Source organism: Fibrobacter sp., assembly GCF_017545445.1.
Classification (GTDB): Bacteria; Fibrobacterota; Fibrobacteria; order Fibrobacterales; family Fibrobacteraceae; genus Fibrobacter.
In genome coordinates, this window is the sequence record NZ_JAFWOM010000062.1 from 1 (window position 1) to 50,784 (window position 50,784).

At 45.9% G+C, this 50,784-nt stretch carries 39 protein-coding genes; 21 read left to right on the forward strand and 18 right to left on the reverse strand.

The window, feature by feature from the left end:
- Positions 1 to 143: 143 nt before the first annotated feature.
- Entirely contained in the window at positions 144 to 1,157 is a 1,014-nt protein-coding gene (gene mltG, locus IKG78_RS06655; protein WP_290941283.1) for an endolytic transglycosylase MltG, read from the reverse strand.
- 96 nt (positions 1,158 to 1,253) lie between these two features.
- Here mltG and IKG78_RS06660 point away from each other — a divergent pair, with 96 nt between their 5' ends.
- From IKG78_RS06660 to IKG78_RS06680, 5 genes are all read left to right on the forward strand, one after another.
- Complete coding sequence (locus IKG78_RS06660; RefSeq protein WP_290941286.1) at positions 1,254 to 1,697, forward strand: hypothetical protein; 444 nt, start codon at positions 1,254 to 1,256, stop codon at positions 1,695 to 1,697.
- A gap of 247 nt (positions 1,698 to 1,944) precedes the next feature.
- Positions 1,945 to 2,781 (forward strand): EamA family transporter, encoded by an 837-nt coding sequence (locus IKG78_RS06665; RefSeq protein WP_290941289.1) that lies wholly within the window; start codon positions 1,945 to 1,947, stop codon positions 2,779 to 2,781.
- Between the two features lie 241 nt (positions 2,782 to 3,022).
- The gene (locus IKG78_RS06670) at positions 3,023 to 4,393 is read left to right on the forward strand and encodes a nucleotide sugar dehydrogenase (RefSeq protein WP_290941291.1); all 1,371 of its coding nucleotides are present in this window, start codon (positions 3,023 to 3,025) and stop codon (positions 4,391 to 4,393) included.
- 20 nt (positions 4,394 to 4,413) lie between these two features.
- Positions 4,414 to 5,727 carry a nucleotide sugar dehydrogenase gene (locus IKG78_RS06675; protein WP_290941294.1) on the forward strand — a complete coding sequence of 438 codons (1,314 nt, stop codon included), beginning with the start codon at positions 4,414 to 4,416 and terminating at the stop codon, positions 5,725 to 5,727.
- Positions 5,728 to 5,733: 6 nt separating this feature from the next.
- Positions 5,734 to 6,945: a glycosyltransferase family 4 protein gene (locus IKG78_RS06680; protein ID WP_290941297.1), complete on the forward strand. Its 1,212-nt coding sequence runs from the start codon at positions 5,734 to 5,736 to the stop codon at positions 6,943 to 6,945.
- 39 nt (positions 6,946 to 6,984) lie between these two features.
- Here the strand turns inward: IKG78_RS06680 and IKG78_RS06685 are convergent, their stop codons facing one another.
- Both IKG78_RS06685 and IKG78_RS06690 read right to left on the reverse strand, forming a co-directional pair.
- Positions 6,985 to 9,783, reverse strand: coding sequence for a TIGR02171 family protein (locus IKG78_RS06685; protein ID WP_290941301.1), 2,799 nt, complete (start codon positions 9,781 to 9,783; stop codon positions 6,985 to 6,987).
- Positions 9,784 to 9,883: 100 nt separating this feature from the next.
- Entirely contained in the window at positions 9,884 to 11,296 is a 1,413-nt protein-coding gene (locus IKG78_RS06690; RefSeq protein WP_290941309.1) for a CotH kinase family protein, read from the reverse strand.
- Positions 11,297 to 11,658: 362 nt separating this feature from the next.
- Here IKG78_RS06690 and IKG78_RS06695 point away from each other — a divergent pair, with 362 nt between their 5' ends.
- The 5 genes from IKG78_RS06695 to IKG78_RS06715 all read left to right on the forward strand — a co-directional run bounded on the left by IKG78_RS06695 (position 11,659) and on the right by IKG78_RS06715 (position 19,583).
- Positions 11,659 to 14,454: a TIGR02171 family protein gene (locus IKG78_RS06695; protein WP_290941312.1), complete on the forward strand. Its 2,796-nt coding sequence runs from the start codon at positions 11,659 to 11,661 to the stop codon at positions 14,452 to 14,454.
- 147 nt (positions 14,455 to 14,601) lie between these two features.
- Positions 14,602 to 16,407, forward strand: a complete 1,806-nt coding sequence (locus IKG78_RS06700; protein ID WP_290941315.1) for an alginate lyase family protein — start codon at positions 14,602 to 14,604, stop codon at positions 16,405 to 16,407.
- A gap of 22 nt (positions 16,408 to 16,429) precedes the next feature.
- The gene (locus IKG78_RS06705; protein WP_290941317.1) at positions 16,430 to 17,482 is read left to right on the forward strand and encodes a glycosyltransferase family 4 protein; all 1,053 of its coding nucleotides are present in this window, start codon (positions 16,430 to 16,432) and stop codon (positions 17,480 to 17,482) included.
- Positions 17,483 to 17,493: 11 nt separating this feature from the next.
- Positions 17,494 to 18,594: a CDP-glycerol glycerophosphotransferase family protein gene (locus tag IKG78_RS06710; RefSeq protein ID WP_290941400.1), complete on the forward strand. Its 1,101-nt coding sequence runs from the start codon at positions 17,494 to 17,496 to the stop codon at positions 18,592 to 18,594.
- Complete coding sequence (locus tag IKG78_RS06715; protein ID WP_290941320.1) at positions 18,591 to 19,583, forward strand: glycosyltransferase family 2 protein; 993 nt, start codon at positions 18,591 to 18,593, stop codon at positions 19,581 to 19,583. Before IKG78_RS06710 ends, IKG78_RS06715 begins: the two co-directional genes overlap by 4 nt.
- Here IKG78_RS06715 and IKG78_RS06720 read toward each other — a convergent pair.
- Both IKG78_RS06720 and IKG78_RS06725 read right to left on the reverse strand, forming a co-directional pair.
- Complete coding sequence (locus IKG78_RS06720) at positions 19,521 to 20,915, reverse strand: hypothetical protein (RefSeq protein ID WP_290941323.1); 1,395 nt, start codon at positions 20,913 to 20,915, stop codon at positions 19,521 to 19,523. The two genes, IKG78_RS06715 and IKG78_RS06720, sit on opposite strands and share 63 nt — an antisense overlap.
- Positions 20,916 to 21,047: 132 nt before the next feature.
- The gene (locus IKG78_RS06725) at positions 21,048 to 21,452 is read right to left on the reverse strand and encodes an adenylyltransferase/cytidyltransferase family protein (protein WP_290941326.1); all 405 of its coding nucleotides are present in this window, start codon (positions 21,450 to 21,452) and stop codon (positions 21,048 to 21,050) included.
- 50 nt (positions 21,453 to 21,502) lie between these two features.
- Between IKG78_RS06725 and IKG78_RS06730 the strand changes: the two genes are divergently transcribed.
- The gene (locus IKG78_RS06730) at positions 21,503 to 22,342 is read left to right on the forward strand and encodes an endonuclease/exonuclease/phosphatase family protein (protein WP_290941329.1); all 840 of its coding nucleotides are present in this window, start codon (positions 21,503 to 21,505) and stop codon (positions 22,340 to 22,342) included.
- Here the strand turns inward: IKG78_RS06730 and IKG78_RS06735 are convergent.
- Genes IKG78_RS06735 through IKG78_RS06750 form a run of 4 tightly spaced genes read right to left on the reverse strand, consistent with a single transcriptional unit; the run spans position 22,334 to position 26,317 of the window.
- Positions 22,334 to 23,317 carry a glycosyltransferase family 8 protein gene (locus IKG78_RS06735; RefSeq protein WP_290941332.1) on the reverse strand — a complete coding sequence of 328 codons (984 nt, stop codon included), beginning with the start codon at positions 23,315 to 23,317 and terminating at the stop codon, positions 22,334 to 22,336. The genes IKG78_RS06730 and IKG78_RS06735 overlap by 9 nt on opposite strands.
- Before the next feature lie 11 nt (positions 23,318 to 23,328).
- Positions 23,329 to 24,234, reverse strand: coding sequence for a DUF4422 domain-containing protein (locus IKG78_RS06740; protein ID WP_290941334.1), 906 nt, complete (start codon positions 24,232 to 24,234; stop codon positions 23,329 to 23,331).
- Between the two features lie 9 nt (positions 24,235 to 24,243).
- Entirely contained in the window at positions 24,244 to 25,368 is a 1,125-nt protein-coding gene (glf, locus tag IKG78_RS06745; RefSeq protein WP_290941337.1) for a UDP-galactopyranose mutase, read from the reverse strand.
- A gap of 4 nt (positions 25,369 to 25,372) precedes the next feature.
- Entirely contained in the window at positions 25,373 to 26,317 is a 945-nt protein-coding gene (locus IKG78_RS06750) for a glycosyltransferase (RefSeq protein ID WP_290941340.1), read from the reverse strand.
- Between the two features lie 133 nt (positions 26,318 to 26,450).
- On the opposite strand from IKG78_RS06750, the gene aepX reads away from it, so the two are divergent.
- From aepX to IKG78_RS06780, 6 genes are read left to right on the forward strand one after another with little or no spacing between them, the layout of a single operon-like run.
- Positions 26,451 to 27,761 (forward strand): phosphoenolpyruvate mutase, encoded by a 1,311-nt coding sequence (gene aepX, locus IKG78_RS06755; RefSeq protein ID WP_290941343.1) that lies wholly within the window; start codon positions 26,451 to 26,453, stop codon positions 27,759 to 27,761.
- Between the two features lie 13 nt (positions 27,762 to 27,774).
- Positions 27,775 to 28,902, forward strand: a complete 1,128-nt coding sequence (aepY, locus tag IKG78_RS06760; protein WP_290941346.1) for a phosphonopyruvate decarboxylase — start codon at positions 27,775 to 27,777, stop codon at positions 28,900 to 28,902.
- A 2-nt stretch (positions 28,903 to 28,904) separates the two neighbouring features.
- Positions 28,905 to 29,633, forward strand: coding sequence for a metallophosphoesterase family protein (locus IKG78_RS06765; protein WP_290941349.1), 729 nt, complete (start codon positions 28,905 to 28,907; stop codon positions 29,631 to 29,633).
- A gap of 13 nt (positions 29,634 to 29,646) precedes the next feature.
- Positions 29,647 to 30,645, forward strand: coding sequence for an NAD(P)-dependent oxidoreductase (locus IKG78_RS06770; protein ID WP_290941352.1), 999 nt, complete (start codon positions 29,647 to 29,649; stop codon positions 30,643 to 30,645).
- On the forward strand, positions 30,642 to 31,385 hold the full coding sequence (locus tag IKG78_RS06775) for a DUF6564 domain-containing protein (protein WP_290941355.1): 744 nt from the start codon (positions 30,642 to 30,644) through the stop codon (positions 31,383 to 31,385). The genes IKG78_RS06770 and IKG78_RS06775 overlap by 4 nt, the downstream gene beginning before the upstream one ends.
- A 3-nt stretch (positions 31,386 to 31,388) precedes the next feature.
- Entirely contained in the window at positions 31,389 to 32,570 is a 1,182-nt protein-coding gene (locus IKG78_RS06780) for a hypothetical protein (RefSeq protein WP_290941357.1), read from the forward strand.
- Positions 32,571 to 32,588: 18 nt separating this feature from the next.
- Here the strand turns inward: IKG78_RS06780 and IKG78_RS06785 are convergent, their stop codons facing one another.
- The 9 genes from IKG78_RS06785 to IKG78_RS06825 form a co-directional block, all read right to left on the reverse strand.
- Positions 32,589 to 33,500 carry a LicD family protein gene (locus IKG78_RS06785; protein ID WP_290941360.1) on the reverse strand — a complete coding sequence of 304 codons (912 nt, stop codon included), beginning with the start codon at positions 33,498 to 33,500 and terminating at the stop codon, positions 32,589 to 32,591.
- 3 nt (positions 33,501 to 33,503) lie between these two features.
- Positions 33,504 to 34,502: a LicD family protein gene (locus IKG78_RS06790; RefSeq protein ID WP_290941363.1), complete on the reverse strand. Its 999-nt coding sequence runs from the start codon at positions 34,500 to 34,502 to the stop codon at positions 33,504 to 33,506.
- A gap of 14 nt (positions 34,503 to 34,516) precedes the next feature.
- Positions 34,517 to 35,260, reverse strand: coding sequence for a LicD family protein (locus tag IKG78_RS06795; RefSeq protein WP_290941365.1), 744 nt, complete (start codon positions 35,258 to 35,260; stop codon positions 34,517 to 34,519).
- On the reverse strand, positions 35,260 to 36,552 hold the full coding sequence (locus tag IKG78_RS06800) for an ATP-grasp domain-containing protein (protein WP_290941368.1): 1,293 nt from the start codon (positions 36,550 to 36,552) through the stop codon (positions 35,260 to 35,262). Before IKG78_RS06800 ends, IKG78_RS06795 begins: the two co-directional genes overlap by 1 nt.
- Positions 36,553 to 36,564: 12 nt before the next feature.
- Positions 36,565 to 37,677: a DegT/DnrJ/EryC1/StrS family aminotransferase gene (locus tag IKG78_RS06805; RefSeq protein ID WP_290941373.1), complete on the reverse strand. Its 1,113-nt coding sequence runs from the start codon at positions 37,675 to 37,677 to the stop codon at positions 36,565 to 36,567.
- Positions 37,667 to 39,118 (reverse strand): lipopolysaccharide biosynthesis protein, encoded by a 1,452-nt coding sequence (locus tag IKG78_RS06810; RefSeq protein ID WP_290941376.1) that lies wholly within the window; start codon positions 39,116 to 39,118, stop codon positions 37,667 to 37,669. Before IKG78_RS06810 ends, IKG78_RS06805 begins: the two co-directional genes overlap by 11 nt.
- A gap of 17 nt (positions 39,119 to 39,135) precedes the next feature.
- On the reverse strand, positions 39,136 to 41,232 hold the full coding sequence (locus tag IKG78_RS06815; protein WP_290941379.1) for a polysaccharide biosynthesis tyrosine autokinase: 2,097 nt from the start codon (positions 41,230 to 41,232) through the stop codon (positions 39,136 to 39,138).
- Positions 41,233 to 41,356: 124 nt separating this feature from the next.
- Entirely contained in the window at positions 41,357 to 43,624 is a 2,268-nt protein-coding gene (locus IKG78_RS06820; protein ID WP_290941383.1) for a hypothetical protein, read from the reverse strand.
- Entirely contained in the window at positions 43,621 to 45,801 is a 2,181-nt protein-coding gene (locus IKG78_RS06825; RefSeq protein WP_290941386.1) for a hypothetical protein, read from the reverse strand. Before IKG78_RS06825 ends, IKG78_RS06820 begins: the two co-directional genes overlap by 4 nt.
- Before the next feature lie 19 nt (positions 45,802 to 45,820).
- Here IKG78_RS06825 and IKG78_RS06830 point away from each other — a divergent pair, with 19 nt between their 5' ends.
- From IKG78_RS06830 to IKG78_RS06845, 4 genes are all read left to right on the forward strand, one after another.
- The gene (locus tag IKG78_RS06830) at positions 45,821 to 46,111 is read left to right on the forward strand and encodes a hypothetical protein (protein WP_290941389.1); all 291 of its coding nucleotides are present in this window, start codon (positions 45,821 to 45,823) and stop codon (positions 46,109 to 46,111) included.
- Positions 46,108 to 48,420 (forward strand): S49 family peptidase, encoded by a 2,313-nt coding sequence (locus tag IKG78_RS06835; protein ID WP_290941392.1) that lies wholly within the window; start codon positions 46,108 to 46,110, stop codon positions 48,418 to 48,420. Before IKG78_RS06830 ends, IKG78_RS06835 begins: the two co-directional genes overlap by 4 nt.
- Positions 48,421 to 48,596: 176 nt before the next feature.
- Entirely contained in the window at positions 48,597 to 49,652 is a 1,056-nt protein-coding gene (locus tag IKG78_RS06840) for a hemolysin family protein (protein ID WP_290941395.1), read from the forward strand.
- Positions 49,653 to 50,297: 645 nt separating this feature from the next.
- A partial coding sequence (locus tag IKG78_RS06845) for a hypothetical protein (RefSeq protein WP_290941398.1) occupies positions 50,298 to 50,784 on the forward strand: 487 nt, incomplete at its 3' end.

The following is a 50,784-nucleotide window of genomic DNA, read 5'->3' on the forward strand; positions in this document are numbered from 1 at the left end:
CTACTTCCTACTTCCTACTGCCTACTGCCTACTGCCTACTTCCTACTTCCTACTGCCTACTTCCTACTGCCTACTGCCTACTGCCTACTAACCACTAACCACTAATCACTAATCACTAACCACTAACCACTGCGGCTTCGCCGCTACTTCTTTTCACCGCGGTTCTTGGCGGCGATGTCTTTGTATTTGTTGTGGTCGGCAAGCGTGCTGCTGAAGAAATGCGTGTGCGAGCCGTCATCTTTTGCAACAAAGTAAAGTGCTTCGGTCTTTTCGGGGAAGAGCGTGGCTTCTATGGCCTTGCGTCCCGGATTGGATATCGGTCCTGGCATGAGTCCCGGGAACCTGCGGGTGTTGTATGGGTTTCCGCTGTTCAACTGGCTCTTGTAGATCGGCCCGGTCAAGTTTTTGAAGATGAACCGCACTGTCGGGTCCGCCCCCAGTGGCATGCCGAGACGGAGACGGTTGTGGAACACTCCGGCAATGAGCGGTCGCTCTTCGGGAATGCCTGTTTCTTCTTCGACGACGCTTGCGAGCGTCAACACGCGGTGCCAGTTGCCTAGTTCTTCCCACATGGAGCCTTTGCGGTTTTTCATTTCGTCGCGTACTTTAAAGTTTGCGGCGACCATCTGTCGCAGTATGGACTCTTCGTCGGAGTTGATGGCGAACGGGTACGTGTCCGGCAGCAGGTAGCCTTCGAGCGAATTTCCTTCGATGCCAAGGTTGTGGGCGAACTGCGGGTCTTGGACTAAACTGTTCCAGCGGGCTGTGTCGAGGTTCGGGAAACTTTTCTGGATGTAGGCGGGGATTTCCCAAGAGGCCCGACCTTCGGGGATGGTCACCTTGCGGACGGCGCTCTTACCGCTTTCGAATATGGCGATGATTTTGTCGAGCGTCTGGTGGGCGGGGACTTCGTACCACCCGGCTTTGAGGGCTGGTTTGTGTTTTTTACACCATAAAGTGAACGCAAGTTCGTCCGTCCAGACTCCGTTCTCCTGTAAGATTTGTAAAACTTTTGTAGGAGAACTTCCTTTCGGAATCTCCAAAACTACAGTTTTTTCGTTATGTGAAACTTCGCTCAACCGTTGATTTACGTGGATGTACGCGAAAACGGCGAGTATGACGATAATAATGGCGGTAATTGAAAAAATCTTCTTCATTGCGTAAAAATTTAAAAGAAAATGCAACGGATTGGCAAAATAAAAAGTATATTCGTATAGCATTGTTGAATATTTCCCTTCTTTTGAGGATTCGCTATGAATATGATGAAAAAAGTTATGTTTGTCGCCTTCGCTTTATTGGTTGCTTCTTCCTTTGCCGCCAAGAAGGTCAAATCCAAGCTGGGCGATGTGGAACTCACCAAGGAAAAGGATGGTGGTTCTGTAGTCTGCACGGCTAGCTTTAACGACGAAATGACCGTCTTGAAGGAAGGCGATACCGAAGTTCTCGTGAAGGGCGCTTGCGGTCAGGGCTGGGTTCCGAAGGCTAAGGTCGAATACGTTGCCCAGAAGGCTGGCGACAAGTCGATGAAGTTGGAAGACGTGGACATCGTGGGCTGGCTCGATAACCCGAGTGCCGTGTTCGTGTTGGAAAACGACAACATCGACTTCGAAGGCGTGAACATCGACCGTGACTTCAGAGAATATCTGCAGCACACGATGGACCGTGAAACGATTGAAATGCACAACGGCGAAAACTAGCTGTTGAACATTCATGAATGTTTGACCTGCGGCTTAATGGCCGCGGGTTTTTTGGGTTTTTTGATGCTAGGGCAGAAGCCGCGACGCTCGACCTCCGCCTTTGTATTTCGTGCAATCCCCTCAGCTCGGCTATGCGAAAATAAATTTTCATGCATCACTCGCCTTGCGGGGATTTGTCCTACTGTTTACTAACCACTAACCACCAACCACTAACCACTTCCTACTTCTAACTTCCTACTAATAAATTATGCTCTTTCTTCTTCTTACCATCGGTCCTGCTTTCTTGTTCGCTTGCGGAAACATTTTGGAAAAGTCAGGAGTTTCGACGGTTGGCAAACGTACGGGTGGAACTTCGAGACCTTGGGCGTTTTTCAAGGGCGTTATTACAAACAAATTTTGGTGGATGGGCATTGGCTGCTCTGGGCTTGCGACGCTTGGCTATTACATTGCGATGGCTCAGTACGATTTGAGCCAAGTGCAACCGATGATGGTTTTAAACCCAGTGCTGACGGCGTTGATGGGCTTTTGCATTTTGAAGGAAGTCTTGACGAAACGCATTGTGGTGGCGATTTGCTTTGTGGTGGCGGGGCTTTTGTATTCCGTCGAGAATTTGGGTGAATCGACGGCGATACAGAACATCGGGACGCTTTGGGCGTATGCGGGAATTCTTTGCTTTGCGACGTTGATTGCTCATATTTGGGTAAAGGACCGCGAAATGGTCGATTCGCTGATCATGGGCGTGGGGTTTGGGCTTTCGGCGGCGTTTTACAAGAGCTTGGCGATGGATTTTGATTTGGACCATATCGAAATTTCGTCGGTGGCGAACTTGCTTTTGGATTTAAGGGCGCTCGGTTATATCGTGACGTACGGAATAGCGTTCCTTTATTCGCAAATTTCGTTCTCGCGTGGGCGTGCGCTGTTTATTATTCCTTTCAGTGCGGCTGTAGGAGCCGCTGTGCCGACTTTGGCGGGGGCGCTTGTGTTCTCGGAAGCTTTCCCGATAGGCAAAGTGATTTCTGTTTCACTTGTTCTAATCGGCGCCTGCTTGTTCATTGTCCGCAGGCCGAGAAGGAAAGTTAGTTAATAGTCGTTGGTCATTGGTCAATGGTCATTAGCTTTGGGCTATGGGGTCGCTTCGCTTTGGGCTATAGCTCATACCTGAAAGGTCGCCCTTGGGCGACCGTGTCCATTTCTCTCGTCTCTAGCCTCTAGTTTCTAGCCTCTGGCCTCTACTCTTTCGTCTCTCGTCTTTCGTCTCTCGTCTTTCGTCTAATATCACACTGCTTGTAACTTTTTCGCTTTGTATTTTTCTAATTTTACATATTATGAATTACAATACTAGGATTCTTTGCATTGGCGCGGGTTATGTCGGCGGCCCCACTATGACTGTTATCGCCGACAAGTGCCCTGATGTAAAAGTGACTGTTGTGGATATTAACCAAGCTCGCATTGACGCTTGGAATAGCGACAATCTCCCGATTTTTGAACCTGGCTTGGACGATGTTGTAAAGCGTGCTCGTGGTCGCAACTTGTTCTTCAGTACGGACATTCCGTCTGCGATTAAGGAAGCCGATATTATTTTTGTCTCTGTCAATACTCCGACGAAAACTTTTGGACATGGTGCGGGCAAGGCCTCTGACTTGCAGTATTGGGAAAAGACTGCTCGTAATATTCTGGAAATTGCGGACGAAGGAAAAATCATCGTCGAAAAATCAACGCTCCCGGTGCGCACGGCTGCGGCTATGGAACGTATCTTGAATTCGAACGACAAGGGTTTGCATTTCGAAGTTCTTTCGAACCCTGAGTTTTTGGCGGAAGGTACGGCAATTAACGACTTGTTTGAACCGGACCGCGTTTTGATTGGTAGCCACCAGACGGAATCTGGTCTTGCGGCTTGCCAGAAGCTTGTCGATGTCTATGCGCACTGGGTGCCGCGCGATCGCATCTTGACAACGAACCTTTGGAGTTCCGAATTGACGAAACTCACTGCGAATGCGTTCCTCGCGCAGCGTATTAGTTCCATCAACTCGATCAGTGCTCTTTGCGAACGCACGGGTGCCGATGTCGATGAAGTTGCTTATGTGATGGGCAAGGACAAGCGAATTGGCCCGAAGTTCTTGAAGGCTTCCATCGGTTTCGGCGGCAGTTGCTTCAAGAAAGATATTTTGAATCTTGTTTATTTGTGCGGATACTATGGACTGCCTGAAGTGGCGGCTTACTGGGAAAGTGTCGTGAAGATTAACGAATGGCAGACACACCGCGTTGTCGATCGCATGCTTGAGACGATGTTCAATACGATTGCCGGCAAAAAGATTGCAGTGTTCGGTTTTGCGTTCAAGGCGAATACGGGCGATACCCGCGAAAGTCCTGCGAATTTGGTCGTGCGTGACTTGCTGGCTGAACATGCATTGCCGGTCGTCACGGATCCGAAGGCAATTCCCGATGCCAAGCGCGACTTGAAGGATGTGCTTGAGCAGGTCCAGTTTGAAGAAGACCCGTACAAGGCAGTAGAAGGGGCTCATGCGGTTGTCGTTTGCACGGAATGGAAATGCTTTGCTGAACTCGACTGGAATCGTATTTACGCTTCGATGGTAAAGCCTGCGTTTGTCTTTGACGGGCGCAATATTTTGGATGCAGAGTCACTTCGTAAGATTGGGTTTGAAGTGACTAGTATCGGCAAGGGCAAGGCCGAATAAATTTTTGAAAGAGAGTTGTTATGGCTTCTATTAGCGTTTTTGGGTTGGGATATGTAGGGTGTGTCGGAATTGCATGTCTGGCGAAATTGGGTCATCGCGTTGTCGGATATGATGTTGATATAAATAAGGTAAATCGAATTGCCGCCGGACTCCCGACGATTGTCGAACGTGATGTAGATGAGGTAATGCAAGATGGCTTTAAAGCAGGACTTATAACGGCGACGTCTTCGGCGATGGAGGCTGTTTCCAAGACGGATGTTTCGTTCTTATGTGTCGGCACGCCGAACGCCCCGGATGGACGCTTGGATACAACGTATTTGATGTCTGCAATCAAGTCCATTGGGGAGGCTATCCGCTCCAAATCGACTTTCCATATCGTCGTTATCCGCAGCACGGTTCCGCCGGGAACAAATGCTGCTGCGACGGCATTGATTGAGAAAATTTCGGGCAAGCGTGAAGGTATTAATTTTGCTGTGGCGTCGAATCCTGAATTTCTCCGTGAAGGCATGGCTGTAGCCGATTACCTGAACCCGCCGTTGACCGTGATTGGCTGTGAAAGCAAGCGTGCTCTTGGTAGTCTTAGAAAGATTTATGAACCGCTCGGTAGCGAAGTTGTCGAAGTTGAACCGAAGGTGGCGGAAATCATCAAGTTTGTCAACAATTCGTATCATGCTTTGAAGGTGACGTTCGGGAACGAAATCGGAGCCATTTGCAAAAAACTCGATATCGATAGCCACAGCGTCATGGATTTGTTCTGCAAGGATACTCAACTTAACATTTCCCCGTATTATTTCAAACCGGGATTTGCTTATGGTGGCTCTTGCTTGCCGAAGGATTTGCGAGGACTTAACTTCTTGGCCGAATCGAATCAGGTGGATGTTCCTGTTCTTTCTTCCATTGAATCAAGCAATGACGAGCATATCCAGCGTGTATTGGAACGCGTGCAAGAAATCGGCGTGCGCTCTGTCGGTATTGTCGGTCTTACATTCAAGGCTGGCACAGACGATTTGCGAAACTCGGCTGCAATTCGCTTGGCTGAAGGTGTTTTGGGAAAAGGCTGCTCTCTCAGCATTTATGACCGTTATTTGAATATCGCCCGTGAAAAGGAAACGAATCTCCGCGAACTTAACAAGCGCATCCCGCATTTGCTTCCGCTTCTTGTAAAAGAAGTCGAAGAAGTTGTAGAAAATAATTCGCTTGTCATCATTACTGTCCGAAATCCCGAAATTCCAGAACTTATCCGCAGGTATCCTGAAATTCATTTTTTGGACTTGGTCCGCATGAAGGATACTTCTGTAGAAACTCTCTCGAATTATGAAGGATTTTGTTGGTAATTTTTTATGAGCCAGTCTTTAAAGGAACTTTCAGACAAAAAAGTCTGCATAGTTGTTGAAAATCTTCCGGTACCGTTTGACCGTCGAGTGTGGCAAGAAGCAACCTCGCTTCACGAAGCTGGTGCCGAGGTAACGGTTATTTGTCCTAAAACAAAGAAATATCCTTTGGAATACGAGGAACTGGAAGGTATTCGAATTTATCGTCATCCGTTGCCCGAAGCGAAGGGGACGATTGATTATTTCAAGGAATATTTCTGTGCACTTTTCCACGAATTTCGTTTATTGTTGAAGGTGTTCAGGACGCAGGGCGTGCAGGATGTTATTCACGCTTGCAATCCGCCAGACTTGATTTTTATAGCAGCGTTTGTGTTCTTTACGTTCACACGTTGCAAGTTTCTCTTTGACCATCACGATATCAATCCGGAACTTTGGATTGCAAAATTCGGCAAGAAGGGTCTTGGCTACTGTGCGATGATCTTGGTGGAACGCCTTACGTATTTCTTTGCAAAACATGCGATTGTGACAAACGAATCGTACAAGGAAATTGCGATGCGCCGTGGTCGCAAACGCGAAGAGGATATTACTGTAGTGCGTAGCGGTCCAAATCTTTCGAAATTGAAAGTGGGGCCGGCAAAGCCGGAAGTCAAGAAGGGCTTCAAGTATCTGGTGGGGTACATTGGTGTGATGGGCAAGCAGGAAGGTATCGATCTTTTGCTGAGTTCTGTTGACTATATCGTGAATGAAAAGAAACGCAAGGACATCCGTTTTTGCATTATGGGTGGGGGACCTTCCCTTGACGAACTGCGCGCATTGAATGAAACGATGAACTTGACCGATTTCGTGGAATTTCCCGGTCGCGTGAGTGACGAATTTTTGGCGGACGTATTGAATACTGCCGATGTGTGCGTAAATCCTGATTTGCCTTCGGAAATGAACGACAAATCAACTATGAACAAAATCATGGAATACATGGCGTTCGGAAAGCCCATTGTGCAGTTTACCCTCAAGGAAGGAAAATTCTCAGCGCAGGAAGCGTCGCTCTATGCGACGAATACGGACACGAACGATTTTGCCGATAAGATTTTGTGGTTGCTCGACCATCCAGAAAAGTCCGCTGAAATGGGGGCTTTCGGACGTAAGCGCGTACAGAACGAACTTAGCTGGGATTTCGAAAAGCCGAAACTGATTTGTGCATACAAGAAAATTTTAGGAATGTAATTCCTATTTTGTTTTGTATGTGAAAAAGGGAAGTGCAAATCACTTCTCTTTTTTGTTTTCGAACTTTATATCTAATGTCTTGATAAGAGAATCGAGGCGGTGGGTGAGCTTTTCGGCGCCAGCTTGGGAAAGGTGACTGTAGTCATGGGCCTCTTTATCGGTGTAGTCGTGCTTGCCCATCTTGTTTTCATTCATCAAGATGAAATTCGGGTATTTCTTCGTGATGCTTGACAAATCTTGTAAAACGTCCGGAACTTCGCTGCGGCGCAGTCCGGCATATCCGTAAGCTCCTGTTTCCGCATATTTGGGATTGATTGGTGGAATTACTCCAATTACGGTTATTTTATGGGCGCTGCAAGAGTCCATAAGTTCTGTCAAAAGTTGCAAATTTCGGTTATACCTGTCGGCTTTGTAATCCATCCAGCAGGAATCTTCGGTTATTGTAGGGTCTCCCCAGCCATTAGCAGATGTTATCAGGTGACCACGAGTGGGGCGGTTGTTTTGAGCTTGGGTGGATGTGCCTGGGCTGTCGTATGTCGCTTTGAATAATCCTTTAGGATAACCATCTTTCCAATAATTGTGGTTCATGTCATATACATATCCTGGATAAGATTCGTATGCCTTGTAAAACATGTTGTTTGCGTTTTGCCCAATGTTATACGATCTGTCCAAATCTAAAGACATAATAAGCATTTTTAACTTCTTTAAATGTGGGATGACATAGTTGTAAAAAAGTTCTGTAGTTCCCCAAAGTGATGCTGCTGGAGTTGCCAGGTTTATGGCGAAAATCGAGTTTTTGAATAATGTGGGGTCAATTCCATAATAAGCTCTTGATGCACCCATGATGACAGCATTTGTCGAATCCTTATATTGCCATATAAGTTCCATTTTGTAACGATAAACACTAGCTTGGTTGCATGCTCCCGAATTGTTGTAATACATACCTGTGCTATCCGGGGCGAGCTCGAAGTCTATTCCCGTTTCGTCAGTTTGCGCATTTTTTGTTTTGCGTTCTATCCACAGATTCGGGTGCCAAAGTTCTTCGCTTTCGGCAAGTTCAGTGACGGAACTGTCAGCAGGGCTTACGAGAACGATTTTTGTGTGTGACCCGTTTGCGTTCGTGAGCGTTGCCACAATGTTGGATGTCTTGCCATCGGTTGCCCATTCGGTATGGTCGAACGTGTAGCCTGATGGTGATGAAATACTTTGTATTAACTTCCCGTTGCTGTCGGCGACGAAAATGCGTTCGTGCGTGGCGTACGATTTGCCGACGAATTTCTGGCCTTTTTTGCCGCCGAAGTCGAGGAACAAAGTGCGTTTGCTTTTGTCTTGAGCAAGCGAAACATTGCACGCTTGTTCTTTGTCATACCAAATGGTGTCGCGTGCTTTTTCTGTAATTGTAGAGCCGGATTTTGCAATGCGTGCACGGAGGAGCCTTGCTCCCGAAACGGCCAAAGTGTTGTCTTCGCTGATGCCGCCATGGTAGGCTCCATCGAAGAGTTTTTGCGGAGTTCCGAATTTGCCTTTGGAGAATTTTACCTGCCAGGTGGCGCTCCCCTTGAAAGCGGATTCGTCCTTGTTGTTGCCGGCGTCGGTTACATAGACGATTGCCGTATCGCCATTGTCGAGGACTCTCCAGCGGGGGATGGCGGCACTCTTGACATCCTGTTTTACGCGGTTTGTCCCTTTTGCGTTCAAGTCGCGGACGTAAAGTTTGGATGTGCCGCTGATGCCTTCGGGCTTGGTACAGAATGCAACGCGTTTTCCGTCGGGCGAAATGTCAGGGTGATATACTTCGATGGAATCATGAATCTCTTTTACGGATAAGGTTCCTTCACTGTAGTCGATAAATGCGAGGTTTCCGCTGATGTCGTTGCGGAACGCGAGAATGGCGTTATGGGTGCCGGTCAATTTTTTTATGGAGCTGGCATTGGCAAGGGCTGATACGGCGCTTGTCTGTACTTTTCCGCTGGCGTCTAGCCAAATGGGGTTCGGGATGTTGCCGAATGCAAGTCGAAAACCAATGCGGTCGGCGTGCGTTGAACCCTCTACGGTGTATTCGTCGCCTCGTGCGATGACGTTCATTTCAGATGGCCTGTCAGAGAAGTAGCCCCCTTTTAGAACTCGTTCTCCGAGATCGCCTCCGTCGAGAGAACCTACGTAATTTGTGATGGTCGTGTCGCGGAATTGACCAGCCCAGTCGTTGACCCATTCTTTCACGTTGCCGGCAAGGTCGCAGAAATCTTGTGAATCCTTTCCGGCACTGCAGACAACATGCGTTTTGAAATCGGAGTTGTCGGCATTCCAGCTATTGTTTTTTGGATCCCAGCCTTTGGATGCGGCGAGAACCCATTCGGCTTCTGTGGGGAGTCGGTAGGCGTTTAATTCGGGGTGAAAAACGAGTGCATCCAGGTTTGTACAATGGCCTTCGCTATCGAATGTCGCCTTGGTGTATGTATATGCCGAATCTCGTTTTTCGGATTTGCTTTTGGCATTTGCGATGAGTACAGCGTCGTAGTAGGTGACGTTTGCAAGGGGGAGACTATCTTTTTTGCACTTGCCAAAATCTTTCAGTTTGTATTCCTTGGCAAGGACATTATATTCGCCGCAAGTGAACTCGTGGATGGCCAGATAATAGTCGTAATCGAGCGAAACCTTCATGGCGGGGCGCTCCGAAGGCTTGAATTTGCTGTCTTTTGTCCCGAGTGTCACGGTTCCGCCGCGAACGGCAATCATGCCTTCGATTTCATCCAATGGGGAGTCGTTCGAGGAATCGGACGACATGCTGCATGCATATAACAACAATGCACAAATTGAGATTAATAATCCTTGTTTCATACCGTCCTCTGTTATGGAAAGATAAAATATATTTGATACGTGAAATAATCTTGGTACATTAGACGTTTAAAAACATTCTCTTTTGGAGAATTTAAAAAATTTATTTACTCCTAAATATTGAATCTTGAATGGCAAACGCCCGCTCAAGTGTGATATCAATGTGGTTCAGTTCATCTAGTTTGCGAGAGACTGTTTGCTTCAGGTACTGATTTCTTTCTATAATCCATTCTTTTAGAAAATGAATATTTTCATCGAATGTTGGTAAGGGAACCGGGTTGTAGGGACAGGAAAGTTGCCTTCTTTCTTGGTTGTCGGTTATTTCTAGAGTGTCGCAGTACGCCCATCCCGAATCCGAATAATTGCGGTTGAACGAATCGTGGAAAAAATCTACAATGGAATCGATTTTGTTCTTGCCCAGTTCGTTGTCGTTGGCGAGATTGTCGAAATAGGGCTCGATTTGTAAATAGCGCTCATAGGCAATCTTTTGAAAGACTGAATCTTGGAAAAGTATATTCCACCATGTTCTTTTGGCATTGAAATTGTTTGTAGATGCTTTTGTGGCTGATACTGTGTTTCCGAGGGACAGGTCAAAATCCCATACCGGTCCGCCTCTCAAGATGCCGTCGTGGATTGTAAAGAAAACAGAACCCGTATGTAAATCAGGATTGCTGACAAATTCCTCTATCCAGTAATAGTCAATAATGGTTTTTATGTCAACGAACTTGATGTATTCCGTGATATTTTGGGTTGCAATCGCTTTTTCGATATGTCCCATTTTTTGTATAAAGTCATCCATTTGCTCTGGAGTAGGCTCTTCGGGTTCGCATAATGTTATGCGAATGGAATCGACCGGAGTGTGGAAGTAAACATCGTTTGCTTTATTTCGTTGTTCGCTTTCAACGACTTCAAAAAGAAAGTCTCCGTTCTCAGTGCTGTATGGAATTCTATTTTTTTGGAATTCTATTTTTTCAAAGATTTGGTAATTCCCCATGAAAATATCATTTAACCATACGTCAATAAAATATGATTTGGGTGAAAATGCAAAGGAAAGATTGCTGGCTAAATCGTAAATTAACTTATTCCGAATAAGCGTAGGGTCAAATGGATTGGATAAGAGAACCCATTTTTTTGCTTTGCCCATGCCTAAAAAATCAACCTTTTCATCGAATTTTATATTGTAGGGTCTTTTGGGACTTTGCGCTGTCGAATTTCCTCGTTTTTTGATATAGCCAAAATTTTCAAAGTTTTCGGTAGGAGTGAAATACGTGAAATGTTCGCTTGCGTCAAAAAAGTAGAAATAAGCGTTGCAGTAGTTGCTTGTTATTTTGGAATTTGTGTAAATGAAAAGCTCTGGAATGCGTTTTAGAGCTTGCCTGCTTGGCGTGTGCTCGGGAATGATGGATTTCCCTTGTGAACTTGTGGAATGAATTTCGTCGCATCCATTTGAGAATAGGGCTATAATGATTGTTGTTGCAATCACAAAAAGGGATAGAGGGACATCATGAGATTTCATATTCTTTTCGAATATATATTCTTTTTATGAAAATATATTGAGGTGATTGCTGGGAAAACCCCTTTTTTTTTGTCAGGTGATAATATTTGCTTGTTTATGGGGACCAAAATAGAAACTTAGGCTGAATGGGAATTGACTAAATGTTTTTGTGTGATTATATTTATTATTGCTTTGGTGATTAAAAAATTATAATACAACGTCATGGCGGACCTAATTTGCCATCTAGTTTCACGAAGAACAATGACGTTAAAGAATCTTGTAAAGTTTATAACAGCCGTCTCTATAAGTGGAGGTCCTGCTATTTGATTTTTTTATGATGAATTGGTTTGTCTAGAGGGAACTGGTTCAAAAGGAGAAGATTGATGCTTTTTTTGTCTTTATTCATATTTGCATTTTTTTTGAATGCTTGTAGCGACAGTGTAACTGATGAAAATGAGAACAGTACTGTCGCATCGGATACCGAGAAAATAGAGGGAATGATTCGCATAGAGCCTTCTAAAACGACATTAGGCACGAAAGATAAAAGTTTCAAGGCGAATGAAAAACCCGAGATGAAGGTCGAACTGGATTATGCTTTTTTCTTGGATGTCCATGAAGTCACGTGTGGAGAGTATCGGAAAGTAGCCAAAAAGAGTAAACTCCATACTTGGGATTCCTGCGAAAACGATAGCATTCCGTTATCGGATGTAACTTATTATGACGCCGTTCTCTTTGCCAATGCTAAAAGCAAGATGCAGGGCTATGATACCGTTTATACTTATAAAAAGTTAAGCTATGATTCAGAAAAACATTGTACTGGTTTGGAAGGTTTTTCTTTTCTTGCCGATGTAGATGGGTTTCGGCTTCCTACTGAAGCGGAGTGGGTCTTGGCGGCGAAAAAAAATTGGGACCCCAAAAAAAGTTGGAACAATGGAAACTCAGGTAACAAGGCGCATGTTGTTTGTTCCAAAGGAAAAGATTCGACAGGACTGTGCGATATGGCCGGCAATGTCATGGAGTGGGTGAATGATTGGCTAGGAGTTTTTTACGATACAACAGTGACAAATTATATTGGAGCTTCCGATGGAGGAAAAATGGACGAACGCATTGTTAAAGGCGGAAGTTATACAAATGCGAAGTCCGAAATAAATCCTATAACCAGAGGCGATGTCTATACAGTTACATCTTCTACCCGTTCTGAATATGTCGGCTTTAGATTGGCTTTTGGGAAAATCCCTAATGCAATAAGAATCAATAATCATGGAAAGGTTGCCGCTGGAGTTATTACACCGATTGCCAGTTCGGAAACTTTAAAAAACTATACCAAAACATATAGTGCAAAACTTGCATTTCGAAATGATGTTTCAGGGAATTTGGCCTACATCGATTATAGTGAAATTCCTTTATCCGTACAAGAAATCGAGGATACCATCGAGGTTTACCATCCGGAAATTTCACCGGATGGAGAATATGTCGCCTTTTGTACGAAATATGAAGGCATTGACAAAAAATCAGAGTTGTACGTAAGAAAATTGGATCCAGAAGGATCAAAGCTCGTAAAACTTGATGTCAAGAGTGCTGCAATCCCTCGCTGGCGTGTGACCGAAACAGGAGACACTGCCATTGTCTATGTAACTAGTGCTGCAAACAATAAAGACACTGCTTCGTTCAAGGCTTCCTCAACTTGGCAGGTTTCATTTAGTAAAGAAAAATTTGGTAAACCGAAGAAACTTTTTGATGGGGCGTATCATGGAGGAATAAGTGAAGATAATACCTTGGCGGTTTCGGGGGCGAGGCTTCTCCGTGCTAGAATTGCAAATAAAGGATCGACTATTACTGAGAATGCTCGCGATACGGTATGGTATAATGGGGAGCAGGCGTGCAATGTTTCTCTTTCCATGGATGGTCGTAAACGAGTGTCCTTCTTGGATTTTGCCAGTAAAAGCGGTAAAAAATTTGTCGGTGAAACTTATGTAACGCATGAAAGACTCTTTATTGCCGACAGCAACGGAAAATTGTTGCGGAGCATCAAGGCCCCCTCCAATTACATCTTTGATCACAGCGAATGGGCTACAGATGGAGAGACATCCAATATTGTGGCCTCCTTGGTCAATGCTAATGGGGCGTATAAAAAAATAGTGCTGGTCAGTCCTGAAGATAGCAACGTTACGGAATTGGTTGATGGCGAAGAACTTTGGCATCCGAATTTGTGGGTGAAAAGGTCAAATTCCGATTCGCTGGAAGAAAAAGAACAAAGAAAATTGGATCCTGATAGTGCTGGAATTTATTACAATTCAAGCGGCGCTTCAGAAAAGGCAATATATTTCAGATATAAAATGGAGTTCCTATGGCAATATAGGGATTCTGCGAATACTGTTATTCTTGGCTCGTCGCGCGTTTATCAGGCCGTAAATCCGATTCAGTTCAGTAAGCCGGTCTTTGCCATAAATTTTGCGACTCCTGGGACTGTAATTTACGGAACCACGCTTCTTTTCCAGAATTATATTCTGCCGCACTTGAAGAAGCTGAAGTTGGTCATTACGTCTATAGATCCAGATAGATCCTATGACAATGGTCGCGATTATGATAATATTTTGTTCAAGGCGTATGAGTCATATCCGGGTTATGTTTATGATAAAAATCATAACTATTGGAAAGACGATTATAGTCCAGAATTATTCAAGGCGACGTATGAATCGCCAGGTGTTGCTTCTATGGCGCAAAAGATGCGCCCGACAAGAGGCTTTGTGCCTATGAAATCATACGGATGGGGCGAACCGTCTCTTGCGAAGGATTCAAGTTGGATGGATGATAAGGACTGTGCCTATTCCCATAATAAAAATTTTGACTTGTTCACGCAGTTTTTGAAACTTTGCAAAGAAAACGATATCATCGTCATCGGCGTTATAACACCACAAAATCCCAAATATAAGGAAACTGGGGCTTTTGGTTATCGTGGATTGCGTAGAAGCGAGGCTATTGTCTTTATAGAAAAATTGAAGAAATTGGAAGAGACCTATCCGAATTTTGTTTTATTTGATGAAAATAAAATGGGAGATCATGATTACACGGATGAAATGGCTACGGATCCAGGGCATTTATCCGAGGTCGGTGCCGTCCGTTTGACGGATCGACTTGATTCGCTTATAAAGACACTGAATATTGTTTTTCCCAAATAGCCCTAGAAAAAATACAACTCTTTTTTGCTAGATTTCTACCAAATGCCTTTTTCTTGGTACATTAGACGATTAAAAACTTTTTCTGCCGGTGAGTTTATTTTCCGCATTCGTCAACGGTTGCGTACGCATGTTTTGGATAAACATGTAATGAATACGTGTAAAAAAAAGAATATGTCTGCTTCGGTCAATTTGCCTAGATCTTCGATGATTGATGATGTCTCGGAACATTTGGATTATCCGATTTTTGAGAAGTCCATCGATGTTTTCAAAAAGATTGATTGGCATCTCGATCTATCGACGGGACGAACTTTCCCAAAGTCTTTTGCGCACAAGATTGATATCCGTAGCGATAAGTATGGCAGCGCAAAGCATGTGTGGGAAGTGAACCGTATGCAGTTTATGCTGCATATTGCATGGCATTATAAAAATAGTGGTGATAAAAATTATCTGGATTTGTTCTGCTACCATTTGACAAGTTGGAAAAACGAAAACCCATATATGGTGGGAGTCAACTGGTATAGCAATATCGAAGTGAATTTGCGATTGATTTGCTGGTATTTTTGTTGGCAAGTTTTGGGTGTGGATTCGCTTCGTAAAGTTGATTTTGAATTAGACAAGTTTGTAAGTGATGTTTGGTTGCCTTTGATTTATGAACATGCAGAGTATTCGTATAATCACCCATCGTTGTGTTCTTCGGCAAACAACCATTTGATTTCAGAATATGCGGGCCTTTTTGTTGCTGCGTGCGGTTGGAATATTCCGCATCGTCATGCGCGTTTGAAGTATGCGCGGGCGGGCTTGGAACGTGAAATTCTTTTGCAGAATACCGCAGAAGGCGTGAACCGCGAAGAAGCTGCGGAATACATCCAGTTTATCGATGACTTTTTCTTGATTGCCGCAGTGGTAGGGAAGAACTCGGGTGTTCCATTTTCGGAATCGTATAACGAGCGGCTCCATGCGATGGCGAATTACATGAATGTGATGCTGGACTCTAAATGCAATTATCCGATGTACGGCGATGGCGATGACGGTTTTGTTTTACGCCCGGATGCTGGCGGCCATTTCAATAATTTCAAGTCTTTGTTAGCTTCGTTCGCAGTGTATTTTAACGATGCCTCGCTTAAACGTACGGATGTCCTGTGGGATGAAAAAAATGAATTGCTGTTCGGAGCGATTGGTCGTGAAAAGTTTGTGTCCATGCCGGCGGTTGCTGTTGGATTTTCAATGGATGGAAATAGGTTCTATCCTGAAAGTGGACATTATATTTTTAAACGCGTGAAAGGCGTTGCCGTTTCGGGCTTTCGTGAAACTTATTTGCATTTTGATGCGGCTCCGCTTGGATACTTGAGCATAGCGGCACACGGTCATGCCGATGCGCTTAGCTTTATCTTGCATGTCGATGGATGCCCTATTGTTGTGGATCCGGGAACGTTTACGTATCATACGCACAAAGATTTAAGAAATTATTTTGTGAGTACGCTTGCCCATAATACGGTTTGCGTGAATGGGAAAAATCAGGCAAATCAGGCGGGGCCGACGATGTGGCTTTCGCATTATCATTGCAAGACGCTGAATCAGGGCGAAAATTTTGTTGAAGCGACGCATGACGGATATCGCAAAGAGGGTGTCCAACATGTGCGGAAAATTGAATTTGACCGTGATGTAAATGAATTTATCATTACGGATACTTTGCATTGCAAGGTTCCTGCGTCTGTAGAAATCCCATTCCATTTGCATCCATCGGTAAATGCGAAATTGCAGGGCTCTACAGCGGTTCTCGAATTCGCAGGAAAGGCAAAGGTGCAAATGTCTTTGGATTCAAAATTGCCCTACGAGATTCGTGAGGGATGGTATTCGGAACACTTTGGCGAAAAAGTCCAGACGACATTTTTGTATGCAAAGACGAATTGTAAAGGGGATATGGTATTTGTGACCCGGTTGCAAGTACTTTGATCTTTTTTTCTAGATTTCATGTATGTTTGAAAAGGTCTGTCATATTGGTCCTGCGTTAGATGTACAGGGAGGCATTAGCTCTGTACTTGCCAGCTATAAAAAATTGTTCGAATTGCCGGATGAAAATTTCATGCCGTCTTACAACGGCTCGTTCGTCAGGTCGCTGCCCCTCTTTGTTTGCTTGTGCTTGAAGCTTTTGTTCTGCCCTCCTGATGTTCCATGTTTTCAAATACATACCTCTTTTAACGGAAGTTTTTTCCGCAAGTTCTTGGTAAGCCTTTGTTTGCGGTTACGCCGAAAAAAATACGTAGTCCATGTTCATGGAAGCCGTTTCATAAGAATGTGCGAAACGTCTCCAAAGTTTGTTCAACGCTTTATTCGTTGCTATTTTAGGCATTCCGCAATGGTTGTTTGCATTACTCCGGATATGCAGGAATTTTTAGACGATTTCGTGGGCAAGGGGGTGTGTCGCTATGTCGTTATTCCTAATCCTTGTTCGACAATCGCTGAAGTTCCTGTCGATTTGACTTTGCATGAAAAGCCGGTGAAGATTGTTTTTTCGGGAAGGTACGGACAAAGAAAAGGCGTGTATGACCTGATAAAAGCGTTCTCAAATGCAAATTTCAAGATTCCGGCGGAATTGTATCTGTTTGGCGATGGCGAAGTGGAAAAGGTCAAGTCCGTAGTCGCAGAATCGCCAAAGGCGGCGTTAATCCATGTTTCGGATTGGCTGAAGCACGAGGAGTATTTGAAAACGCTAGCCCAATTTGATTTTCTTGCATTACCTTCTTATGCAGAAACGTTTGGCATGAGTCTTGTTGAAGCTATGGGCCTTGGAATGCCTGTTGTTGCAGCGCGTTCAGGCGGAGTCCCGTATGTGGTACGCGATGGCGTGGATGGTTTTTTGGTGGATGCGGGAGACGTCCAGATGTTGTCGAAGAAACTGGAAACCCTTGTTGATGATACGGCCTTGCGAGTTCGTATGGGGCGTGACGCTTGGATGGATGCCGTAAAGAATTATAAGAGCGATGTTGTCTTGGATAAGCTAGAAAACGCGTATGAGGGAATGAAGTGATGAAAAAGCGGATGAAGTTGTTTGTGCTAAGAATTATTTGTCTTGCAGTTTCGGTTTTGTTTCCCTTGAAAAAAAAGAAAGTGTTCTTCAAGGCATATCATGGCTTGCGTTATGCGTGCAATCCGAGATTTATTTCGGAAAAATTGCATGAAATGGCGCCGGATTACGAAATTGTATGGAGCTTTAAAGATTCTTCGAAAATAGACGATTTCCCTGGTTATGCAAGAATGGTGAAGTCGGGCGGCCTTAGGGAATGTATTGAAATGTTCACTTCGAAGGTTTGCGTTTTTAATGCGGGTATCATTATCCCGTGTAAACGCAAAGGGCAGTTCTTTTTGGATACGTGGCATGGTGACCGTGCATTTAAAAAAGTCGATGAATCCGCGGATGGAAAAAATACGCTTGCCGATGCATATCGCATCATGGATGTGGTTTTATCTGGCTCGGATTATGCGGACAACGTCTATCATGATGCGATGAAATTTTCAGGTGAAATCTTGCATTGTGGAACGCCTCGCAATGATGTGTTTTTTGGCGATTCCTCGGCTCGTTTGCAAAATGTTCGAAAGAAACTGAACATCGCGGCGGATTGCGTTTTGACGTTTGCTCCGACATTTCGGGGAATTTGCAATGGTGTTGCGGAATTGAATTTCTCGAATCTTCTGGATAAACTTGAAACGAAAACCGGGAAAACGTGGAATGTGCTTGTTCGTCAGCATTACAAGGTGAAGGTGAACGACGGCTGGAATAAGGATTGTCGAATTATCAATGCATCGCGTTATCCTGAAATGCAGGATATTTTGTTAGCTTCGGATATCGTCATATCAGATTATTCTTCGCTTGTCGGGGATTTTGTCTTGCTGAATCGCCCCGTCTTTCTTTATGTTCCAGATTTGGAAGAGTATAAAGCCGGGCGCGGACTTTATTTTGATATTGAGAAAAGCCCGTTTTGGTACGCTCGCACTGAAACAGAATTGTTTGAAAAAATTATTAATGTAGATGAGAATTTGGTAAAGAAAAATTGTAGAGATATTCTTGATTTTTATGGCCATGTTTGCGAAAATGGAAACGCTTCTGAACAAGTGTGCCGCTGGATTTTGAGCAAAGTATGAAAAAGTCCGTATCGTTTGTTTTGCCTGTTTATAATGCGGAAAAATACCTACAGGAATCTGTTGATTCTGTCCTGAAAATCGGCAATCGTCTGGATTGGGAACTCGTTTTGGTTGATGATGGATCGAAGGATTCAAGCCCTTCCATTTGCGATGCGCTTGCCGCTTGTAACGCATGTGTGCGTGTAATGCATGTTGAAAATGGTGGCGTGAGCCGTGCACGGAATTTGGGAATTGCTGCATCGACCAAGGACTTTATCACTTTTATCGATGCGGATGACTGGATTGATGCGGATGCTTTTGTAAAAGCTTTTCTGACATTTGTTAGCCTTGACGCTGAACTGGGATATGTTCCGTTTTTCCGCTTTGAAAACAGCGCTTGTAGGGAAGTTTCTTTGCCTATTGGCGGTGACAAGGTTCTTTCGCCAGAGGAAAAAGAGGATGTGCTCAAAAGGAAACTCGGGGCCGGTCAGGGCTTGAATGGCTTTGTCTGGCGCTGTTTGTTTTCGAGAGCACTTGTTGCCGGGATTGAATTCGATACGTCGCTCAAGTACAATGAGGATGTCCTTTTTTGTCTGGAATCACTTTATAAGGCTCAGAAAGTTGCGGTTGTTCAACAGGCGTACTATTACTATAGGGTAAATCAGGAGCCGCAAGCGGACGACAAAGGAACGTATTCTCTTGAAAATCGCATCGCTGGATGGAATAAGATAAAGGAGTGGGCGCAATCCAATCGTATCGATTTTGAATTTGCTTTGATGCGTAGGCGTTGTCCTATTTATGCAAGGCTCTTTGCCGCCGCTTCCCGCGATAATCCAAGAGGAATTAGGCGCATGAAGGCTTTATGGAAAATTCATTGCGAAATTCCGCATGGAGAGTATAGCCAATGGAAACCTAGTTTCTGGGGAAAATCCTTTGTTCCATACTCGCTATTTTGCCGTTATGGCTTTAGGTTGTTCGGGTTCCTCTATCTCTGCTTCAGATTCTTCTAGGGCCTCTTCATCTTTTGTGTGGTTGATTGCCGCCATACGTGTTCTGGCGAGACAAAAACCTAAAAGAATGTAACCATATACGATGCTGTTTGCCAATGTTCCTGAAAGAATCAGGAATGCGGTGAACGATAATGTTACTAACGCCCCGCACTTGGCATACAAAGTCCTTTTCCTGTGTATCAGGAAGTAGAACTGGAAGTATAAAAGGAATGCGAAGAAACCGCCCAGTCCAAGGAATCCGTAATCTATAAGCCTTCTGAATATGATGGATTCCAATCCGCCAAGGTCTTCGTCGTCGGATCCCCAGGCTTTTCCTTTGGAGCCTTCATCGCCGGCTTCGAAAACGTATTTGGAAGTGTACTGAACCCCGTTACCGTAAATGGGCGATTGCTGGATTGTCAATATGGAGAACAACAGTTGTTCCCTTCGTAAGTCCAGGCTACTCCCGTTGGAATTTTCAAAATGATTGATGGCTAAAGAGATGAGAGTCCCGAACGAAATGATAGTGACACCCGCAAGGAGTATCTTAAGGTAAATGTTGACTTTTGAAAAGATGAATACGGCGGTGACCAATACGGCGCAAATCATTGAGGTTCTGGAACCGCTTACATACATTCCTATAATAAGCGCTACCAGTGTAGCGACTAGCTTATTCTGCGATATGATGTTTTTTTTCCAAATCGATAAATAAAAAGCGAACAATGTTGACAATACCGTTCCCAATGCTGTCGGGTGGACCGTCGTCACTGCGGCGCGAATTCGCCAGGATTCGATGAATACGGCGCCCTTGTCTAGGGATGCAAAGCTCGCGTCGTAGTTGGGATAAGCGGAGCAGATGAGCATATAGGGGATGTTGTACTTGATTGATACTTCGATTACGGCGAATCCGCAAAAAATAATGGTGGGTTTATAGAGTTTTTCGAATATTTCATTTCCTTTGGTATGGGTTCCGGCGATGAATGCCGCAATCAAGTAACCGTACGATTCGCAAAAATCTCTTGCCGCAATGTAAAATGTCTGTGGGTCAAATCCCTCTGTGTTTAGAATCGTTGTCGTTGTGCATGCAATAATTAAAAATAGAGGAATATAAAGGATTCGTTTGTAATTGGTATGATTTTTCCCGATGGCTTGAATGAATTCTATAAAAAGGTATGCGTAGATGAAAGCGTGGTTCGGGGCTACTGTTGGTTTTGCGATAATTGTGCCTGCCATGGGGAAAAGCAATGTCCCTAATGCGAGTGCATAGAATTTCCCTGCTTCGTCACCTTTGCAGATCTTGTAAAGAATGGCTGCAAATAAAAAATAAACAGGCAGGTTTAATGCAAAACTCATATTACAAATCTAAAATTTTGTTGTACTCTTATAGCTTCGGTGGTTGAATGAATTACAGGATAGCGTGTATTGGATTGTAAAACATTTAACGGTCGTTTCTATAGTACAACGCTGATTGTGGGTTAAAATTCCTTAATGGTCTTTAATTTCTTGTTTTATTTCCGTAGTGCTTATACCTTCGGTCCTTGGGAGGTAGATGACTTCGCAGTAATCTTTGAGAAAATCAAATTTACCAGTCCAGTCACTGCCCATCACAAATAAATCGCAATCGTATTTTTGAACATCGTCTTTTTTTTGCTCCCAATTGTCTTCGCGGATGACCTTGGTGACCATGCGGAGCGATTCGACTATTTCTTTGCGGTATTCAAACGGAACGATGCATTTTTTCCCTTTTAGCGCATTGAACTCGTCTGAAGAAACGGCCACGTAAAGTTCCTCTGCCATTTCTGCAATTCTTTTAAGAAGTCGCAAGTGACCAATGTGGAACAGGTCGTAAGTGCCGTAGGTGATCGCTCGCTTGTATTTTTTTCCGTTCATGGAAACAAAAATAAAAAAAAGACATAGCCGAAATGTATTATATTTTTTTTATGCAGAATAAAAAACTTCTTTTCGCTATCATTTTTTGCGCCTTGGCTTTTTTCCAGACGGTCCAGGCAGAACGTATCACTTTCGCTACGTGGAACATTCGCTTTGCGAATGCGGAAGATTCTTTAGCGGGAAATGCTTGGTCTGTTCGCGTCGAAAAGATTGCGGAGATAGTCCGTTTTTACGATTTGGATATTCTGGTGGTTCAAGAACCGGATTCGCAGCAGGTTTTAGATCTCGCTGCTCAATTGCCGGAATACACTTATATCCAAACAGATTCGGTGCAGATTCATCCGATTTATTTTAAGAAGAGTAAATTCAAAGCTGTAAAATCGGGCCAGTTCTGGTATTCGGAAAGTGGCATCCCTTGGGAAAAAGGCTGGGATGCAAGACATTCGCGTTTTTGCTCCTGGGTGAACTTGAGGAGGGGCAATAAGAGATTTTTCGTGTTCAATTCCCATTGGGATCATATTGGCAAGGAATCCCGTAATCAGTCTGCAAGGCTTGCTGTAGAACAGGTGAAAAAAATTGCAGGTCGCAATCGTGTTATTTTTGCGGGAGATTTGAATACGCAAGCAGACAGTAAAGCCATTACGTATGTCAATACTTCGTCTATTCTCAAGGATGCCAAGGAACTTGCGAAAGTAAAGCTTATCCCGTCAGGTTCGTTCAATTCGTTTGACGTCAATGACAAGGCTCAACGCCAGATCGACCATATTTCCGTAACCCCCTCTATACCGATTTATCGGTATGGAATATTGGACCATCGCTATTACGATGGGACGAAGTGGCGCTATCCGTCAGACCATTTCCCGGTCATTATGGATTTTGAGCTAAAATAAAACTTTGACTTTGTCTAGAACTTTTTGTTCTAGGCTTGAAAAGTCGGTGTTCTTGTAGATGTTCTTGGATTTTGCCAAGTGATAATCGGAAAGGAATTCGCGGAGCCTGTATTTGAACAAGCGAAATCCTTTGTGACGGAACCCGAGCTTGCGCCCTTTCCATTCAGTCTTGTTATATACAAACAACCATGCCGATTTTAGCGGGTTGACGCATTCCCTGTGCCAAGGCTTTAGGAATCCGGTATAGTGGATGACACACGGGTTTTTCAAGGCTGTTTGTAAGTCGTCAAAGTGACTTTTGCTTATGAACTGTTTTTCGAATGGTTCTAGAAAATGCTCTTGCAAATTGTAACGGATGGATAATTGCCGCATGCTGCCGCGCAGTACGACGTTGAGGGTGTCTTGGTCGTGGAATAGGCAAATGTCGTGATTTTCAGAAGCGAATTGAACGGATTTGTTCTGAACATCGTTTTTTCGCCACCAGTCGAGATTGATGAGCATGACGCCTGAATTCAGGTATTCGTCTGCATAGTCGAGCGACAGTCTGTTTAAATTGCGGATGTCGTTGCAGCGCATGTCCGGTGCGGCCATTGCAGAAATCCCTTCGAGCTTCATATTCCACAGTTCTTCGATGGAATCGATGCAGATGATGTCTCCGTCGAAGTAAAGAACTTTGCTGATGTTTTGCGGGAGAATGCTTGGGAGCATCAGGCGGAAGTATGCTGCAAGCGAAAGGTGTTCTCCAGGACGAATCGGACAGTCTTTCACGAAGGATTCGTCGATGGTGTAAAAAGTTACGTTTGAACGTTCGCTTCCCTTGTTGCGAATAAGAGCTTCTTGAGAGTCCTTGCTGAGTCCCGCAGTTACGATGTGGTAATGGATGTCGAGCGTTTTATTGGCATGCCCGATGGATGTCATCAGGACTGCTGTCGGCATAACATAATTGTTGTCGGAACAAAGGACTATATCTACCATTGCGAATTCCTTTATGGAACAATCCAGTAACGTTCTTGCTTGTTGCCGCGAACTTTTGACAAGAAAAAGGCGAAGTCGTCTTTTAGGCGCATACGGCGGAATTTTAACCGAGCCCAAAGACCATCGTTGATTTTTTTGGGAGTTTCCGTATAAACGCAATAATTCAGGTTCTGAAGTGGATACTGCCTGTGTATGGCCCATACGGTCCAGAGATGTTCGGCGAGGAATCCGTATATTCTCTTTTGGTACGTATCGTAATTTTCAATGTTGATGAGTTTTTCTGCTTTGAAGAGAATGCCAAAAATCCATTTGCAATAATCGTCAAATTCATTCCAAGGCATGATGAACATGTTGCAGTCATAGAAAAAGTTCTTGCCAAGATAAACTTCATTGAATGTGCTTAGGAATTCTGGGTAATCGTCGCGGACGATATCATGGATGATGCGCAAGTCGGAACTGTTGTGGCAGTGCTCGTAGCTGCCTGCAAGCGATGTCTTGAGGTAAGCTTTGGGCGTTGTGATGATTTTGTTCGATTCGAGGCAAGATTCTACCATCGGCATGTCGAACTTGTATTGCGTAATGTTCTGGACGTCTTTGGGAATACCGTTTCCTGTGACGCGTCTTTCGTTAAATGCGAAAAAGCGTCGATAGTGGTTCAGTCCGATGTATTGCAAGTCGGGATAGAGTTTCTTGATGTTTTTCCAAGCCCAGTAAATTGCGGTCAACTCGCAAAAACTGCGGTTTTTGCTACTGATGTTGTCGCAAGGTTCTCCGTTCAGTTGGTCGTCGCGCTGGAATCCGAGACTGATGTCAGAGAGTGCCGCGCCGACATGTATCGGTAAAAAAACATTGTCTTGAGGTAAGTTGCAAGGCTTGTGGCAACAGACAAGAATCTTTATTTTGGAATCGTCTAGCATGTCGGTAACTTAGAAATTTTCGATGTTCAAGACTTGCTCGATGATAGGAGCCATGTCGTAATACTTGTACTGCGCGAGGCGTCCGCCAAAGATGACGTTTGTCTCTTGGGCGGTGAGCTTGCGGTATTCTTCGGCCAGTTTGTTGTTGCGCTCGTCGTTGACTGGATAATAGGGCTCCATGCCTTCTTTGTACTCGGTGGAGTATTCTTCTGATACGACTGTCTTGGGAACATTATAGACGTCGGCGCCGAACATTTCGAAATGCTTGTGCTCGATGATGCGCGTGTAAGGCTGTTCGTGCGATGTGTAGTTGACGACGGCGTTCCCTTGAAAGTTCGGAATGTTCTCGATACGTGTCTTGAAGCTGACCGTGCGCCAGTCGAGTTTGCCGAGCTTGTAGCCGAAAAATTCGTCGATGGCTCCTGTATAGACAAGCTTGTCTGCAATTTCACGCCAGTTGTCTTTGTATTCTGCAAAGAAATTGATGCCTGTGCGCGTCTCGATACCTTCAAGCAAACCTTCGATAAGTTTGTTGTACCCGCCGATGGGGATTCCCTGGTACTTGTCGTTAAAGTAATTGTTGTCGAATACGAAACGTACCGGGAGGCGCTTAATGATGAACGAAGGCAAGTCCTTGCAACTGCGGCCCCATTGCTTTTCGGTGTATTGCTGGATGAGTGTGTTGAAGATGTCCTTACCGACAAGCGTGAGCGCCTGTTCTTCGAGGTTTGCTGGCTCGCGGCCTTTCAATGCGGCGATGGCTTCGGCCTTTTGCTCCTCGATTTTCGCGTGAGCCTCTGCCGGAGTTGTAACGCCCCACATCTGGTAGAACGTGTTCATGTTGAACGGCAGATTGTAAAGTTTGCCCTTGTAATTTGCGACAGGGCTGTTCGTGTAGCGATTGAATTCAACGATGGAATTCACGAAATCCCATACCTGCTTATTGCTCGTATGGAAAATATGCGCTCCGTATTTGTGGACGTTGATTCCCTCGATGTTCTCGCAATAGACGTTTCCACCAAGGTGAGCTCGCTTGTCGATGACCAGACATTTTTTGCCGGCTTGTGTTGCCCGGTAAGCGAAAGTCGCTCCGAAAAGGCCCGAGCCTACGATGAGGTAGTCGAAATGAACCATGCGATTACGCCTTGTCCGAAATTTTTTTACGATAAAGTTTTTTGAGGAATGTCTTTGGGGCGAGAGTCATGCCTTTGAAAAAATAGTAGATTTTTGTTTTCAGGTTGACGTAATCCCAGGCATTTACAAATGTTCCGCAGATGGCTCGGCTGAGGAGTCGTTGATCAATTTTGGGAAAATTGCGCTTGAGTTCCATGAGGTGCGCTGGATATTCCTTTATGCGTTGTATTTGCTTGGACTTGTCCCAAGTGACGCCGCCCGGTTGCCTGCGGTAGGCAGACATCTTTTTGTTGATGCAGCGGACTTTTCCCATGTGGGCGCTTTTTTCGACAAGGAAAATGTCGCCGTTCATGATATTGAGGGGATTTTTGATGGGATAATCTCTTACTTTGCGCAGATAGACCATGGAGGCGGTCGGAACGGTCCATTTTTCGAAGAGTTCCGTAGCTGTGTATTCGCGGTCTTCCATGGGGGGATAAACAGAATCGACCGCCTCTACACCGGGCTCGTTCTTGATTTCGGCGTCGTGGAACGTCATGGTGTAATCGGGATGGCTTTCAAGAAAATCTATTTGCGTTTGCAGTTTGTGCGGATCGATCCAGTAGTCATCTCCTTCGCACATGCCTACGTATTTTCTCGTAGTGAGCGAGTCCATTATTTTGGTAAACGAGCCGTCGTTTTTGGACCATTGATTTTCGGTTTCTATGTAGGGCTTGATAATTTTGGGATATTTGGCGGCGTATTCGCGAATGATATCGCCAGTTCTGTCGCGGGAGGCATCGTCATGGGCGATGACTTCAAAAGGAAAATCGGTTTCTTGAATCAAGAATCCTTCGAGGCATTGGGCGATGAACTTTTCTTGATTGAACGCCGTGCAACGGATGCAGACGAGCGGTTCGGCATTTTTCGGCCATTTGGCCATGATTTCATCTTGGGTTCTTAACAGCATTTTTTTTCCGGATATCTGAATTGCCAAATATATTTATATGAGTGGAAATAGTCAATGTACATCATGGACTATGGGCGGTGTGTCCGTTATTTTTCTAGATTTGGCGTGAAGATTGATTCGAATAAGGTTTAGCATGGCAAAGACTGTTTATCTAGGAATGATTGGTGATATCATGCACCCGGGCCTCATCAATATTATCAATGAGGGCGCCAAGTACGGTGACGTGATGATTGGGCTTTTTACGGACAAGGCGATTGCGACGCATAAGCGTCTCCCGTATTTGAATTACGAGCAGCGCAAGAATGTCATCGAGAATATCAAGGGCGTGTCGAAGATTGTTCCGCAAGATGAATGGAGCTATGTCGAAAACCTGAAGAAGTACAAGCCGGATTATATCATCCACGGCGATGACTGGCTTTACGGCCCGGATAAGTATATCCGCGACGAAGTTTTCAAGGTGATGGAAGCCCAAGGCGGAAAAGTCATCGAAATCCCTTATACAAAGGGCATCACTTCAGCCGGACTTAAGAAAGAAATGGACAGCCTCGGCACGACTCCGCAGGCGAGGCTTTCTTCGCTTCGCCGTTTGATTGCGGCGAAGCCGATTGTCCGTATTTTGGAATCGCACAACGGTCTTACCGGCCTTATCGCAGAACACACGAGTGTTGAAGTCAATGGTTGCGTCCGCGAGTTCGACGGCATGTGGTCTTCTTCCCTTACCGATTCTACCAGCAAGGGCAAGCCGGATATCGAGGCCGTCGATCTCACGACCCGCCTGCACGATTTGAACGATACGCTTGAAGTGACGACCAAGCCGGTCATTTTCGACGGCGACACGGGCGGAAAGGTGGAACATTTCGGTTTCACGGTCCGCACGCTTGAACGCCTCGGCATTTCGGCGGTCATCATCGAGGACAAGGTGGGCCTCAAGCAGAACTCGCTTTTTGGAACCGACGCCGTCCAGACGCAAGATACCATCGAAGGCTTCTGCACCAAGATCCGCGCGGGCAAGGAAGCCCAGATCACGAACGACTTCATGGTGATTTCCCGCTGCGAATCGCTTATTGCGGGCAAGTCTGTAGATGACGCTCTGGAACGCTGCCATGCCTACGTGGCTGCCGGTACCGACGGCATCATGATCCATTCCAAGGACAAGAGCGGCGAGGACATCAAGGAATTCTGCAGGCGCTTCCGCGAAAAGGATGCGCACACTCCGATTGTCGCCGTGCCTACGACCTACAACCAGTTCACCGAAGAGGAATTGGCGACCTGGGGTATCAACATCGTCATCTATGCAAACCACATGCTGCGTTCTGCATACCCTGCTATGGTGAAGTGCGCTGAATCTATCCTCACGCACAGCCGTAGCCTGGAAGCCTCCAACGACTACTGCATGCCCATCAAGCAGATTTTGAACCTCATTCCCGGAACGATGAAGAAGTAACGGTATTTTACCTATGATCAGTCCGAAGTTTTTTATCGACACGCTCGGCTCCTACGGCATTGACTTTTTTGCCGGAGTCCCCGATTCCTTGCTCAAGAACATTTGTGCCTACATCGCCGACAACAAGGATGCCAAGCATAACGTGATTGCCGCGAACGAAGGTGCCGCCGTGGGCCTTGCCGCAGGCTATCACCTCGCTACAGGAAAGATTGGCGTTGTCTATATGCAGAATTCCGGCGAAGGCAACATCATCAATCCGCTTGCATCGCTTACGGACAAGGAAGTCTACAACATTCCGGTGCTGCTCCTCATTGGTTGGCGCGGGCGCCCGGGCGTTCACGACGAACCGCAGCACGTGAAGCAGGGCAAGGTGACGACCGGCATCCTCAACACGATGGGCGTGAATTACGACGTACTCTGCAAAGAAGAGGACAAGGCCGCGAAGCAGATTGCGAAGGCCGTCAAGACGATGAAGGAAACGGGCGAGGTTTATGCGCTTGTCATCGAGAAGGACACCTTCGAGGATTACAAGCTCCAGAGCGTCGAGAAAAACGACCTCACGATGAGCCGCGAAGAAGCTATCCAGACTGTGGCTGCTGCGCTCGGGCCAAAGGATGTCATTGTCTCTACCACGGGCATGATTAGCCGCGAACTTTTTGAATACCGCGCCCAGAAGGGTGAAGGTCACGAGCGCGACTTTTTGACGGTGGGCTCCATGGGACACGCCTCGCAGATTGCACTCGGCATCGCGATGGAAAAGGATGATCGCAAGGTCTGGTGTTTCGACGGCGACGGCGCGACTATCATGCACATGGGCTCCATGGCGATTGTCGCAAGCAAGTCTCCCACAAACTACGTTCACGTGGTACTCAACAACGGTGCGCATGATTCCGTGGGCGGCCAGCCGACGGTTGGACTCAAGATTGATATTCCTGCTGTGGCTCGCGCCGTGGGTTACAAGGATGCCCTGACCGCTGATAGCAAGGAATCGCTTGCTGATGCATTGGGCAAGTTGCGTAGTATCGAAGGCCCCGTGCTTCTCGAAGTCAAGGTAAAGAAGGGCAACCGCAAGGATCTGGGCCGCCCGACCACCACGCCTATCGAGAACAAGAACGCTCTTATGGAGTTCCTGAGGAAATAAAAATGCGACTCGCCCTGCTGTCGGACATCCATGCGAACGTGACGGCATTGAATGCGGTGCTCGAAGAAGTCGAACGTCGCCATGTTGACAAGTTCGTGTTGCTGGGAGACCTTGTCAATTACGGCATGCGCCCGAACGAAATCGTGGACATGATTCGCAGTATGGACGACAAGTTTGTTGCGAAGATTTGGGGAAACCACGAGAAGGCGGTCATGGACAATGACACGACCCGTTTCGCGACAGACCGCGGGCGCGCCATCCTCCACTATACGCAAAAGCACCTTTCGCAGGAGTCCATCGACTTTATCAATAACAAGATGAATTGCGATGGCACTTGTTCCTTGGAAATCGACGGCAAGAAGTTCCTGCTGGTGCATGGCATTATGGGCGACCCGTATTGGGGCAAGTTTACACCTGTGGAACTCACTCGCGAAGAATATGCAGAGTACGATTTCGTACTGACGGCGCATTCCCATGTGTGCCATTACTTCGAGGTGCTTTTCAAGGCCGATTCCCCGAGCACGAGGAACAAGAAAAAAACGGTTTTTATCAACCCGGGTTCCGTAGGGCAGCCGCGCAACATCAATCCCTGCGCGCAGTTCGGGATTCTCAATACCGAGACGACGGAATACGAGCATGTATGCGTCCCGTACGATATCGTGGCGGAACAGGAACTTTATACGGACGAGGTAGATGTATTCTACAAGGATCGTCTGACTTTAGGAATTTAAACAGAGGCTTAACATGAAGAAAAATCTGTATGTCATAAGTGGTGCCACCGGCATGACCGGCAGTGAACTTTCGCACCAGCTGCTGAAAGAAGAAAACATCGTTGTCGGTTTCGACAACTTCTTTGCCAGTTCCATCGACACGGTGAAGGACTTGGTCGGTCGCGATGACTTTATCTTTTTTGAATACGACATCAACAATGCCGAACACATGGCCGCTGTCGCCGACAAGGTAAAGAGCCTCAAGGGTTCGTATTCCGGTCGCCTGATATTTATCAACTGCGCCGCAGTGGTCCACACCAAGCATTTCTACGAAGTGGAACACACGTTCCAGACGAACGTCATCTCGATGAAGACTTTCCTCGAAATGGCCATTGAACTTGGTGCAGATACTTACATCAACTGCTCAACTTCTGAAGTATATTCCATGCAGTCGTGGAACGCAAACGGTGGTGTTCGCGAATCGGACTTCTTGGTCATGGCAACGGCGGAACACAGCCAGCGCACGAGCTATGCTGTCGGCAAGCTCCTTACGGAATTCTTCATGAAGGATGCTGTCGATAAGGGTAAAATCAAGGGTTGCTCCATCCGCTTTGCGAACGTCTATAGCAAACACGAACGCTTTGCCGACCACATTATTCCGCACATCATCAACAACCTCCTCGAAAAGCCCGAAGTCACGTTGCTCGAGAATTCGAAGGTCAACAAGCGCACGTTCCTCCACAATATCGACAGTTGCCGTGCTGTGATGGAATTGATTGAATCGCCTGAAGCTCTCGACGGTACTGTGTATAACGTCGCGACTGACGAGGAAATCTCCATTGTGGATTTGACCAAGCTTATTGCGAAGAAGATGGGCATGGACGACGTGAAAATCAAGTTTGAAGGTTATCGCAAGTCCGACCCGGAACGTCGATTGCTCAATACCGACAAGATCCGTACGCGTACGCACTGGAAGCCGGTCGTTACGCTTGACGAAGGCCTCGAAATGTGTGTAAGGAGTATTGAAAGATGAAATACCTGATTATTACTGTTGCCGGAACGGCAACCCGCTTTAACAGGGATACCGAAAAGGAAACCCTGAAGTGCCTCTATTACAAGAATTCCCTGAAGTTTACACTGTTGTACCAGATTATGAAAAATTGCGGTGAATACGACAAGTACATCATCGTGGGAGGCTATCTCTATTCCGCTCTCGAAGAGTATGTGAAAGGAAACCTCCAAGCCTACGGTGATAGGATTGAACTTGTCTATAACGAGCATTTCAATGACTATGGTTCGGGTTACAGTCTGTACAAGGGCATCGAAGCCGTGAAGGAACCGGGCGATGTCACCTTCGTCGAAGGCGACTTGTTCTTCTTGAAGGAAAGTTTCAAGCCGGTTTACGATAGCGAAAAGAACGTGCTCACGATCAATCGCGAACCCATCTATTCGAACAAGGCCGTGGTACTTTACGTATCGACGGATGGCCGTCCGCATTACTTGTACGACACGAACCATTCCTCGCTCACGATTCCGGAGCCGTTCCTCGCCGTGTTCAATTCTGCGCAGATGTGGAAATTCCAGTCGGCAGAAAAACTGCACGAGGCTGTCGCTTCCCTGACCGAAAAGCAACTTCAGGGAACGAACCTCGAAATTATTCAGGCGTATTTCAACAAGCTTACCCGTGAAGAATATGACGTGGTCACGTTTGATACCTGGTATAACTGTAACACTGTTGCGGACTACAACATTGTCCGTGAACTTATGGAGTAAGATATGGAAATCCTGAACAAGAAAATTGCCTTGCTCAAGTCCAAGGTCGAAAAGAACGAAACGATAACGATTATGATTATCGGGCTCGGGAGCGTCGGTACGTTCCTGCTCGACTTTTTGGTGAGCCTCCGTGACCCGCAGCTGAAAATTGTGGTTGCGGGTCGCAATGCCGCCAAGATGCAGATGGACGTGAACATCGTCCGCACGGCAGCGACAATCCGTCGTGAACTGCGCAGCCAGATTGAAATTCTCGGAGACTGCGACCTGAACGATGTTGACAGCATTGCCGCGACAATCAAGAAGGCGAATCCCGACTTTATCGTGAACAGCAGCCGTGTGTATTCGGGCCTCAAGTACGGAAGCATCTCGTGGAGCAACCTGCGCGCTTACGGCATCTGGTCTCCGCTCTCTATCCGTTACGCGAAGAACATCATGGCCGCTTACGAAAAGACTGGCTCGAACGCCGTCACCATCAATACCTCGTATTCCGACGCGGTGATTCCCTGGCTCAAGTCTGCCGGCAAGACATACTTTGATTTCGGTAGCGGCAACCTGAACCACCTCATTCCGCGCATGAAGTTCTTCATGGCCGAAAAGTATGGCATCGACAACCTGAACGATATCGACGTGACGCTTGCGGTGAGCCACTTCCACGACGTGGTGATTTCCAAGGAAGGTCACGCCGAGGGCCAGACGCTGCTCCTGAATTTCAAGAAGGATGGCAAGGATTTGCCGTTTGACCAGACCGAAGTGCTTGCCGCCTGCTCCATCCCGATGCCGGTGGACCAGAAGCGCAACATGATGAACGCTTCGAGCAACTTCAACATTATCGATTCCATCTTGACCGCTCTCCGCGAAAAGACGGTGACCAAGGTGCATGCGCCCGGCGTCGATGGCGAAATTGGTGGCTATCCGGTGCTCATCGATGGCGCGAAGGCCGAAGTCTCGTTTGACACGACCCTGTTCAGCATGGATGACATGCGTGCGGCAAACCGCAAGTCTATTTACTGCGACGGCATCGAGAACGTGGAAAACGGTACGCTCGTCTATACCGACGAACTCGTCGCGAAGGTGAAGAAGGCTTTCAATGTCGACTTGCCGAAACGCGTTCCCTTCGAGAAAATCGACGAAACTGCCGACTTTATCATCAAGAACATCATCGAGCCGTTTGCACCGAAAAAGTAATTGTTGTGGAGAATCCTGTTAGCACGGCTTGAACGTGCGCAGGAATTCCGCATAAGGCGTATCGGGGTCCAGCACGTATTGACTGTGCTGGGCTCCTCTTTTTTCTACAGGCGGGAATTCCATGTAGTTTCCGAACAGCTGCGTGAGAATGTTGCGATATCCTGCGGGTGCCGGGAAACGGTATCCTTCGAATTCAACATCCACCGATTCGTCAAAGTCCTTTGCGTCCCACACGTTTTGTTCGAGCGGTTCTGCCGTCCATGTCAGGATGGCCAGTTTTTCTGTTTCGCGGTCGTTGAACTTGCTCGCAATTTCATGGATTTTCAAGTAATCGGCAATATGGTCCCTGTGGTAATTTTTTACGCGCTCGCGGTTTTTCTCGTTCAGTTCCGGGTTGGTCAACCGCATGAACGTTCCGTTCTCGATGTTCAGCTGGTTTATTTCGGCATAGCGCTCTTCGGCGCCTTCCGGTACAAAATGGTCCAGCGCAAAAACGTCGATGAAAAGCCCGTGATTCATCTTCTGGAACCGGATGATGGGGCTGATGGCACTCGTATTCGTGTTGCGGATACAGGTGTGCGAACCTGCGAATTCTTTGTCGGTGAGCGGCGTCTGCAAGAAAAACGGGTGCTTGAATTCCTCTTGCAACGTGTTCAGCTTGTTGAAGTCGTTGCGTGGCATGGCAACATCGATATCGTCGTCCCACGGGATGAATCCCTTGTGGCGAATGGCACCGAGGAGCGTCCCGCACATCAAGAAATATTTCAGGCCGTGCTTTTTGCATATGCGGTCGAATTCGATCAAGATGTCGAGTTCAATGGCCCATACCTTTTTGCGGGTGGAATCCACAAAAAAATCGCATATCGTTTCTTCTTGCAAAAACGAGGAGGGAACGATTCCTTTCGCGACAATTCTTTCCGGTTCGGTCATATTTTAAAATTCTTTGTAGTCAATCAAGGGTTCGCCAATTAATTTAAAATAATTGTTCCGGTCAAGTAGTGTCTGCGGGAATCCGATGTCTTTAGGATAGTCACGCCAACTTTTACTGTATTCCCTGTCCAAAATTACTTCGGCCTTGTTCGGGCAGGGGAGTTCCTTGCCTTCGAATACAATGGTCGTTGTGGGATAAACGTCATCATGGTGTCTAAATCCGTGATAGCCGTATTCCGTCAAATCCCAGTTGCCAAGCCCTGGGACGATTCGAGAGGTCGGCTCCATGGAATAGATGCCGCTCGCTTTCCAATTTTCTTCGTAGAAGTCGAAGAGTTCTTTCCATGCGTGCGGTACACGTATGAATGCAATTACTTTGTCACGGAAAGCAAGATATTGTTCTTCGGTCACATCTTCTTTCAAGAAATCGTTCGGGAAAAATTCAAGGTTCTTCGCATCTCTCAAACAGGTTCCATTGAATATGTGTACACAAGTCGGAGTCATGAGAACAACGTTCTTGTTTGCGTTCGCGCGAATGTTCTTGTCGTAATATTCGGCGTAGTAACCGGATTTCTGCGTTGTGTCTATCCACACGAAATTGGGATCGGTTTGCAGAACGTGAAGAAGCTTGTTGAAATCTGCACGAGACATAGCTATATCGATGTCGTCGTCCCAGGGGATGAATCCCTTGTGGCGCTTTGCTCCGAGCAGGGCGCCGCCTTCAAGGTACATCTGGATATCGTAGGGCTTGAGCAAGTCCAAAATGTATCTTGCATATTCGACTTCGGCAAGCTGGAATTCACGAAGATATCCGGATGCAGGTTTCATTTGCCCGATATCAAAGTGATGCTTCAAGTAGTTGACTTGATAAGTAAGCTCGTTGATCTGACTTTCCAGCTCCTTTTTCTCTTTAGCAAGGCGACGGTTTTCGATTCTCGTCTTAAAAAGAATTTTATAGAGAGGACCCATGCATTTGATGATAAATGCTTTAAGCTTTTTCATTTATAAGTCTCTCTCTAAAAATATTTAATGGATGTATAATGTGGTTTTCTGTCTTCTTCGGGCGGGAGCGACATATAGTCACGATATTCAGAAGCGAGCAATGGATCATAATTGTTCGGACCCAAAAATTCCGCATCCTCGAATTTGTACTTTTTCAGCGGAAAAACATCGTCAATTTCTTGCTTGCCGTATGTAAACGGGTAGGCTAGAATTTCCTTTTCAGACGTGTTTCCATCCGGCTTGAACAAGTTTAAGAAAGATTCTTTTTTATTCTTGTATTCTTCTTCGGTCATGAGCCCTTGCTTGAGGCGGCGATCGATGTAGGCAAGAGCTTCATCAAGTCGGTATTGGATGTAATCCTTTTCCTTGATTTTTGTGAGCTTGTACAAATCTACACTTAAACCATGGTGGGCGTAAGCCGCATCTTGTGGGAAAAGCGCGCAGTCGCATTCGCTTTTCAAATCTTTGACATGAGCCCAACCGTGGAAATACTTGGGCTCGGTCTTTTCGTTTTCGAGGAGCAAGTCTTCCGGGAGTTCATTCAACAATACTTCCGTTGCCTTGTCGTAAGAATCGTCGAAAAGTAAAAAGTCAAAATCGTCATCCCACGGAATGAACCCTCCGTGCCTTACGGCTCCAAGTAACGTGCCGAATGCAATTTGGTAGGGAATGTCGTGCTTTTCAAGAATGGCTGCTGTTGCTTTTGCCATTTCTAAAAGGCGCGCCTGCGCGCGTTTGATGTCGAAGGGCGTTTCCATTAAAGGGCCTCAATCATGTCTAGACTAAAAACGGGTATGTTAAACTTGTCTGCGACAGCTTTGCGTTCTGCGAAAGAGTCGTCAATGAAAATGGAATCCGTGTTGTCGATGGAATCGATTTTTTTCTGGCTCGGATTTAGATGGATGATGCGGTCGAATACCTGACGGATACGCAATTTGTCCAAAAGTTCGTCCAACTTGCCAAGTTTTTCGTCGTCATGACGGGAAAGCAAAGTAACTTTGATTCCTTTGTTTACGCACCGGTAAAGGAACGCCATCATGGCGTCGTTTACGAATTTCTTTTCGAGATAAATACAGTCGTCAAAATCGATAAAGACTTCGCTGTATTTCAAGTCCAGTTTGTACTTGTTGTCAAGCGCACGGTCCATGACGACGTCGTAGCCATTGCGGAGTATGGATACGGGAATGTCGAATGCATCGAATAGCGACATCAGCGCAAAGTTGATACCCTGTGCGCGGAACAACGAAGAAGATCCGCCGAAACGGCTTGCAACTTCGAGAAGCGTAAGGCTGCCGTTTGCATCGCGTTTGACTTGGTAAAACCAAGCTCCTTGGAATTTTATGGTTTCGTTTATCTTTTGTGCGAAATCCATGAACTCTTCGGCATTTCCCTTGACAGGCTTCGTGTTGACGCTGATTCCGTTCATGATGCGGCAACGTTCGCGTGCTGCAGCAAAAAGCAATTTCCCGTTGCTGTTTGTAAAGCAATCGACGGTGTATTCCTTGCCCGGTAAAAATTCCGAAAGGATGCATGACGGGTACAGGGCCAAGTGGGCCTTGAGGTCTTCGACGCTTGAAATTTTCTTTGCGCCGCGGGAACCGTAACCGATATCGGGTTTAGCAAAAACGGGGAACGGTCCACCTGCTTTGACAAGTTCATTGGCAGTGTATGTTTTAGGGACTTTTACGATATTTTCGAGGACTTTGTACGTCCTGGATTTTGAAAGGCAGATTTGCGTTGTCTCTATGGGGGAGGAGACTACTTTGCATCCCAACAAATCTTCGTTGTTCTTTAAAAGTTCGATGACGGAATCCATTGCCGGATAGACAGCGTCGATGTTGTTTTCGCGAATGACCTGCCCAAATTTTTCAAGAAAGTCCGGGGCCGTAATGAAGGGCAAGCCGCCGATGTAGTTTTCGAATACAAATTGACCGTGGTCGTCTATGGAGTTTGCGCCAATAAGATTGAAGTGTGTCGAATGATTGACTGCACGATACACTTCGAGCGCTATTTCTGAACCGCAGGGGAATACAAGAATATTCTTCTTCATAGATGCTCGAATTTATTTTCGATTGACGATAACATTTATGACTCGGTTGACACCTTCATCGTCCAAGTCGGCAAACATCGGCAGACAAAGTACTTGATCGGCAAGTTTGTGGGCTACAGGGAGGTTCGACGGATTTGCCGATTCCAAGCCCTTGTAGGCGCTGAACGTGCTGATGAGCGGGTAGAAGTAACGGCGTCCGTAGATATTGTATTCCTTGAGTTTTTCATAGAGCGCATCTCGGCTCATGCCGTATTCTTCGCTTATGAAAATGGGGAAGTAAGCGTAGTTGTGACGAACGCCTTCGATATCTTTGAGCATGCGGATGCCGGGAATATCCTTGAACGCTTCGCGGTAGCGTTCGGCGACAGCTTTGCGGCTTGCAATGGCGTTGTCAACTTGCTTCAAGTTCAGCAGACCGTATGCAGCACGGAGTTCGTCCATTTTGCTGTTGATGCCGGGAGCGACGACCGTTGTTTCTCCTGCAAAACCGAAATTCTTGAGATAGTCAATGCGTTTCTTGGTGGCTGCGTCGTGACAAATTAACGCACCGCCTTCGATGGTGTTATAGACTTTGGTGGCATGGAAACTGAGCGTGCTCATGTCGCCGGCTTTGAGCACGGATTCGCCGTTGATTTTCACGCCGAATGCGTGTGCCGCATCGTAGATAATCTTGAGACCGTAAATGTCGGCAATTTCCTGGATGCGCTTTGTGTTGCAGGGAGTTCCATACACATGGACAGGCATGATGGCCGTCGTATGCGGAGTGATGGCGGCTTCGATTTTTTCGGGATCAATATTTCCCGTTTCTTCGTCAACATCGACAAAAACGGGCTTGAGTCCGTTCCACCAAATGGAATGAGTCGTTGCGACAAAACTGTACGGCGTTGTGATGACTTCGCCGGTAATGCGCATGGCCTGGAGTGCCGTAATGAGAGGTAAAGTCCCGTTTGTGAATAAACTTAGGTATTCCACGCCCAAATATTCGGCGAGAGCCTTTTCAAGTTCCTTGTGATAATGCCCGTTGTTTGTGAGCCATTTGCGATCCCAGATGTCCTTGAGCATCGGGATAAAGTCGTCTAACGATGGAAACAGCGGCGATGTAACGGTAATTTCTTTATTTTGCATGTCTTCTCCTGAAATCGGCGATTGTCTTTATCAGGTATTCTAAACTTTCAAAATGTAGTAATTTGGCGAGTCCGAAGTAGAATAATGCTCCGGTTAAAATCTGCAAAACTAGAGTCAAATAAATATTCAATTGCAGTTGGTTCACTGTAATAATGACAAGTGCCATGGCGCAGGCTAAGATGGCCGATGGCGCGATATCGCTGATTTGTTCAAGGTAACTGTAATGGAGCAGTTTCTTGTTCGGGCTGGCATTGATGAATGAGGCGATGATTGTATTTACGGCGACACCGTAGGCGATACCGATAGGCGACCTGAAATAGAGAATACTTGCGACAAGAATGGATATCCCGAAAATTTTTTTGATGATTTCGAGTTTCAGAAAAATGTCGCTGCGTCCCAAGGCGTTTATTGCGGATAAATTAGACGTATGGATTGGATAAAAGGCGTAGATGAAACAGAATATCTGGACGAAGGGAACGCAGGGGAGCCATTTATCTCCTAATAGGATTTTTACAATGGGCTCTGCCGTGGCGGCAAGGCCTGCCATCATCGGGATAATCAAGAAAGAGCTAGTCACAATAGCTCGTCGCACCATCTTCTTCACTTGAGGCTTGTCATCTTGGAATGCGGAAAGCGAGGGCAGCATGACAGCTTGGATCGAATTGTTGATGTTGTTTACGACAATGTAGGGAAAGTGGCTTCCTCGGTCGAAAAAAGCGAGGCTTGCGGGCGAGAACATCTTTCCGATAATGATGCTCTGTATTTGTGAATAGACCGTGTCAATCACCGACGAAAAGAGAAGTTTCCATCCAAATGAAAAAAGTTTGTTCAGTCTTTCAAAAGAGAATTTTAATTGCGGACGCCACGGAACGACGAACCACATGATGACTACGGCAAGAAACGTATTCGAAAGCTGCTGTGCGACAAGGGCCCATACGCCAAATCCTGTGAATGCCATCACGATGCCGATAATGCTCGAAGGTATCATCGACCCGATGCTCCTGAAAAAGAGCTTCTTGAACATCATTTGGCGTGCGACAAAGGCGTACTGTATGGAATTGAAAACGCCGATGAATAACGATAGCGTCAAAACGCGGATGACGGGGATGAGTGCCGGTTTGTTGTAGAAATCGGCAATTAGCGGTGCCGTGAAGAAAATGATTGCATAGACGACTGTGGCAAGCAGGAGGCTTGCATAAAATACAGATGAAAAATCCGTTTCGTCAGCGTCTTTTTTTTGAATTAAGGCCGTGCCGAGTCCGCTTTGAACAAAAACGTTCGCAATGGCGATTACCGCCATCACAAGTGCGATTAGGCCGAAATCATCCGGGGCGAGCAGCCGCGCGAGAACTATGGAGACGACGAACTGCGTCCCTTGAATTCCCATGCGCTCCATGAATTTCCATATCAGCGATGAGATTATGGATGCTTTGGATGGCATATTGCTAACAAGGCTGTTTAGTACTTCCCGTACTTGTAGCCGTATCCGTCATTATGGCTATGTTCGTACTTGTTGATGACAAAGCTTGCGTGAGCGTCGTTGTTGCCTTTGAGTAAATGAGCCATGCCTTCCTTGATAGCATCGATGCTGTGTCTGTTGTATTCAATGACCATGACGATTTGCGAAGCGACACGACAGGCAAGAGCTGCGTCAGTAACGAGCATGATTGGCGGCGTGTCGATGATAATCAAGTCATATTGCTTTTCGAGATTTTCGATCAAGGATGTATAATGCTTCGAACCTAGCAGCTCCGAGGGGTTGGGAGGCACCTTTCCGCATTGCATTACGAACAGGTTCTTGACTTCGGTAGGTTGAATCACATCGTCCAAAGTTGTTTCGCCCAAAAGAATCTGTGAAAGTCCGTTGCCGCGCTTGATTCCGAATTCCTTGTGCAGACGGCCTTTGCGGAGGTCTGCATCGATGAGGAGCACTTTTTTGTCAAGTCCCGCATAAAGCGCCGCCAGGTTCACCGAGATGAAACTCTTGCCTACGCCCGGAATAAGGCCACTTACGCCGATAGTGGGTTTGCAACCTTCTTCCATGCTGAATTCCAGGGAACTGCGTAATGCTCGGAGCGATTCTACGGCTATATCGTCGGGCTCGACCACGGCAAGGGGGCGTATTCCTTTGGTGCCGTTGGGATTGCCCTTCGGAACTTTGGCATAGACACTGAACCCTGTTTCACGTTCGATGAAGCTTGCGTCGCGAACGCCGTTGCTGAACTTGCTTCTGATAGTTATGATGGCGAAACCGAGAAGCAAGCCCATGAAAAGGGCTACACCGATTATTGTAGTTTTTTTCGGCTTGATGGGCTGAGAAACTTCTTCCGCAAAGTCGATGATACGGACTGACCCTACTTCGCCGGCGGATACGAGCTTTAACTGCTGAATGTTGTTGAGCATCGTCGTGTACATGTGCTTGCTCATATCGACTTCGTTTGTCAGCTTCAGCACTTCTTGTTGCGTATTTGGGAGCTTCTTTGTGGCAGCCGTGTTGTTGGCGAGTTCGCGCTTCAGGTTGTTCTCTTGTTCTTCTAGAGTCTTGATCGTCGGATGCTCCGGCTGGAACAAACGGACGGCGCTCTGTTTCTTTTGTTGCAAGTCCAGCAATTTTTGTTGCAATACGTTGCGTTTTTCCAGGATAATCTGGGTTTCTGCACCGATATCGACTGAACCGACCTTGTTGCGGTAAGTATTGAACTTGAGGAGGGAGCTGTCCATTTGTGCTTTGACATCCGGGAGCTGTTTTTCCAAAAATTCCAAAGTTTTCTGAGCTTCGGCGTTACGCTGTTCCACGTTTTGACGCAAATACGTAGTCGCTATTTCGTTCAGGATTTTTGTCGCTCGATCTGGATAGATGTCCTCGTAGCTGAATTCCAGGATGCCGGTTTTTTTCCCTTTTTCCTTAATGTCGAATGCTTTCTTGAATGCCGCTATTGCATCAAGACGATCCAGTTTGAAAAGTTCGAATTTTTGTCCAGCAACAGCATCCATGCGGTGGATGCAGATGGTGGCTGTATCCCCTGCGTATGGGAAATGATATGTCGTACCGACACTTCCCGACAGAACGATTTTTTTGTTGTGGTCGTACAATTGGAATGACGTACTATCGACAGCTTCAGCAATCCAAGGAACGATTTTTTCGTCTTGGGGAACGAGGCTCCAAGGCACCTCGTATCGGCTGAGTTCCATGCGGCCTTCTCGATGGAGCAGACGATCAAGGCTGTTTACAGGAATCGCCCTGTATTGCAGGTGCATCTTTTCGATGGTTTCTCCAATAATGTGTCTGCTTTTAATCAGCTCGATTTCTGTTGCTGCTGGACTCGAGGTGGCGAATAAGCTAGGGAGGCCTCCCAACATGCCTACGCTCTTGTTGCTCTTGGATTCGATTTGGAGCAATGCATCGACTTTATAGACGGGACGAATCCAAAAGGCTACAAACACGCCGATAATTCCTGCAAGGAATATGCAAGGAACCATGATTCGCCAGTTCTTAGCCAGATCCTTCAATAAGTCAAAAAGGTCTGTTTCTTCTTTTTTCTTGGATGATGCCATGTAATATACCTTCGATATCCAGATTACCGATACTAAGTTAGAAAAATAAAGGCATATGGAATGAGGTATTTTTGAGCATTGGCTTCTTATTGTCGGCTTTTTCCTCGTGCGGATAGTGCTTGGCTCATTCTTTCTCTTTGGCTTTGCATTTTCCTTGGTCGATTAATTCGTATGTACAGGCAAATCCTGCATCTATTTCCTTTTGAGTGGCTAGTCTAAACGATTCTGCTTCGCAAACGTAAGTGTTTTTCTTTCCGACAACGATTTGACCTTCGATATCCCAGGTGCATATCGTCGGGAATGCGTCGATATCAATGTCTGAGGCGACATACCATTCATAGGCGGGATAGGTCGGTTCTTCATAAGTGTATCTACTTCGGCAGATGTATGTTGCTTTTTTAGTGCTGTCTATTGAAATCAGGTATGACAATTGATAGTAGTTTTCGTAGCGTTCATATATGCTTTCAGTTCCTACTTTTATGGAGGGCCCTTCTTTCATTGTACCGTAAAGGTCTTTAGTGCATCCGCCGAAACCTAATGCGCATGCGGACGCGTGGGCGATATTTCCCGATACGTAGCAACGTTTTTGACATTGGTTTTCAAAGAAATCGATGTTTTCTTGTTTGCAATTTATGCACTTTTTCTTTGCAGGAGTAAAGTTGCCCCAATAAGCATTACTTTTTTTGCTGTTTTCATCATCACTTGAATTATTGCATATGGAGTTATAGTCGCGATATTCTAGTTGTTCCCAAAAGAATGTTGTGTTACTGTAATTTTTTCTGCAAATGTAATAACCTGGAAGATAAGTAGGATCACCACATTCACTGGAGTGAAATTCCTCTATACATGCATTTATTCTGGGTTCAATCAAATCTTGCATTTTACGTTCTTCGGCGTATCCAAAAAAGCCTACAGTTTTTTCGTTACACAATCCAAGCGAGGCTTCAGGGAGCGTTGCTACTCGCCATTTCTTGTTGTCGAAAATATAAATGATGTCCGTTATGTTGCCTTTGCGGATAGCGCCTTCTGTCGTATCTTTCCAGTTTTGAAAGTCTTTCTCGAATACAAGTCCTTTTTCCTTGATTGTTTCATAATCGTTCATGGAAATCCATTCTTTGCCGTCGCAAATGTACCATTGATTGTCGGAATCCTGTTCTGCGTCGTTTTTGCGAAGTTTCGTGCATCCACTTAATCCAATCTTACAATTTGTTTTATTGATTTTGATCCATAAACTGTCTTCATAGACGTAGCAGACGGAATATTCCTTGTCCCAGTAGAGATCCCCTTCGCTTGCAGTTGTGTCAATGTGTAATGTATCGGGGTAAATTTCCTCTTTTTTTGCAATCGTCCAAATTTGGGCTTTGCAAATGAAGTAAATATTTGCATGTCCGCTTATAGGATTGTTGTTCTTTTTGACTTCGTTTTCTCTTTTTTTTGTACAATTTCCAATGCCATATTTTTGTTGCCAGAAGTTGTCCATATATTTTACGAACGAATAATTATCAATAGGGAAGAGTAATCCTTTTTCAAAGAGGCTCCAGAATTTGTTGTCTCGTTCATATGCCCAGTCGGCAATTTTTGTGATTGTTTTTTCGTCGTCCCAAGTGCCGTCTTTTTCGATATCCGAGATGTAGGCCGTCAAGAGGTCTTTTACGCCTCTATTTGAGAGATCGCCTTGCATCAAGGCTGATATGGTGATTAAAGCCGAGCTTTTTTTGTCTTCTACAAAAATATCCAATTCCTCGGTAGCTCCCAAATCCTCGTCGATGCCGAATGATTTTAGAACTTCCGTCTCGGCTTGTTTTTGTGCTTTGGCTACGGTCATGTTCTTTTTTGTGACCAAATACAGTGCGCGTTTATGGGCTAGGTGGGTGAGGATGTTTATGTTTGTTTTTGGGGTACTTAAATCGGCAACTGCATACAAAGTTGTTTTATTTGCGGTCTTTTCTACTGTACAAATATCGAGTAAATTGCCCTCTACTTTAAGCAATGCGTATTGTGATTTGAAATCTTTTATTTTTATCGAAAATTCACCGCGGTCATTTGTGGTTTTTGATTTGATACTGTTACCTGTTGTTTCGAAATTTTCGTCAAGTTCATAAACAGAAACAGTTGCTCCTTTTTCAAAAGGCCCTTGCGCCATCCCCGAAATGGTCGTGCTGATAAGTTTTGGGGGATTTTCTGTATTTTTTTCTGATTTTTTGCTGGAACTGCTGGATGATTTGTTTTTTTCGCTACTGCTCGATGATTTGGAGCTTTTGTTGGCTTTTTCGCTGGAACTGCTAGAGAGTTCGGAATCCTCGTTGAACTCGTTGGCGGAACTGCTGGAATCATCCCCGCAGGAAACGAGGATAAAAGAAAGGAGAAATGAAAGAATGGCTAAGTTTTTCATGTTTTCCTTTTGTTGTTGACTACGTTTGATAGGGCTGTTGAATCCATACTTACTTTTTTTTGCTTGGTGCGGCATTTCTCCACAAGGCGCATGTATTCTGTACAGGTCATCCCTGTTTCTTTTTCCAGTTCAGAGCTACATTTTTCTAAAACGTACATGTTATATTCTGTACATGCAATTCCCACTTCTATTTCCTCTTGAGTGGCTAATCTAAACCCGTCAAGGTCGCAAACGTACTTGTTGTTATTTTTTCCCGAAATGAGAATGCCCCACCAATTATCACATAGCTTGGGTGCTAATTCGATGTCGATATCCGAGGCGATATACCATTCCGTGGGAAATTCATCTAAACCTTCAGAATAAGGATATCTGCAAATGTACGGTCTTTTTTTTATGCTGTCTATTGATGTCACGTATGAATACATAATGTAGAGTTCATAACCTAAATAATCGCTAGAAACTTCTGCCTTAAAGACGGGGCCTTCTTTTATTGTACCGAAGCGGGACTCAGTACATCCACCGAAGCCTAATGCGCATTCTGATGCGTGACCTATACGCCAACCATTACCTATTTTCTGCACACCAAGATAGTATCGATTCGTTCCATCGTGTACATAGCAGCGTTTTTTGCAGATGTTCTCCAAATAATCAATGTTCTCTTGTTTGCAATTTATACATTTTTTCTTTATGGGTTCTATGCTACCCCAATGGGCGTCGCCTTCTTTGCTGTTTGCATAATAGCTGGAATCATTGCATAGATGGTTGTAGTAGCTGACGCCTAATCCACTCCAATAAAATTTCTTATCGTAATTTTTTTTGCAAATGTAATAGCCCGGACTGTAAGTAGCATTAGGACATTCATCGGAGTTTTTCTTACATTCGAACCATGTGGGGGGAATAAAATTTTGCCATATGCGCATTTCCACATATCCAAAAATGTTTTCAGTTTTTTCGTTACACCCTCCAAGAGAAGCTTCTGGGAGCGTTGCTACACGCCATTGTTTATTGTCGAAAATGTAGATGACGTCCGTTATGTTGCCTTTGCGAATAGCGCCTTCTGTCGTATCTTTCCAACCTAAAGTATCTGATTCGTTCTCGATATTCATCTCCGGGTTGATGGAATCTATTGGAACGCTAACCCACATCCAGGCCTTGTTTTGGCAAATATAATACCCATCCGAATGGTATATTTTTTTTGTTTCACGTTTTTTTGTACAGCCTCCAAAACCAGATCCGCATTCGTTTGATTCTCCATCGCGCCAAGTCGTGTCATCGTAAACTTCACATGATTTACTTTTTCCATATCCGTTGGGATTAACCCATGTAACCCAACGGGTATCTCCATCATTTGCTGGGTCATTGTCCAATATCCATTTGTTGGAACGGCAAATGAAATGCCTAAAATTACTTAATTCGTTTCCATTTCCCCTGATTTCGTTTTGATTTTTGTCGGAGCATTCCCCAAGGGAATAATTTTGTTGCCAAAAGTTTTCTACGTATTTTTCAAATGCTGATAAGTCAACGGTTTGGTTCCATTTTTTTATATAACCCTTGACTTTGTCGAATCCTGTGTTCAGACTCACGTTGCTTGCCCAATCGGCAATTTCTGTTTTTGTCTGTTCGTTGTCCCAGGTTCCATATTTTTCAATATCTGATACAAAATCTGTCAAGCGGTCGTTAAGTTTTGCTTTGAGTAGATTGCCTTGAATGAGTGCTGATATGGCAAGCAGGGCTGCGCTTTGTTTGTTTTTCCCAAAAATGTCAATGTTTTCAGCATCATCGAATCCGTCGTTTTCAATATCGAATGCTCTTAAAACTTCAGTTTCTGCTTGCATTGAGGCTTTGTCTACGGATTTGTCCTTTTTTGTGACCAAATACAGAATTCGTTTGTGCGATAAATGGGTAAGGAAGTTTATATTGATTTTGTCGTATTTGTTTAAATCTGTAAAGGCATACAATGTGATACTGTCGGCTGATTTTGCTCCAGTAATGTTGTCGATGTAGCGACCATTCACTTTAAACAATGCATATTGTGATTTGAAATCTTTTATTTTTATCGAAAATGCACCACTATCGTTTGAGGTTTTTGAATCGATATGGACTCCCGTTTCTTCGAAGTTCTCATCAAGTTCATAAACAGAAACTGTCGCCCCTTTTTCAAAAGGCCCTTGCGCCATCCCGGAAATGGTCTTGTTGATGAGCTTTGGGGGATTTTCTGTATTTTTTTCGGATTTTTCGCTGGAACTGCTGGAGGACTTGTTTTTTACACTGGAACTACTAGAGGATTTGGAGCTTTTGTTTGCTTTGCTGCTGGAACTGTTGAAGATTTCGGCTTCTTCGTTGGAATCGCCTGCGGAACTGCCGGAATCATCCCCGCAGGAAACGAGGATAAAAGAAAGGAGAAATGAAAGAATGGCTAAGTTTTTCATGGTTTATTCCTTTCCCAAATTCCACCTTCTTTTAAATTTACTAAAATATTTACGATGAAGATAAATTTTTTTGCATTTCCAACATTTGCTGTTGCGTTTATCGCATTTTCCGTGCTGTCCTACGCTTATCTTCCCGGTGAATCCGGTTTTGTTTCGCTCGAAGGGGCGCATGGCGTTTTCGGGAACCCGGCTGGACTTTCCGCCTTGGACTCCAAAGGGGCGCTTGCCTCGTACTATTTCGATGACGGCATTACCGAATTCCGCGTGGGCGGCAATTTGGACCGCATCGGGGCGGGTTTCGAGTACCGCTTTGACGGCAAGGGGATGGACGAATCGCGTTGGAACTTGACGCATGGCTTTCCGCTTTTTGACCGCAGCGTTTTTTGGGGAAATCGCATTGAAGCATTTCGCAGTGCCGATTTCGGAGGGACGGAATGGACTTATTCTCCGGGCATTTTGATTCGGCCTTTCCGTTCGCTTTCTTTAGGTTATTCGTGCGAAAACCTCCTGTACCTGGGGCCACAATCCATGAAACGTGTCCACAATGCGGGCGCGACGATTCGCTTGGGCGATTTTTTCAGCGCGAGCTACGATGTCGAAGATTGGAAGGAACATCGATTGCTTTTTGAACTTGGCCTTTACGGCATGCGTTTCGGGTTCAAAATGCCAATTCACGGCGATGATGACGAATACACGCTGACGCTTTCCACGTCGTTTGGCGGGTACTTGGATGCGTCTCTTCGCGTGTATGACGATTTTTTGCCGAAGGGCGGAAGCATCGGGTTCCATGCGGCACGAAATCCGCGGGCGTCGCGTTCGGCACAGATAGTCCGTGTGCCTTTGAACATGACGGTGAGCGAAGTCGAGAAGAACATGCCTTTTATTGCACCGTCATCTATCGGACTCATGAAAGTGCGTAACTTGTTCGAACATTTGTTGCGTGACCCAGCGGCGGGGCTTGTAGTGCTTGACTTTTCGGGCTATCAAGGGAACTTGGCCATTTCCGAAGAAATCAACCGTTACGTACAAAAGTTAAAGAAACGTGGCGGCATGGTGATTGCCTACATGGATGACGTTCGCCCGGCTGTACTCTTTGCGGCATCAAGCGTGGATCGCGTTGTCGTGGAACCGTCGGCGCATTTCACTTGGCTCGGTCTTGGCGGTGGTTTTACGTTCTACAAGGGATTTTTCGATAAACTCGGTGTCAAGGTTGAATTTTTGCGTCATGGGGCGTTCAAGTCGGCAGTGGAGCCTTATACGGCGGATTCCATGTCGGTGAATGCCCGTACTAATGTGGGAACGCTTTACAAGGATATCTGGGAAATCGTGCGGATGCATGTCGCTTCTCGAATGAAGGGGGAGCCTTCCGCAAATGTCGATTTGCTGGATTCGCTTGCGCAAAAGCCGGTGATTACGGCAATCGGGGCGAAAAAGGCGGGCCTTGTAGATACGCTGCTTTATATCGACCAGGTACCGTCTTATGCGTTAAAGACATTCTTTGATATAGATGCTCCGTATGCACATTTTAGGACGTGGTCGCCATCGAATACAAAAATTTTTGACGAAAGTTGGAGCCACCGTGCAAAGGTTGCTTTCTTGAACATCAACGGGTCCATTGATGACCGTATGGAACGTTCTGTTGTTGAAAATTTGCGGAAAGTTCCGTCGATGGGCGTGAAGGCTTTGCTTTTGCGGATATCTTCGCCGGGCGGGAGCGCAATTGCGTCCGATAAAATTTGGGGGGCTCTCAAAAGTTTGAAAAAGTTCGAGATTCCCATTGTGGCGAGTATCGGGAGTAGCGGAACATCAGGAGCGTATTATATTGCTTGTGGTGCCGACAAGATTATCGCGGAACCGTTCTCCATTGTCGGGAGCATCGGCATTTATGGCGGAAAAATTGATGCGTCCGGCTTGATGGGTAAGCTTGGCTTGCGCAATGAACCGGTGAAGACAAACGATTATGCGGATGCCCGTTCTTTCGCACGCCCGTGGACAGATACGGAAAAGGCTGCATTGCAAGAGTACATGGATGATTTTTATAACCGCTTTACCGGAGTGGTTTCGCAAGCGACTGGAATTCCGCAGGTCGTTGTGGATACGGCGTATGGCGGTGGTCGCGTGATGGTCGGCTGGAAGGCGAAAGAGGCTGGACTTGTGCAAGGCTTGGGCGGTTTAGACGATGCGTTGAACGAAGTCCGCACGATGGCTAAAATTCCGAAATCAACCGAAATCGAACTCTTGCAATTGAACACGGACGATTCTTTTGTGGTGCCGCTATTGAATGCGAAAACGCTCGGAGATTTCCTTCGCGACATCGAACGCACGCAGTTCTGGGCCATTGAACCTGCTTTAGTTGAAGGTTTTTAGTCAATGGTCAGTAGCTATGTTGTTCTCGCGGATTTTGTCATCCTCGACCGTTTAAAGATGTCATCCCGGCCTCAGTGCCGGGATCGGTATTTGAACGATGTGCCGCCCCCATACCCAACTACTAATGACTAATAACTAATGACCAATGACCAACTACTAATACCTAACTCCTAATTATGTTTGAAATTGCTTTAACTGTCTTTTGTTGCCTTGCTGCTTCGGCGTTCTGCTCCGTGACCGAAGCCTCGTTCTATAGCGTTCCGCCTTCGACGGTGGAAGTGCTTGAAAAACAGAAAAAATTTACAGCACGTTATCTGAAACACGTGAAGGACAATATCGACCGCTACATCGCATCCGTGCTTGTGGTGAATACCGTCGCGAATACGGTGGGCGCGTCGTTGGCGACTGCCTTGGCGGTGAAACGTTTGTCGCCTTCGGCGGCGATGATGCTTCCGGTTGTGCTCACGATTCTCATTTTGCTCTTTGGCGAAATCACCCCGAAAACGCTTGGCGTAAAGCAGGCGAAAATCTGCGCTCCGCTTGTTGCCGTGCCGTTTTACTACATCACGAAAATTCTCGGCTGGACGGGAATCATCTGGCTTTGCCTCACGCTTACCAAGCACTGGACGCGAGAAGATAAAGAAAAGAAAGACGTGAGCATAGAAGACATCAACAGTCTTGTGAACCTCGGCCTCCGCGAAGATGTGATTGACGGCCAGCAGGCGCTTGTCATCAAGAACATTTTATCGCTCAAGTCGCTCCCGGTGCGTCGCGTGATGACTCCGCGTCAGGTCGTCTTTTCGCTTTCGGCAGATAGCACCATCGGCGAGACGCTTGACGAACGCGGCAACTGGCCTTTTTCGCGTGTCCCGCTCTATGACAACAATAAGGACAACTGGATTGGCATTGTGCTTCGCCGTGACGCTTACAACAAACTCGCCGAAGGCAAACGCGATGTGAAACTCCGACAGCTCATGCGTCCGATGCAGCTCGTGCCCGACAGCCTCATGACGGACAAACTCTTGCTTCGATTCCTCAAACAGCGTGGCCACATGGTAGGCGTCGTTGACGAATTTGGGGCTATCGCCGGCATCGCAAGCCTCGAAGACGTCCTCGAAGAAATCCTCGGCCGCGAAATCGTCGATGAGTTCGATGTCGCCGTGAACCTCCAGGAAACCGCCCGCCGCAAGTCCAAAGCTCTAGCGTTCATGCGGAAAAATAGTAGGCAGTAGGACTTTGAGGTATGAGGTCGTCCGCTGTCGCGGACTTTGAGGTATGAGGTCGGCACTCCGTGCCTTTGAGGGGTGGAGGTGTTGTAGGAAGTAGACAGTAAAATTGTCATTCTGGAGCCGAAGGCGATAGAATCCAGAGACGTTTATCTTTGCATTTGTCACCCCGACCCTCACTTCGTCATTCTGGAGCGAAGCGATAGAATCCACAACGTTGTCACCCCGGTCTCAGTGCCGGGGTCTGTCATTCTGGAGCCGAAGGCGATAGAATCCACAACATTGTCACCCCGGCCTCAGTGCCGGGGTCGGCTTTTCTCCCGAATTTGTGACATTCCCCACATTTTCATGCTTTTAGTTTTGTAAATTAGATTTTACAAAATGGCGAATCCCCATTTTTTTTTTCGAAAAAACGGCATTTTTTGTTTAACTTTATGCAAAATCGTAAATTGACAATTTTTTAAAATATTTGTAACATTCTTGTATGTTTTGGGTCTTGTCCTCCTCTTGTAAAGTGTTGTCTGTGCGTGATTTGAGCACTGAATTGGCACGTATTTTGCGGGGGAGAGGACTGCATATTAGTGCAGTAATCTCTAGGCCATCTAAAAATTTCTATAACATAAATTCCACACATAACAAAGGATGCTGAACATGAAAAAGGACTTTCATGTGTTTTTCCTATTTTCCCTGCTTGCGCTTGCTGTAAATGCGGCGTGGGCAACCTGCCCGGAAGGTCTCCAAGAAGATGCTGTAACAGGCGATTGCTACTTTAATATGCCATTGCCGGGTGCTGGCGCCCCTTACTTGGATTTGTCGACAGGGGCTCCCTCGTTCAAGATATATGGTGACGGAGGTAAGGATGGAATTTACAGTAGCGACGCAAGTGGAGCTGTTCTATTGCAGGCTCCCGAAGAATACGTTTTTCATGTGTCGGGAAGTATAGATGCGGCAAATGCATGGTTTGGCATTGCTTACGATGGTAATTGGGTAGTTAACGTGTCGTGTGATGATAAATGTTCTGATGTCGATGCCTATCTAGGTTCGCATATACAAATAAATTTTGAATCATATTCAACAAACGAATCGCATACCGGCCCGAACTTGACCGTGAACTTTGTGCATGTGACTGAAAATGCAG

Coding starts and splice junctions, on each gene's coding strand:
- IKG78_RS06660 (WP_290941286.1), top strand. CDS start 1,254: ATGAATATGATGAAAAAAGTTATGTTTGTCGCCTTCGCTTTATTGGTT.
- IKG78_RS06730 (WP_290941329.1), top strand. CDS start 21,503: ATGCAGAATAAAAAACTTCTTTTCGCTATCATTTTTTGCGCCTTGGCT.
- IKG78_RS06670 (WP_290941291.1), top strand. CDS start 3,023: ATGAATTACAATACTAGGATTCTTTGCATTGGCGCGGGTTATGTCGGC.
- IKG78_RS06805 (WP_290941373.1), bottom strand. CDS start 37,677: ATGCAAAATAAAGAAATTACCGTTACATCGCCGCTGTTTCCATCGTTA.
- IKG78_RS06820 (WP_290941383.1), bottom strand. CDS start 43,624: ATGAAAAACTTAGCCATTCTTTCATTTCTCCTTTCTTTTATCCTCGTT.
- glf (WP_290941337.1), bottom strand. CDS start 25,368: ATGGTTCATTTCGACTACCTCATCGTAGGCTCGGGCCTTTTCGGAGCG.
- IKG78_RS06685 (WP_290941301.1), bottom strand. CDS start 9,783: ATGAAACAAGGATTATTAATCTCAATTTGTGCATTGTTGTTATATGCA.
- IKG78_RS06780 (WP_290941357.1), top strand. CDS start 31,389: ATGGAAATCCTGAACAAGAAAATTGCCTTGCTCAAGTCCAAGGTCGAA.
- IKG78_RS06810 (WP_290941376.1), bottom strand. CDS start 39,118: ATGCCATCCAAAGCATCCATAATCTCATCGCTGATATGGAAATTCATG.
- IKG78_RS06700 (WP_290941315.1), top strand. CDS start 14,602: ATGAATACGTGTAAAAAAAAGAATATGTCTGCTTCGGTCAATTTGCCT.
- IKG78_RS06675 (WP_290941294.1), top strand. CDS start 4,414: ATGGCTTCTATTAGCGTTTTTGGGTTGGGATATGTAGGGTGTGTCGGA.
- IKG78_RS06735 (WP_290941332.1), bottom strand. CDS start 23,317: ATGGTAGATATAGTCCTTTGTTCCGACAACAATTATGTTATGCCGACA.
- IKG78_RS06770 (WP_290941352.1), top strand. CDS start 29,647: ATGAAGAAAAATCTGTATGTCATAAGTGGTGCCACCGGCATGACCGGC.
- IKG78_RS06695 (WP_290941312.1), top strand. CDS start 11,659: ATGCTTTTTTTGTCTTTATTCATATTTGCATTTTTTTTGAATGCTTGT.
- IKG78_RS06840 (WP_290941395.1), top strand. CDS start 48,597: ATGTTTGAAATTGCTTTAACTGTCTTTTGTTGCCTTGCTGCTTCGGCG.
- IKG78_RS06765 (WP_290941349.1), top strand. CDS start 28,905: ATGCGACTCGCCCTGCTGTCGGACATCCATGCGAACGTGACGGCATTG.
- IKG78_RS06680 (WP_290941297.1), top strand. CDS start 5,734: ATGAGCCAGTCTTTAAAGGAACTTTCAGACAAAAAAGTCTGCATAGTT.
- IKG78_RS06725 (WP_290941326.1), bottom strand. CDS start 21,452: ATGAACGGAAAAAAATACAAGCGAGCGATCACCTACGGCACTTACGAC.
- IKG78_RS06710 (WP_290941400.1), top strand. CDS start 17,494: ATGAAGTTGTTTGTGCTAAGAATTATTTGTCTTGCAGTTTCGGTTTTG.
- IKG78_RS06750 (WP_290941340.1), bottom strand. CDS start 26,317: ATGCTGTTAAGAACCCAAGATGAAATCATGGCCAAATGGCCGAAAAAT.
- IKG78_RS06665 (WP_290941289.1), top strand. CDS start 1,945: ATGCTCTTTCTTCTTCTTACCATCGGTCCTGCTTTCTTGTTCGCTTGC.
- IKG78_RS06835 (WP_290941392.1), top strand. CDS start 46,108: ATGAAGATAAATTTTTTTGCATTTCCAACATTTGCTGTTGCGTTTATC.
- IKG78_RS06690 (WP_290941309.1), bottom strand. CDS start 11,296: ATGAAATCTCATGATGTCCCTCTATCCCTTTTTGTGATTGCAACAACA.
- IKG78_RS06825 (WP_290941386.1), bottom strand. CDS start 45,801: ATGGCGCAAGGGCCTTTTGAAAAAGGGGCGACAGTTTCTGTTTATGAA.
- IKG78_RS06705 (WP_290941317.1), top strand. CDS start 16,430: ATGTTTGAAAAGGTCTGTCATATTGGTCCTGCGTTAGATGTACAGGGA.
- IKG78_RS06775 (WP_290941355.1), top strand. CDS start 30,642: ATGAAATACCTGATTATTACTGTTGCCGGAACGGCAACCCGCTTTAAC.
- mltG (WP_290941283.1), bottom strand. CDS start 1,157: ATGAAGAAGATTTTTTCAATTACCGCCATTATTATCGTCATACTCGCC.
- IKG78_RS06800 (WP_290941368.1), bottom strand. CDS start 36,552: ATGAAGAAGAATATTCTTGTATTCCCCTGCGGTTCAGAAATAGCGCTC.
- IKG78_RS06815 (WP_290941379.1), bottom strand. CDS start 41,232: ATGGCATCATCCAAGAAAAAAGAAGAAACAGACCTTTTTGACTTATTG.
- IKG78_RS06715 (WP_290941320.1), top strand. CDS start 18,591: ATGAAAAAGTCCGTATCGTTTGTTTTGCCTGTTTATAATGCGGAAAAA.
- IKG78_RS06720 (WP_290941323.1), bottom strand. CDS start 20,915: ATGAGTTTTGCATTAAACCTGCCTGTTTATTTTTTATTTGCAGCCATT.
- IKG78_RS06785 (WP_290941360.1), bottom strand. CDS start 33,500: ATGACCGAACCGGAAAGAATTGTCGCGAAAGGAATCGTTCCCTCCTCG.
- aepY (WP_290941346.1), top strand. CDS start 27,775: ATGATCAGTCCGAAGTTTTTTATCGACACGCTCGGCTCCTACGGCATT.
- IKG78_RS06795 (WP_290941365.1), bottom strand. CDS start 35,260: ATGGAAACGCCCTTCGACATCAAACGCGCGCAGGCGCGCCTTTTAGAA.
- IKG78_RS06740 (WP_290941334.1), bottom strand. CDS start 24,234: ATGCTAGACGATTCCAAAATAAAGATTCTTGTCTGTTGCCACAAGCCT.
- IKG78_RS06790 (WP_290941363.1), bottom strand. CDS start 34,502: ATGAAAAAGCTTAAAGCATTTATCATCAAATGCATGGGTCCTCTCTAT.
- IKG78_RS06830 (WP_290941389.1), top strand. CDS start 45,821: ATGAGCTTTGGGGGATTTTCTGTATTTTTTTCGGATTTTTCGCTGGAA.
- aepX (WP_290941343.1), top strand. CDS start 26,451: ATGGCAAAGACTGTTTATCTAGGAATGATTGGTGATATCATGCACCCG.